Source organism: Roseburia sp. CLA-AA-H209 (genome assembly GCF_020687575.1).
GTDB classification, from domain to species: domain Bacteria; phylum Bacillota; class Clostridia; order Lachnospirales; family Lachnospiraceae; genus Roseburia_C; species Roseburia_C amylophila.
Genome location: NZ_JAJEQU010000003.1, coordinates 115344 through 173014 on the forward strand (window position 1 = coordinate 115344; position 57671 = coordinate 173014).

49 protein-coding genes (2 of these 49 cut by a window edge) are annotated in these 57671 nt (G+C 42.1%); 39 read left to right on the top strand and 10 right to left on the bottom strand.

Features of this window, described 5'->3' with window-relative positions:
• From LKD41_RS04285 to LKD41_RS04310, 6 genes are all read left to right on the top strand, one after another.
• On the top strand, positions 1-463 hold the final stretch of the coding sequence (locus tag LKD41_RS04285) for an AAA domain-containing protein (RefSeq protein WP_227700492.1). The gene continues 2549 nt to the left of window position 1, outside the view; the window shows 463 of its 3012 coding nt (coding positions 2550-3012); its start codon lies off the left edge, out of view; it ends in the stop codon at positions 461-463.
• Positions 464-549: 86 nt separating this feature from the next.
• Positions 550-1173, top strand: a complete 624-nt coding sequence (locus tag LKD41_RS04290; RefSeq protein WP_227700493.1) for a TetR/AcrR family transcriptional regulator — start codon at positions 550-552, stop codon at positions 1171-1173.
• A 280-nt stretch (positions 1174-1453) separates the two neighbouring features.
• Entirely contained in the window at positions 1454-3220 is a 1767-nt protein-coding gene (locus tag LKD41_RS04295) for an ABC transporter ATP-binding protein (protein WP_227700494.1), read from the top strand.
• Position 3221: 1 nt separating this feature from the next.
• A complete protein-coding gene (locus LKD41_RS04300) occupies positions 3222-4955 on the top strand; it encodes an ABC transporter ATP-binding protein (protein WP_227700495.1) in 1734 nt (577 codons plus the stop codon).
• A gap of 126 nt (positions 4956-5081) precedes the next feature.
• Complete coding sequence (locus tag LKD41_RS04305) at positions 5082-6413, top strand: uracil-xanthine permease family protein (RefSeq protein ID WP_431978799.1); 1332 nt, start codon at positions 5082-5084, stop codon at positions 6411-6413.
• Positions 6414-6426: 13 nt separating this feature from the next.
• Positions 6427-6963, top strand: a complete 537-nt coding sequence (locus LKD41_RS04310; protein WP_227700497.1) for a TIGR00730 family Rossman fold protein — start codon at positions 6427-6429, stop codon at positions 6961-6963.
• Between the two features lie 116 nt (positions 6964-7079).
• Here LKD41_RS04310 and LKD41_RS04315 read toward each other — a convergent pair whose 3' ends face one another.
• The gene (locus LKD41_RS04315) at positions 7080-9164 is read right to left on the bottom strand and encodes a methyl-accepting chemotaxis protein (RefSeq protein ID WP_227700498.1); all 2085 of its coding nucleotides are present in this window, start codon (positions 9162-9164) and stop codon (positions 7080-7082) included.
• Positions 9165-9484: 320 nt separating this feature from the next.
• Between LKD41_RS04315 and thiE the strand changes: the two genes are divergently transcribed.
• The 5 genes from thiE to thiM all read left to right on the top strand — a co-directional run bounded on the left by thiE (position 9485) and on the right by thiM (position 13842).
• The gene (thiE, locus tag LKD41_RS04320) at positions 9485-10132 is read left to right on the top strand and encodes a thiamine phosphate synthase (RefSeq protein ID WP_118177094.1); all 648 of its coding nucleotides are present in this window, start codon (positions 9485-9487) and stop codon (positions 10130-10132) included.
• Positions 10133-10499: 367 nt separating this feature from the next.
• A complete protein-coding gene (gene thiD / locus LKD41_RS04325) occupies positions 10500-11303 on the top strand; it encodes a bifunctional hydroxymethylpyrimidine kinase/phosphomethylpyrimidine kinase (protein WP_227700499.1) in 804 nt (267 codons plus the stop codon).
• Positions 11296-12480 (top strand): putative hydroxymethylpyrimidine transporter CytX, encoded by a 1185-nt coding sequence (gene cytX, locus LKD41_RS04330; RefSeq protein ID WP_117698459.1) that lies wholly within the window; start codon positions 11296-11298, stop codon positions 12478-12480. Before thiD ends, cytX begins: the two co-directional genes overlap by 8 nt.
• Positions 12481-12522: 42 nt before the next feature.
• A complete protein-coding gene (gene thiW, locus LKD41_RS04335) occupies positions 12523-13038 on the top strand; it encodes an energy coupling factor transporter S component ThiW (RefSeq protein ID WP_022243897.1) in 516 nt (171 codons plus the stop codon).
• A 3-nt stretch (positions 13039-13041) separates the two neighbouring features.
• On the top strand, positions 13042-13842 hold the full coding sequence (thiM, locus tag LKD41_RS04340; protein ID WP_227700500.1) for a hydroxyethylthiazole kinase: 801 nt from the start codon (positions 13042-13044) through the stop codon (positions 13840-13842).
• Positions 13843-13863: 21 nt separating this feature from the next.
• On the opposite strand, the gene LKD41_RS04345 is transcribed toward thiM, so the two are convergent.
• Both LKD41_RS04345 and LKD41_RS04350 read right to left on the bottom strand, forming a co-directional pair.
• Positions 13864-14742, bottom strand: a complete 879-nt coding sequence (locus LKD41_RS04345; protein ID WP_022243895.1) for a YitT family protein — start codon at positions 14740-14742, stop codon at positions 13864-13866.
• A gap of 18 nt (positions 14743-14760) precedes the next feature.
• A complete protein-coding gene (locus LKD41_RS04350; protein WP_227700501.1) occupies positions 14761-16713 on the bottom strand; it encodes a helicase-related protein in 1953 nt (650 codons plus the stop codon).
• A gap of 666 nt (positions 16714-17379) precedes the next feature.
• Between LKD41_RS04350 and LKD41_RS04355 the strand changes: the two genes are divergently transcribed.
• Positions 17380-18765 (top strand): MATE family efflux transporter, encoded by a 1386-nt coding sequence (locus LKD41_RS04355; RefSeq protein WP_227700502.1) that lies wholly within the window; start codon positions 17380-17382, stop codon positions 18763-18765.
• Between the two features lie 160 nt (positions 18766-18925).
• Here LKD41_RS04355 and LKD41_RS04360 read toward each other — a convergent pair whose 3' ends face one another.
• Both LKD41_RS04360 and LKD41_RS04365 read right to left on the bottom strand, forming a co-directional pair.
• Entirely contained in the window at positions 18926-19756 is an 831-nt protein-coding gene (locus LKD41_RS04360; RefSeq protein WP_227700503.1) for a TPM domain-containing protein, read from the bottom strand.
• On the bottom strand, positions 19749-21344 hold the full coding sequence (locus LKD41_RS04365; RefSeq protein WP_227700504.1) for a zinc ribbon domain-containing protein: 1596 nt from the start codon (positions 21342-21344) through the stop codon (positions 19749-19751). The genes LKD41_RS04360 and LKD41_RS04365 overlap by 8 nt, the downstream gene beginning before the upstream one ends.
• A 679-nt stretch (positions 21345-22023) precedes the next feature.
• On the opposite strand from LKD41_RS04365, the gene LKD41_RS04370 reads away from it, so the two are divergent.
• The gene (locus LKD41_RS04370) at positions 22024-22290 is read left to right on the top strand and encodes an RDAC family protein (protein ID WP_022244531.1); all 267 of its coding nucleotides are present in this window, start codon (positions 22024-22026) and stop codon (positions 22288-22290) included.
• Positions 22291-22340: 50 nt separating this feature from the next.
• Here the strand turns inward: LKD41_RS04370 and LKD41_RS04375 are convergent, their stop codons facing one another.
• A complete protein-coding gene (locus LKD41_RS04375; RefSeq protein WP_227700505.1) occupies positions 22341-23459 on the bottom strand; it encodes a DUF4422 domain-containing protein in 1119 nt (372 codons plus the stop codon).
• A 135-nt stretch (positions 23460-23594) separates the two neighbouring features.
• Here LKD41_RS04375 and LKD41_RS04380 point away from each other — a divergent pair, with 135 nt between their 5' ends.
• Positions 23595-24356: a LysM peptidoglycan-binding domain-containing protein gene (locus LKD41_RS04380; RefSeq protein WP_227700506.1), complete on the top strand. Its 762-nt coding sequence runs from the start codon at positions 23595-23597 to the stop codon at positions 24354-24356.
• A gap of 169 nt (positions 24357-24525) precedes the next feature.
• Positions 24526-24954, top strand: coding sequence for a hypothetical protein (locus LKD41_RS04385; RefSeq protein WP_227700507.1), 429 nt, complete (start codon positions 24526-24528; stop codon positions 24952-24954).
• Between the two features lie 783 nt (positions 24955-25737).
• Here the strand turns inward: LKD41_RS04385 and LKD41_RS04390 are convergent.
• Entirely contained in the window at positions 25738-26001 is a 264-nt protein-coding gene (locus LKD41_RS04390) for a TIGR03905 family TSCPD domain-containing protein (RefSeq protein WP_227700508.1), read from the bottom strand.
• A 708-nt stretch (positions 26002-26709) separates the two neighbouring features.
• On the opposite strand from LKD41_RS04390, the gene secA reads away from it, so the two are divergent.
• The 9 genes from secA (at position 26710) to recD2 (ending at position 41577) form a co-directional block, all read left to right on the top strand.
• On the top strand, positions 26710-29280 hold the full coding sequence (gene secA / locus LKD41_RS04395) for a preprotein translocase subunit SecA (RefSeq protein WP_022244526.1): 2571 nt from the start codon (positions 26710-26712) through the stop codon (positions 29278-29280).
• Between the two features lie 81 nt (positions 29281-29361).
• Positions 29362-30561 carry an FprA family A-type flavoprotein gene (locus LKD41_RS04400; RefSeq protein ID WP_227700509.1) on the top strand — a complete coding sequence of 400 codons (1200 nt, stop codon included), beginning with the start codon at positions 29362-29364 and terminating at the stop codon, positions 30559-30561.
• A 173-nt stretch (positions 30562-30734) separates the two neighbouring features.
• Positions 30735-32717, top strand: coding sequence for an excinuclease ABC subunit UvrB (uvrB, locus tag LKD41_RS04405; RefSeq protein ID WP_022244524.1), 1983 nt, complete (start codon positions 30735-30737; stop codon positions 32715-32717).
• A 21-nt stretch (positions 32718-32738) separates the two neighbouring features.
• Positions 32739-35573 (top strand): excinuclease ABC subunit UvrA, encoded by a 2835-nt coding sequence (gene uvrA / locus LKD41_RS04410; RefSeq protein ID WP_022244523.1) that lies wholly within the window; start codon positions 32739-32741, stop codon positions 35571-35573.
• 479 nt (positions 35574-36052) lie between these two features.
• The gene (locus LKD41_RS04415) at positions 36053-37048 is read left to right on the top strand and encodes a rod shape-determining protein (protein ID WP_022244522.1); all 996 of its coding nucleotides are present in this window, start codon (positions 36053-36055) and stop codon (positions 37046-37048) included.
• A gap of 19 nt (positions 37049-37067) precedes the next feature.
• Positions 37068-37868, top strand: coding sequence for a flagellar hook-basal body protein (locus LKD41_RS04420; RefSeq protein WP_117698444.1), 801 nt, complete (start codon positions 37068-37070; stop codon positions 37866-37868).
• Between the two features lie 111 nt (positions 37869-37979).
• A complete protein-coding gene (locus tag LKD41_RS04425) occupies positions 37980-38795 on the top strand; it encodes a flagellar hook-basal body protein (protein ID WP_022244520.1) in 816 nt (271 codons plus the stop codon).
• Between the two features lie 20 nt (positions 38796-38815).
• Positions 38816-39175 carry a rod-binding protein gene (locus LKD41_RS04430; RefSeq protein WP_118639069.1) on the top strand — a complete coding sequence of 120 codons (360 nt, stop codon included), beginning with the start codon at positions 38816-38818 and terminating at the stop codon, positions 39173-39175.
• Between the two features lie 197 nt (positions 39176-39372).
• Complete coding sequence (gene recD2, locus LKD41_RS04435) at positions 39373-41577, top strand: SF1B family DNA helicase RecD2 (protein WP_227700510.1); 2205 nt, start codon at positions 39373-39375, stop codon at positions 41575-41577.
• A 176-nt stretch (positions 41578-41753) separates the two neighbouring features.
• Here recD2 and LKD41_RS04440 read toward each other — a convergent pair whose 3' ends face one another.
• From LKD41_RS04440 to LKD41_RS04450, 3 genes are read right to left on the bottom strand one after another with little or no spacing between them, the layout of a single operon-like run.
• Positions 41754-42551 (bottom strand): ABC transporter ATP-binding protein, encoded by a 798-nt coding sequence (locus LKD41_RS04440; protein WP_022244517.1) that lies wholly within the window; start codon positions 42549-42551, stop codon positions 41754-41756.
• Positions 42544-43473 (bottom strand): ABC transporter permease, encoded by a 930-nt coding sequence (locus LKD41_RS04445; protein ID WP_117698468.1) that lies wholly within the window; start codon positions 43471-43473, stop codon positions 42544-42546. Before LKD41_RS04445 ends, LKD41_RS04440 begins: the two co-directional genes overlap by 8 nt.
• A gap of 50 nt (positions 43474-43523) precedes the next feature.
• Positions 43524-44558 carry an ABC transporter substrate-binding protein gene (locus LKD41_RS04450; protein WP_022244515.1) on the bottom strand — a complete coding sequence of 345 codons (1035 nt, stop codon included), beginning with the start codon at positions 44556-44558 and terminating at the stop codon, positions 43524-43526.
• A gap of 225 nt (positions 44559-44783) precedes the next feature.
• Here LKD41_RS04450 and LKD41_RS04455 point away from each other — a divergent pair, with 225 nt between their 5' ends.
• The 15 genes from LKD41_RS04455 to LKD41_RS04525 all read left to right on the top strand — a co-directional run.
• Positions 44784-45482 carry a ComF family protein gene (locus LKD41_RS04455; RefSeq protein WP_227700511.1) on the top strand — a complete coding sequence of 233 codons (699 nt, stop codon included), beginning with the start codon at positions 44784-44786 and terminating at the stop codon, positions 45480-45482.
• A gap of 11 nt (positions 45483-45493) precedes the next feature.
• Positions 45494-45895, top strand: coding sequence for a hypothetical protein (locus tag LKD41_RS04460; RefSeq protein WP_022244513.1), 402 nt, complete (start codon positions 45494-45496; stop codon positions 45893-45895).
• A 98-nt stretch (positions 45896-45993) separates the two neighbouring features.
• Complete coding sequence (locus tag LKD41_RS04465; protein ID WP_022244512.1) at positions 45994-46416, top strand: hypothetical protein; 423 nt, start codon at positions 45994-45996, stop codon at positions 46414-46416.
• Between the two features lies 1 nt (position 46417).
• The gene (locus LKD41_RS04470) at positions 46418-47419 is read left to right on the top strand and encodes a hypothetical protein (protein WP_227700512.1); all 1002 of its coding nucleotides are present in this window, start codon (positions 46418-46420) and stop codon (positions 47417-47419) included.
• 21 nt (positions 47420-47440) lie between these two features.
• Complete coding sequence (cdaA, locus tag LKD41_RS04475) at positions 47441-48352, top strand: diadenylate cyclase CdaA (RefSeq protein WP_330414758.1); 912 nt, start codon at positions 47441-47443, stop codon at positions 48350-48352.
• On the top strand, positions 48318-49700 hold the full coding sequence (locus LKD41_RS04480) for a CdaR family protein (protein WP_227700513.1): 1383 nt from the start codon (positions 48318-48320) through the stop codon (positions 49698-49700). The genes cdaA and LKD41_RS04480 overlap by 35 nt, the downstream gene beginning before the upstream one ends.
• Before the next feature lie 3 nt (positions 49701-49703).
• Positions 49704-51053 carry a phosphoglucosamine mutase gene (glmM, locus tag LKD41_RS04485; RefSeq protein ID WP_227700514.1) on the top strand — a complete coding sequence of 450 codons (1350 nt, stop codon included), beginning with the start codon at positions 49704-49706 and terminating at the stop codon, positions 51051-51053.
• Between the two features lie 17 nt (positions 51054-51070).
• Positions 51071-51334: an HPr family phosphocarrier protein gene (locus LKD41_RS04490; RefSeq protein ID WP_022244507.1), complete on the top strand. Its 264-nt coding sequence runs from the start codon at positions 51071-51073 to the stop codon at positions 51332-51334.
• Positions 51335-51337: 3 nt separating this feature from the next.
• On the top strand, positions 51338-52213 hold the full coding sequence (gene rfbD / locus LKD41_RS04495) for a dTDP-4-dehydrorhamnose reductase (protein ID WP_022244506.1): 876 nt from the start codon (positions 51338-51340) through the stop codon (positions 52211-52213).
• Positions 52214-52224: 11 nt separating this feature from the next.
• Positions 52225-53055 carry a glycosyltransferase family 2 protein gene (locus LKD41_RS04500; RefSeq protein WP_227700515.1) on the top strand — a complete coding sequence of 277 codons (831 nt, stop codon included), beginning with the start codon at positions 52225-52227 and terminating at the stop codon, positions 53053-53055.
• Between the two features lie 16 nt (positions 53056-53071).
• A complete protein-coding gene (locus LKD41_RS04505) occupies positions 53072-54013 on the top strand; it encodes a glycosyltransferase family 2 protein (RefSeq protein WP_022244504.1) in 942 nt (313 codons plus the stop codon).
• A 105-nt stretch (positions 54014-54118) separates the two neighbouring features.
• The gene (rfbB, locus tag LKD41_RS04510) at positions 54119-55204 is read left to right on the top strand and encodes a dTDP-glucose 4,6-dehydratase (RefSeq protein ID WP_022244503.1); all 1086 of its coding nucleotides are present in this window, start codon (positions 54119-54121) and stop codon (positions 55202-55204) included.
• A gap of 209 nt (positions 55205-55413) precedes the next feature.
• Positions 55414-56292 (top strand): glucose-1-phosphate thymidylyltransferase RfbA, encoded by an 879-nt coding sequence (gene rfbA / locus LKD41_RS04515; protein WP_227700516.1) that lies wholly within the window; start codon positions 55414-55416, stop codon positions 56290-56292.
• A 42-nt stretch (positions 56293-56334) separates the two neighbouring features.
• Positions 56335-56925: a dTDP-4-dehydrorhamnose 3,5-epimerase gene (rfbC, locus tag LKD41_RS04520; protein ID WP_118639078.1), complete on the top strand. Its 591-nt coding sequence runs from the start codon at positions 56335-56337 to the stop codon at positions 56923-56925.
• Between the two features lie 33 nt (positions 56926-56958).
• On the top strand, positions 56959-57671 hold the 5' portion of the coding sequence (locus LKD41_RS04525) for an ABC transporter permease (RefSeq protein WP_227700517.1). Its footprint extends 700 nt past the window's final position; 713 of the gene's 1413 nt are visible here — the first part of the coding sequence; it begins with the start codon at positions 56959-56961; the stop codon falls past the right edge of the window.

The following is a 57671-nucleotide window of genomic DNA, read 5'->3' on the forward strand; positions in this document are numbered from 1 at the left end:
TGTCCAGACCAACGGTGAGGCGCAGGTGACAGCAAGAGAGACTTCTTCCAGGGCATTGGGAATCAAGCCGTACAGCACGCAGACAGAGGCTGCATTTTTAACCACATTAAATCATGCACTAGATAATGTGCTGAATACAAATAACCGCTGCGTTGTGCAGAGAGAAGTCAGCATTGCACACGTATTTCAGGAAAATGAATCCTATGACGACCTTTTTTATACCGGAAGATTTGACTTTGTGGTATATGAAAAAGGATACCGTGGACAGGATATGCCGATACTCGCCATTGAGTTAGACGGAAAAGAACATAAAGAAAATGCCATTGTGCGGGCGAGAGACGAGAAGAAAAATGCAATTTGCCGGGCACATGGATTTGAGTTAATCCGGGTGGAAAATTCTTATGCCAGAAGGTATAATTACATTAAGAATATACTGATACAGTATTTTAAGAGTGTAAGGTGACGAAAACCCCCTTGACATCTCACCCAAAACTTATTATATTTATAACAGTGTTATATAACACTGTTATAAATGAAACGGAGGCATCAGTGACTAAACCAATCGAAGGCGTATCGGAAAGAATACTTTCCTGCGCAACGGAAGAATTTTTAGAAAAGGGTTATTCCGATGCATCGCTTCGCACCATTGCGGCGAAAGCGGGAACAACTACAGGTTCTATTTATTCCAGATTTAAAGACAAAGAAGGGCTGTTTGCAGCAATTGTAGGACCGGTGGCAGAGTATATGATGAATCTTTTTGTGAAGACGCAGGAAGAATTTCATGCAGTAGAGCCGGAGCGGCAGCCGAAAGAAATGGATGACTATGTAATATCCGGAATGGATGAAATGTTGGATTACATCTATGATAATTTTACCGCATTTCAGTTGTTATTAGAGGCGTCCTATGGAACGAAGTTCCAGAATTTTGTAGAACAGTTGGCAGAAGTAGAGGCAGAATATACCTACAAGTTCATGGAGGTTATTCATTTTCAGAATGAAGAGGAAAATGAAGTGACGGGAGAATTCATCCATATCATGACCAGAGCATTATTTGACAGCATGTTTGAAGTTGTCCGCCACAAGATGGAGAAGGAGACAGCTCGGAAATACATACATATGTTGGAAAAATTCAACTATGCAGGCTGGAATACCATTTTAAAATTCGAAGTGTAAAAGATAGTAAGACTGCTTATCTTGTAACAGCAGGAAGCAGTCTTTTCTTAAAAACACAGGTTAGTCAAAACTAATTTGCATTAGATACACTGTACGATGGAAATATCAAAAAGGTGCATTCCAGAATCCCAAAAGTCAGTTCTTCTGCCTGAATACCAACAGTGAGGTGGCACTTGGCTGTGAAAATATGTGGCAGCAGCACACCGGGAGCAGTTTTTAAAACAGTTTTCGTTTCAATAAGAAGAAAGAATCAATTATTTTTAAAGGAGGAGAAGAAAAAGTGAAAAAGGAAAGTTCCTTATCAAAGCTTTTTGCCTATGCCGGTAAATTCCGCTATCTGACCATAGCATCCTGGATTTTATCGGTAATCAGCGCATGGCTGGCTTTGGTACCATTTTATTACATCTGGAGAATTATGAAAGAAGTACTTTCTGTGGCATCGGATTTTGGCAAAGCAGCTCATTTAAAAGAATATGGCTGGGCAGCCGTTGGATTTGCCATTTTATCCATGCTGGTTTATGTGTGCGCGCTGATGTGTTCCCATCTGGCAGCATTCCGCGTCCAGGCAAATATCCGCACCAGCCTGATGCGGCATATCCTGACACTGCCAATGGGATTTTTAGATAAAGACGGAACCGGCAAAATCCGTAAAATCGTCAATGAATCCAGCGCAGCAACAGAGACCTATCTGGCGCACCAGTTACCGGATCAGGCAGGAGCCATCGCAACACCGGCAGGTCTTTTGGTATTGCTTATGGTATTTGATTTCCGGCTTGGTCTTTTGAGTCTGATTCCTGTGGTGGCAGCATTTTTGATTATGGGAACCATGACCGGACAGCGTATGAAAGATAAGATGGAAGAATATCAGAATGCATTGGACGAAATGTCCAGCGAAGCAGTGGAATATGTCCGTGGAATCCCGGTAGTAAAGACTTTCGGACAGTCGGTATTTTCATTCAAACGCTTTCAGGCCTCTATCAGGAAATATGAAAAATGGACGATTGCGTACACGAAGGAAATGCGGATACCAATGACGGTGTATACAACAGCAATCAATGCGGTATTTGCGGTGCTGATTGCAGCAACCTTTTTCTTCACACGAAATAGAGCCGATAATACCTTTTTATTAAATCTTTTATTCTATATTATCATTACGCCGATTATCACTGTGACCATGAATAAAATTATGTATTCCAGTGAAAATCAGCTGATTGTAGCAGATGCAATTTCCCGTATCGAAAGTATTTTAGAAAAGAAACCGTTACCGGAAACCGCCCATGCACAGGAGCCGGAGAACAACTCCATTACCTTTGAAAATGTATCCTTCCGTTATGAAGATGCCGGAAGAGATGCACTGCATCAGATTAATCTTGCCATCAAAGAGGGCGAGCATGTGGCATTTGTAGGACCGTCCGGCGGCGGAAAGACGACGCTGGCAAGCCTTGTGGCACGATTCTTTGATATCACGGAAGGACGCATCCTGATAGGAAATAAGGATGTGAAGGAAATTCCTTCCAAGCAGTTAATGGATATGGTATCTTTTGTATTCCAGGATAGCAAATTATTAAAAACTTCCATTTTGGAAAATGTCCGCATGGGAAAGAAAGATGCAACCAGGGAAGAAGTCATGCAGGCGTTAAAGGAAGCCCAGTGTGAAGATATCATTGCAAAACTTCCAGATGGAATTGATACAGTAATCGGAAGCAGCGGAACCTATGTATCCGGTGGAGAAGCCCAGCGGCTTTCCATTGCAAGAGCCATGTTAAAGAATGCACCGATTCTGATTCTTGATGAAGCAACTGCCTTTGCAGACCCGGATAATGAAGCAAAGGTGCAGGAAGCGTTTTCCAGACTGTCTAAGGGCAAGACCGTAATTATGATAGCCCATCGTCTGTCCTCTATTGTAGACGCAGACCGGATTTGCGTTTTAAAGGATGGCAGTATTGCAGAAGAGGGGACCCATGAGACGTTACTTCAGAAAAATGGTGTATATGCCCATATGTGGGAAGAATACAACAAATCGGTACAGTGGAAGGTAGGTGCGTAACATGAGCTGGAAAGAAAAATTACAACATAAATATGCACTATCAGAGCAGGGCACAAATGACATGATAAAGGCATTTCTGACAGCAACCGTTTCCAATATTGTGTTGATGTTTCCGGTGGGGCTGCTGTATTTTCTGGTAGAGGATTATCTGAACGATAATTTGAGCGGCAGAGGCATGTTCTATCTGATTGGAAGTATTCTCTGCCTGCTTCTGATTGCAGTGACAACATATATCCAGTATAACTGCACCTTCCTCGCCACCTATGTGGAAAGCGGTGTGCGAAGAATTACGCTGGCAGAAAAATTAAGAAAGATTCCATTATCTTTCTTTGGCAAAAAGGATTTATCCGATTTGACCAGCACCATTATGGCGGACTGTGCCACGATAGAAACGGCATCCTCCCACTATATTCCGGAGCTTTTTGGAGCCTGTGTTTCCACCGCAATTATTGCTGTCAGCTTATTCTTTTTTGACTGGCGGATGGCACTGGCTGCACTGTGGGTACTTCCGATATCATTCCTCATTGTGCTGAGTGCCGGAAAATTTTTAAGATATCTTAGCAGAAAACAGATGAAACTGAAAATGGCCTGCGCAGATGGCATTCAGGAATGCTTGGAGACGGTCCGGGATTTACGGGCAAATGATGCACAGGAAAATTATATGGCTGGACTTGAGAAGAAAATTAAAGCAGTAGAAAAACATGCAGTGGCGGCAGAACTTGGAAATGCTGTTTTTGTATCCGGTGCCCAGATGATTTTAAAGCTTGGAATTGCGACGGTAGCACTGGTTGGCGGAATTTTACTTTCGAAAGGAAGTATTGATTTACTGACTTTCTTTATGTTCTTATTACTGGTATCAAGACTTTATGACCCGATGCAGATTTCCCTGCAGAACCTTGCTGCCATAATCAGTGTGGATGTGCAGTGCGAGCGGCTGGATGAAATTTTATCCCATTCGGTACAGAGTGGAAGCACCGAGATGAAATATGATGGATATGATATTGTATTTTCACATGTGGGATTTTCCTATAACAGTAAGGAAAGTGTGCTGAAAGATGTTACTTTTACTGCAAAACAGGGCGAAGTCACAGCATTAATCGGACCATCCGGCGGTGGTAAGACCACGGTCTCAAGACTTGCCTCAAGATTCTGGGATATCAATAAGGGAACGATTACGGTAGGCGGCATGGACATTTCAAAGATTGACCCGGAAACACTGATGTCTCTTTATTCCATTGTCTTTCAGGATGTTACACTTTTTAACAATACGATTATGGAAAATATCCGTATTGGACGTTCCGATGCAACAGATGAGGAAGTCATTGCGGCAGCAAAATTGGCACACTGTGATGAATTTGCAGATAAACTGCCGGAGGGCTGGCATACCATGATTGGGGAAAACGGTTCTGAATTATCCGGTGGAGAACGTCAGAGAATTTCTATTGCAAGAGCATTTTTAAAGGATGCGCCGATTATATTCTTAGATGAAGCAACTGCATCCTTGGACGTAGATAATGAAACACTGATTCAGGAGGCACTGTCCCGGCTGATTCAGGATAAGACGGTTATGATTATTGCACATCGTATGCGTACAGTGGCAGATGCAGATAAGATTGTGGTATTAAAAGATGGAGTGGTAGCCGAAGAGGGTGCGCCGGAAGAACTTACAGCAAAGGATGGCGTTTACCGGCATATGGCAAAGACACAGCTTCAGGCAGCAGGCTGGAAATTGTAAAAAGCAGTTGACCTCCCCTCTGTTCCGTCATAAGATAAAAAAGATAGTGAGCATGCTATTGCGGAAACAGATAACGGAGGAAAAAAGAAAATGAGTTTTTCAGAAAGAAAAAACACAAAAGATGGTATGGCAGCAGGTCAGAAAGCCAGCGTAGATAATATTTATTCGCTGGATGGCAAAGTGCCGGTTTTAAATGCAATTCCATTTGGCTTGCAGCATATTTTAGCTATGTTTGTAGCCAATATTGCACCGATTCTGATTGTGGCAGGGGCCTGCGGAATGGATGCAAAGAATACGGCAATGATTATTCAGAGTGCAATGATGATTGCCGGAATCGGAACACTGATTCAGTTATTCCCAATCTGGAGAATCGGTTCGAGACTTCCGATTGTCATGGGAATTTCCTTTACCTTTGTATCCATTGCCTGTGTCATTGGCGGACAGTATGGCTATGGAGCAATCATGGGAGCGGTTCTTGTTGGAGGTATCGTAGAAGGTGTCCTTGGACTTTTATCCAAATACTGGATGAAACTGGTAACACCGATTGTAGCAGCTACCGTTGTAACAGCAATTGGATTTTCCCTGCTTGAAGTAGGCGCAGATTCCTTTGGTGGTGGCAGCAGCAGTGCAGATTTCGGATCTGCAACCAACTGGATACTTGGAACTGTGACACTGGTATGCTGTATCGTATTTAATATTGTAGCAAAATCCTATTTCAAACAGTTATCCGTACTGTTTGGACTGATTGTAGGTTATATTGTGGCATTGTGTATGGGTGTGGTAGATTTTTCAGCACTTTCCGATACAAGCCTTCTGGCACTGCCGCATCTGATGCCATTTAAAATGGAATTTCATGCAGATGCTATTATCGCATTTGTTTTGATATTCTTAGTGTCAGCAACCGAGACAATTGGAGATACCTCGGCACTGGCATCATCCGGCTTAAACCGTGATGTTACCCAGAAGGAGACGGCGGGCTCACTTGCCTGTGATGGATTTGTCAGTGCATTATCTTCGGTATTTGGCTGTATGCCGATTACATCCTTCAGCCAGAATGTAGGTCTGGTTGCCATGACCAAGGTTGTAAACCGTTTTGTCATTGCAACGGGGGCCATAATTATGATTCTGGCAGGAATTTTCCCGGTAATAGGTGCAGTACTTGCCACACTGCCAAGTGCAGTTCTGGGCGGATGTACAATTATGATGTTCGGAACTATCGTAATCAGTGGACTGCAGATGATTGGAAAATGTGGATTTTCCCAGAGAAATATTACCATATCGGCACTGTCCTTAAGTATCGGATTAGGCTTTACCCAGCTGCCGGATTTATTTGCAATCTTCCCAGGAATTATCCGTTCTATCTTTGCAGAAAACTGTGTAGCAGTTGTATTCCTTACTGCCATTATTTTGAATCTTGTATTGCCTAAAAATATGGAAGTAGAACGTCAGGAAAAGTAGCAGAGGAGAGCATATGAATATAGCAGTATATTGCGGTTCATCCGCAGGAAGTAAGGAAGCATATACCATCGGTGCAGTAGCCCTTGGCATGTGGATTGCAGAGAACGGACACACACTGGTATACGGTGGAGCCCGGGGCGGATTGATGGGAACCATAGCCAATTCCGTATTATCCAATGGTGGAAAAGTAATCGGTGTACTGCCACAGGTGGAATCCATCCAAAACCGCAGACACCAGTTTTTGACAGAGTACATAGATACGAAAGATATGGCGGAGCGGAAAGCGAAAATGATAGAGTTAGCAGATGCTTACATCGCACTGCCGGGTGGTCCGGGAACCTTAGACGAGTTATCGGATATCATATCCCTGCAGCGTCTTCACATCAATGAGAATCCATGCATTCTTTATGATATTGATGGCTTCTATCAGCCACTGAAAGCATTTTTCGAAGAAATGCAGAGCTCAGGCTTTGCAGCAAAAGAAGATTTTAACCGGGTGCTGATTTCCAAAGATTTATCGGAAATTGAAGCATTTATTCAGAGCCGTTGAAAGAAGATTCTGGAAAGTCAGGGCAGAGGTCAGCAATATAAAATACAGACAGAAAAGAAAACTTATAGAAAAAAACTCATAGTAAATTCCATGTGGAATCTGCTATGAGTTTTCTTTTATCCTAGCAACTGTTCTACATAATCTTTAATTGCCATATTGTCTTCCGGCATCTGGCAGCCGACGATATACATGCCTTCGTCGTCAGAACTTCGGATAATATGACCTTCCAAAGTAGCCTGATCCGGTAAATCAAAGGAAAGGATATTTAAGAGAATATCAGTCCCTTTGCTATCTGCAAAGAACGGTGCATCGCAAAGGAAAGCAAATCCGTTGGCACTGATATTTTCCATACGTCCCTGGAAGGTTTCTCCGGTGTTCTTAACTGTAATATTACAGAAATTGGAAAGGTCGGCACGAGGATATTTCCGTCGGTTTAAAATATTTGGACTGCCGGTGATTTCTACGACGAAATCAGAGGTTGTTTTATCTACATGGATGGAAGCATTATCCCAGCAGTATAGTACATTTCCAACAGTAATCTGGATGGAACAGGATTCGCTGTTACGAAGAGAAATCTTTTCTTCCAGAGAAAGTATAATCTGGTTGGAATACTGTTTCAGAACTTCACCATGGAAAACAAGGTCGGGGTTTTTCGTCAGGCGGATGGTTGCTTTCATACCAGGATTGATATCCTCAATACCCATGAAGCCGCCGATTCCAAGCTTGCACATCAACGCCTGGATTTCATTTTCTATGCTGTTAATATTGTTAGCACTTTCATCATATTTGCTTACCATACGCTGACTGATATCATCAGAATCATGAATGCAGAGTGTCATGGTATCGACAATTTCAGAAATATACTTCATATTTTCTACTAACTGGCGGTTTGATGTTTCCACTTCTTTGATTGCATTGTCAATGACCTGTATATGCTCACCCATCTGAGATGAGTCAGCGGTAATTTTATTTACGTTTTCACCTGTCAGTGTGACTTTCTCAAGAGTAAGCTGAATAAGTTTTAAGGTCTCTTCAATGGATTTTGTCATCTTGCCGGAGATTTCATCCAAACGCATCAGCGCATCCTGGATCTGTTTGGAAGAAGCCTTGGTTTCAGTGCTCAAGGTACGGATTTCCTCAGCAACAACAGCAAATCCTTTTCCTGCTTCTCCGGCTCTTGCAGCTTCAATGGAAGCATTTAAGGCAAGGAGATTGGTCTGACCGGAGATATTGTCGATGGTTCCGGTTTCGGATTTTACTTTTTCAAATTCAGAGGTAAATTCTGTCAGAACCTGTTCTACTTCATTGGAAAGTCTGGACATGGTTCCTGCAGTTGTAACAAGACTCTCCAAGTCAGCAGAACTGACCTGTGCATGATGAATGGATTCATTGGTAAGAGAAACCATTTCCTGAATCATGGAGCCGACATGTTCTACCTGGGAATTGATGTCAGTTGTCATATCAAGGGAAGAAGTCGTACGGTTCTGTAATTCCTGATTGTTGTTGGTCAGATTGTTCATTCCTTTTAAGACAACGTCAGAACCGTGTTTATTTTCATTAGCCAGTTCCCGGACAACGGTGATACCGTCCATAACGTTATTGCTGGCGGTTTTCACCTTTTCTACGGTATTTACCACACGATGTAAATCATCCTTGATACTGTCTGTCAGTGCACCGTCAGCCTCATTTAAATGGCGGATGGACATGATATAACAGATATAGCACAGAATCAGGCAGGATATCTGCAGCTGATAATTCTTTACGTCAGCAGCAGTGGTGCAGCTTAATACCATATAGCGGTAAATAATACTGATTACTACGCTGATAGTATTTGCAATACCGCACTGCAGCATGAATTTCCGGTCTTTAAAAATAATTAAAAGACTGGTTACCGGCAGAATGTAGGTAAATGCAATTGGGGATGCTGTGGTACATAAAAGATAAGTATAAAAGATACCGTAACCAAGTACCAGTATATAGCGATAGATGTCAGTAGTTTTGCCTTTGATTTTTAGAAATAATTCTCCAATAAAAAATGGAATCCAGCAGAGCAGAACAAAATAGAGATACTGCTTCGATGGATAGAGACCGTTGGACATATCGGCACCATAGTTAGCGGTCAGCAGCAGGGAAAATATAAGCCAGATTCTGCGGGCTTTGATATTGGCCTTGGCTTTAAAAACATTTTCATCATAATTCATAGATATTCTTAATCCTTCTCTTTCGCACAATGATATAATAAGCTGATTTAATTCTAAGCCATTTTTTTGTGGTTTTCAAGGTATTTTATGGAAAACATAGCTTGCTTTTTTGTGGGGAATGTGTATAATGAAAATCGTTGAAAAACGGGGTGCTCGCACAGGCGGGCTGAGAGTAAGCAGAAGCTTTAACCCAGAACCTGATTTGGATAATGCCAACGTAGGGAGATAACGAAACGCAGGTGCGATTACTTAGTGTGCAGGAATCTTTTTTACAGAGGTCCTGCACTTTTGTTTTTGCAGGTAGTGAGGAGAAATCACATATGAATATTACAAGAGAACAGCTTCTTCTTTATGCCGTTACCGACCGTAGCTGGCTTAAGGGAGAGACCTTATATGAGCAGGTAGAAAAAGCATTGAAGGGCGGAGTTACTTTAGTGCAGCTTCGGGAAAAAGAATTATCTGAGCCGGAATTTGAAGCAGAAGGCAGAAGCCTTTTGGAACTCTGCCACCGTTATAGGGTACCATTGATCATCAATGATAATGTGGAACTGGCAGAAAGGATAGGAGCCGATGGCGTGCATGTGGGGCAGTCCGATATGGAGCTGACCCGTGCAAGAAAAATTCTTGGAACAGATAAAATCATCGGAGTGACTGCGAAAACAATAGAACAGGCACAAGCAGCAGAAAAAGCCGGTGCAGATTACTTAGGAAGCGGAGCCGTATTTGGCAGCAGCACCAAGACTGATGCAAAGCCGATGGAACTAACCCTGCTGCAGGAAATCTGTCAGAGCGTCACCATCCCCGTGGTCGCAATTGGCGGCATCAACCATGATAACATCCTGAAATTAAAAGGATGCGAAATTGCAGGAGCAGCAGTTGTAAGTGGAATCTTCGCATGTGAGGACATCGAAGAGGGAACGAAAGAACTGTTGCAAAAAGTGAATATGGTAGTAAAAAATCATGAATAAGATAGGACATAAAAAAGTCTTACTTATATAAAGTGCAGATGATGATTTTTGTGAATAAGGGATTCGGGTTGTTCTGATAATACCATTTCTTTGGCTGTTAGAGGCTATTGGATTTCCCTTATGCAACAGGCAACGCCGGCATCATGGATGTGCCGGCGAGGCGGAATGGAGCAAGGATGCGACTTTTCGCCGTTTGCCGGAAAAAAGATATACTTCCGGGAAATCCTAGAGCCTCTTATAGTCAAAGAAGGTATTTCAGGACAAGCCGAAGCCCGTATCAGAAAATGATTCATCTGAACAATTCAGCGGCAGATTGGGGGCACCACCTTAGGTCGCTATACAAAATTAATGCAAAGGAGACAAATGTATGAACACAGCATTAACAATCGCTGGAAGTGATTCCAGTGGAGGCGCCGGCATCCAGGCAGATATTAAGACGATGACCGCCAATGGCGTATACGCCATGAGTGCGATCACGGCACTTACTGCCCAGAATACAACCGGCGTAACAGACATTATGGAGGTAACTCCAGAATTTTTGGCAGAGGAGCTGGATCGTATTTTTACGGATATATATCCGGATGCAGTGAAGACCGGAATGGTCTCTTCCAGTGCTCTGATAGAGACAATTGCGGACAAACTGACAGCGTACCACGCAAAAAATGTAGTCGTGGATCCTGTTATGGTAGCGACCAGCGGAGCAAAACTCATCAGCGATGACGCTATCGGTACATTGAAAACTAAATTATTGCCTCTGGCAACTGTTATAACCCCAAATATCCCGGAAGCGGAAGTACTTTCCGGTATGGAGATAAAGACAGAAGCAGGTATGGAAAAAGCAGCAGAAATCATTTGTAAAACCTTTGGTTGTGCCGTGCTGTTAAAAGGCGGACATCAGTTAAATGATGCCAATGATTTGCTCTGGCAGAAGGACAAAGAGCCGGTATGGTTCCATGGAAAGAGAATTGACAATCCAAACACCCACGGAACCGGTTGTACTTTATCATCTGCCATAGCATCTAATCTTGCCAAGGGACGCAGCCTGGAAACATCCGTGCAGTACGCAAAGAATTACATATCCGGCGCACTGGCAGCCATGTTGGATCTTGGAAAGGGAAGCGGCCCGATGAATCACGCATTTGCAATAGAAGGAGAATATACCAATGAATGAGAAGAAGACATCTGTATTCAGTAACGGATTAATCTGGTTTGGAGCCGGCGTATCCATTGCTGAAATTTTAACCGGAACATATTTTGCACCGCTTGGATTTGGAAAAGCCATGGCAGCTATCTTATTAGGACACTTAATTGGTGGACTGATGATGTTTGCAGCAGGGATGATTGGTGCAAGAGAACGAAGAAGTGCCATGGAAACCGTAAAAATGAGCTTTGGAGAGAAGGGAAGCCTTCTTTTTGCAGCGTTGAATGTATTGCAGCTGGTAGGATGGACAGCCATAATGATTTATGATGGCGCACTGGCAGCCAATGGTGTCATTCCGGTAGCAAACTGGTTCTGGGCAGCCATTATCGGAGTCCTCATTATCCTTTGGATTCTGATTGGACTTACCAATCTTGGAAAGCTCAATACCGTTGCAATGACCGCATTATTTATCCTGTCACTGGTATTGTTTAAAGTGATTTTTATTGGAAATGGAGCCATTCCGGCAATCGTGGATGATGGAAGCCTTACCTTTGGCGCAGCCGTAGAGCTTGCGGTAGCAATGCCACTTTCCTGGCTGCCATTAATCAGTGATTATACAAGAGAAGCAGAAAAACCATTTGCAGCAACCGCAGTCAGCGTTGTTGTATACAGTCTGGTCAGTATTTTCATGTATGTCATTGGTATGGGTGCAGCACTTATTACCGGTGAATATGATATTGCACAGATTATGTTAAAGACCGGATTTGGTATCGTAGGACTTGTGATTATCATTTTCTCAACAGTAACAACGACTTTCTTGGATGCTTATTCTGCAGGTGTTTCCAGTGTATCCATTTCTGAGAAAATCAATGAGAAATGGGCAGCAATTATTGTAACGGTAATCGGAACTGTTGCAGCAATTGTATATCCAATGGATAACATTACAAATTTCTTATATCTTATCGGTTCTGTCTTTGCTCCGATGATTGCCGTACAGATTGCAGATTACTTTATTTTAAAGAAAGCCAATGCAAAAGACATGGCATTTCAGTGGCGTAATCTTGGTGTCTGGCTTATCGGATTTGTGCTTTACCGTGTGCTGATGCACATTGATACTCCGGTTGGAAATACACTTCCGGATATGGTGGTTACCGTCATTCTCTGCGTGATTGTGGAAAAAGTTGCAGAAGCAGTAAAGAAAAACTAAGAGGTTCCCATCCTCTCGGATGGGAACAGAAGAGAGGACAAAATGAATCACAAATCAAACTTAAAGAAATTAACCGTAACCGCAATTTTTGCAGCAATCGCAGTCGTAGGAAGCCTGTTTTCATTTCCGGTATTCGGCTCAAAATGTGCCCCGGTACAGCATCTTGTAAACGTACTGTGTGCTGTTCTGGTAGGACCTTGGTGGGGACTTGCCCAGGCATTTATTGCATCCTTAATCCGTAACCTTTTAGCATTGGGAAGTCCACTGGCATTTCCGGGAAGTATGTGTGGAGCACTTCTTGGCGGACTCCTTTATAAATATGGAAAGAAACTCCCATTTGCATATATCGGTGAGGTAGTAGGAACCGGAATTATCGGTGGAATGCTTTCTTATCCGGTTGCTTATTTGGTAATGGGAAATACAGCAGCTGCATTATTTACTTTTGTAGTACCATTCTTAATCAGTACCTGTGGCGGAACCATTATTGCAATGATTATTACCATTCCTTTAAAGAAATCAGGAATGTTAGCAAAAATGAAAGACAGTCTGGAGAACTAGAATATGGAATTAGAAGCCGGAAAAATTGCAGAACTGCATCATGAGATAAAAAAGAAACGTCCGGTCATTCACTGTATAACCAATGCGGTGACCGTCAATGACTGTGCCAATATTCTGCTGGCAGCAGGCGCATCTCCGACCATGGCACATCATCCGCTGGAAGTGGAAGAGATAACAGAAGGGGCAGCAGCCTTAGTCTGCAATCTTGGAGCTATTGCGGATTTTGAAGCTATGGAAAAAGCCGGAAAGAAAGCGGATGAAATGGGACATGCCATTGTATTAGACCCGGTAGGAATTTCCGGTTCTACTTACCGGCGGATGCAATGCCAGACTTTGATAAAAGAAATTCACCCGACCTGCATTCGGGGAAATTATTCTGAGATTCGTGCACTGTTAAAGGATTGCAATACCGTAACCGGTGTGGATGCATCAGATAAGTCTATTGATGTGGAAAGCATGAAACAGTATGCGAAAGTACAGAAGACCATACTGATTGCATCCGGTGCAGTGGATGTGATTACGGATGGCGGAGAAGTCTTTGAATGCAGAAGAGGCCATGAAATGATGGCACATATTACCGGAAGCGGTTGTATGTCATCGGTTATGCTGGGTGCATTTCTTGGAACAGAAGCAACCATAGAAGCGGCAGCAGCCTGCTGCAGTTTTATTGGATTGTGCGGCGAGGCAGCCGCAGAAAAAACAAAGGAATGTCAGGGCGGTACCATGACATTCCGAAATGCTTTTATCGATGAAGTTTCGTTGATGACACCGGAGAAAATTTATGACCGGTATCAGGAAAAGTAGTTTTGTATACCGGATGATGCATTAATCATTTGGAGTATTGTGAAACCGGCCTTCCAATTCCTCCGTCTTTACAATATTGATAAAGGCGTGTGGGTCGATGGAACGTATCATAGGAATTAACTGGCGCTTAGCCTCCGTATTAATGACGGAGTAGATAAGCGTCTTTTCTTTTTCTTCATAACAGCCAATGCCCTGAAAGAGGGTGGCATCATGGTTGGTGGTTTCCCGGATCGCATGATAAATTTCATTGGATTTATCAGAAATAATAAATAGAGTCTCTTTCTTGTAACGCTTATAAAGCATCTGAATTACCTGGGTGCTGCAGAACTGGTAAATAATGGAATAAAGTGCAATAGACCAGCCAAAGAGAGCACCTGCAATGGCAAGGATAATGACATTGCCAAGGAGAATATAATTCCATGCATCAATTCCCTTCTGGGAAGAAAGATAAATACTGATAAAATCGGTTCCACCGGTAGTAGTTCCAACGTTTAAGCACAGGCAGATGGCAAATCCGTTTAAAAGACCACCGAACACACTGATTAAAAGAACATCCTGTGTAAATACATAAGCCGGCAGCAGGTCTACGAAAATACTGGATAAGAAAATCGTAAGAATCGAGTACCAGGTAAATTTTTTTCCAAGGAACCGGAAACCGATATAGATTGGGAAAATATTTAAAACCACGTTGAAAAAGGTATATGGAATATCAATATGGAAAAAGGTCAGTCCGATTTTCTGTAAGAGCAGGGACACTCCGGCAAAGCCGCCCGGAAATAATCCGGCAGTTTTCGCAAAACAACGCAGGTTCCATGCATACAGAATCGATGCAAAAAATACGATGAAAACCCGGAAGACCTGATAAAATTTTGGATGTTTGGACTCAATGGAAAGAAACATAATGATTACCTCCTGTCATCAGATTTTTTTATAGGGACTGTGTCCATAACACTTCTCACAGACCCGGAACGGATAACCTACCGGCAGCGTTACGCCGCAGTATTTACAGGTGCGGATATAATCCTTCTTATCTTTGGCAAGAAGCTTCATAATTGTATCTTCTGTCTTTTCCCGTTCCCGGTTTAATCGCTCGCTATCAGAAATTTTTCCCATTCTGGTGGAAAACTGATGGTACAAGTCCAGCATTTTATAAAAAGTTTCGTAACGCATCAGTCCCTTGTCATTACACATAATCAGTGATGGAAAATGAAGGGAGACATCAGCAGTATAGGTTTTACAGTAATAGAGCCACAAATCAACGATATCCCGGTTTTTGATATCAATGGAGCAGGTCAGCATCCGGTAGAGGGTATGTTTATCCTCAAACCCATCGATTTCTTTACGGGCTTTATATGCCTTATCATATAGAAAGAGAATTTCGTCAATGCTGATTTTCTCAAAAGGAGCAGAGGGCTCTACGGATTTCCATATTTTTAAAATGGCATTTAATGGCTCGTCCATATCTAAAAGGACATGTGGGAAACCAAGGCTTACCTTCTTAATAACCGGTTCCGGCTGGTCAAAACGTTTGGCAATATAATTTCTGGCATCCTCGCCCATGGCATTGACATAACCGGTGTCATACATGCCAAACCGTCCGGCACGTCCGGCAATCTGCCGTATCTCCGGAATATTAAGGGGGCGGGTGGAAATGCCGTCATACTTTTCTGTCTGGATAAAAACAATTCTTCGTACCGGAAGATTCAGTCCCATACCGATGGCATCGGTGGAAACCACTACTTTGGTTTCGTGGCTTAAGAAAAGACGAATCTGTCTTCTGCGGATTTCCGGTGGAAGACTGCCGTAGATGACACTGGCACGAATTCCCTCACGTTCTAATCGTCCGGCAATGTCTAAGACAGCACGCTTGGTAAAAGTGATTAGTGCATCACCTTCTGTGACATCATCCGGGAAAACAAATGCCTCTTGTTCACAGACCAGTGCAGTTTTCCGTTCATAGTGGCGAACCTCAAAGGTATCATCGCAAAGGGCTATGAGGTGGGTAACAACTTCCTCGGCAGCAGGACTCATGCAGATATGGATTTCATCTGCTTTTACCCCCAGAATAGCGCGGGTCCAGGAGTGCCCACGGTCACGGTCTGCAATCATCTGTGCTTCATCAATAACGGCAATATCATAGTGCTGTTCCATGTCTAACATTTCAATGGTAGAAGAAGTAATCCGGCTGTTTTCCTCCGGAATGCATTCTTCTCCGGTAAGCATCGTACAGGCAATGCCGGCATCTTTCATTTTCTCATAGATTTCCAGCGCCAGAAGACGCAAAGGACCAAGATAGACTCCGCACGAAGCCTCTTTTAAACGCTCTAATGCGTGATAAGTTTTGCCACAGTTGGTAGGACCAACATGCAGGATAAAATGCCGCTGCATGCCTCTGGTCTGTGGAAATTCTGTTTCCGGTTTCAACGGAACCATCCCGACAATCTGATGACGCATTCCAAATTGTCCATACTGATGGCACAAATCCTTTAAGGTGCGCCGGCAGATTGCAAGGGGCATTTCCTGATATAAAAAGTTTAAGAAACGCTCTGTAATTAATTCCGGTTCCTCGTCCCGCAGGGAACTGATATCAAGACGAACCAGCTCAGCAATAAGATAAGTCTCAAACTGCATAATATAAATGGGATTGGCATCCCGATAAACAAAATAGGCAAGATTACGGAGCTGACGGTGATAATTCTCCAGCTGCGGCTGTTTTATCTTCGGAGAATGGATAGCCAGCAGTTCCTTGGAAAGCCGCTGCATCCGCTTCGGATAAGGACCTGTTTCCGGTATCGTTTTTTTATGCTTCTTTTTTGCAAAGGTTTTATACTGGGCACAATAGAATTGTACCAATTTATCTGTCTGTATCATACGACCTCCATATCTATGCTAAGTATACCATTCTTTGGGTATGGTTGTAAAAGACATATTTTTCATGTGAAATCTCTTCCGCTGCTGGTTTGACTTCGGAGAAAATGGGTGTTACAATCGTTCGGTATGAAATGCTTTATGCAGGCGATGGGGAAAGCTTATAAGATACAATAAATATCATTGGTATTTAGAGATTGACTGGCTTTGACCTAAAATGCCTACAGTTCTTACACATATGTTTTTCTTGATTGTAAACTGTCTTTTGCCTGCTTTGACTGGAATACTGTACTGTCCGCTGGATACGGATGCCACATAAGTCCTGCAAGGGGCACTAGGAATTTCGATTTACAGCCTGCTTTGTCTGGCAACCGGCACAAATTCACATCCATGTTCATCTGTGCCTCGCTGGTACATCCCTGTACCAGCGTTGCCTGTTGCCAGACGAAATTCCAAGTGCCCCTAACAGTCCTTGAAATGCATCCGCATTTCAGCGAACGGTGCAGTATTACTGTCAAACATGAAAAAGACGGTTTTCATAGCAGAAAGAAAAACATATGTAATAGAACTGTGGTATTTTATGGTCAGGTCAGACAAGCTGTGAATACCAAGGATATTTCTTTTAACTTATTGCCTTTCCCCCTCGCCGGAGAAAGAAAGGAGACCGTGATGGAACACACAGTAGAAACTACGAAGAATCCGCTGGCGGAAGAAAAAATCGGGAAACTGATTGCCCGCTTTGCAATACCGGCAATCATCAGCATGCTGGTAAGTTCCCTTTATAATATAGTAGATCAGATATTTATCGGACAGGGCGTTGGCATGCTTGGAAATGCCGCAACAAATATTGCATTTCCGGTATCCATTATCTGCACGGCAACGGCATTGTTACTTGGAATCGGAAGTGCATCCAATTATAATCTGGAGACCGGAAAAGGAAATGTAGAAGAAGCAAATAAGATTGCAGGAACAGGACTGGGTCTTCTGTTTATCTGTGGAGTGATAATTGCAGCAATCGTATTGCTTTTTTTAAATCCGCTGCTGTATTTATTTGGTGTAACACCGGATGTGCTGCCATATGCACAGGATTATACATTTATTACAGCTTTTGGAATCCCGTTTCTGGTATCTACAACCGGTGGAACGCATCTGATTCGTGCGGACAGAAGCCCGACCTATTCCATGACCTGCATGCTTGTGGGCGCAATTATCAACACGATTTTAGATCCGTTATTTATTTTTACATTTAACTGGGGAATCAAAGGAGCCGCATGGGCGACTGTAATCGGACAGTTTGTATCAGGTCTGCTTGTTATTATATATTTTGTAAAATTCCGAAAAATGGAACTTTGGTTTTCCATGCTTCGTCCAAGGGTGAAATATATGAAAGCGATTGCAGCATTGGGAATGGCTTCCTGCATCAACCAGATAGCCATGGCAATCGTGCAGATTACCATGAATAATACGTTGCGTCATTACGGAGAAATGTCTGTATATGGAACAGATATCCCCCTTGCCTGCGTTGGAATTATCTCAAAAGTAAATATGGTATTTATGGCAATCTGTATTGGAATTTCCCAGGGCTGCCAGCCAATCTGGGGCTTTAATTATGGAGCGGGAAGTTTTGGGAGAGTAAGAAAAACATTTTGGCGTGCCTTTGAGATATCCGTGCTGGTGGGTGTTGTATTTTTCATTGTGTTTCAGATATTTCCACATCAGCTGGTGGCGGTATTTGGTGATGGAAGTACAGAATATTTCCAGTTCGCAGAGCGGTATTTCAGAATTTTTATGTTTATGACATTTATCAATGGAATCCAGCCAATGTCTTCTGGTTTCTTTACATCCATTGGAAAAGCCAGACTTGGTATTGTTGTATCACTGACCAGGCAGGTGCTGTTTTTACTGCCGCTGATTCTTATTTTCCCTTTGTTTATGGGAATCGACGGAGTAATGTATGCAGGACCAATCGCAGATGCAGCTGCAGCTGTCGTTGCCATTTTCTATGCACTGCGTGAATTAAATATCATGAAAAATTTAGAAAAGAAAGCAGTATAAAAAATATCAATATAAAAAACGTCAAAAAGAATCCCATGGAAAACAGAAATATTCTCCATGGGATTTTTGCTATTTCCGGACATATGCAGGAATTTGCCGGTGGCAGGTCCTACAGGTTATGAAATAGCGGTATAAAACGGCAAAAGGCAGGTCTTTGGGATTAGAAGCTGTGACCGCCGCCACCGCCTCCACCGCCGCCGCCACTGCTGCTGCCACCGCCGCCACCGCCACCGCTGCCGCTGCTGCCACCGCTGCCGCTGCTGGAAGGCGGACTGTAGACACGGGATTGCCGGATAAAGCGGACATTTGGATTGACAATATTGCACTGTGTAAATACCTTTCCTAAAAGATCTGTTTTCGATGGTCTCTTCGCACGGGAGAAGGAACGTACCAGAAAATAGTTTAACAACAAAGCAATGATAACTGCTAAAAAGGCATTACTGATATATTTCATCGGCTGCGCAATTTTTCGCCCTTCGAGCAATGTATTAATCTGACCAAAAGCGGTAAATGCACAGGTGTAATAATCACCATCAGAGGCATATTTGTATACATTATCGGTGATAGTGTTGGCATAACTTTTCGTAATGGTTTCATAAATGGTTCCGTTGCTGTGAATCCAGATGTTCCGATTGTCCATATCAATGAGAAATACGGTTGCACTGGTGGAACCGAAGGTGTCGCGGTAATAGCTTCGGGTATAATCCTCAGTAGAATAGTAAGGATTGTAATCGATGGATTTAAAAGCAACACTTCCGTAAGTGGTAATCGGAGCCATCTCTTTTCCAAGGGTGGTTTCTTCCTCGTCTGTTAAAAGGTTGGCATCGTCCTCAACGATAACCTGATAACCGGTGCTTTTGTTGGTATAGGTCTTGGTTTCGGCTTTGCAGGTAATACTTCCGTTAAGTAAGAGGAAGAAACATGCAAGCAGGCAGCCAAGAATTATTTTTGCAGAAAAAGAGCTGTATTTCTTCTTATATATATCAGGCACGGTCATCACCTCCCTGTCGGTTAAACTGCGGCAGTTTCCGCATGGTAAGCATATTGTATTCCTTTAAAATGCTAAGAAGCGTAAAAATAATACCGGCAAAAGATACAATTGCACCACCATAGTAATAAAGGTCGGAAACCGGATGCAGGAAAGTAATCATTCCAGCAGTAACAATGGAAATTAAAGCTCCTAGGAATCCCGGAATTTTTCCACGGGTGGTTGTTTCGCTGAACTGGGAAAATCCAAACAGCGAAGTCAGAACCCCACCGCCGATAACAATAAGCATGACAATTTTAGAAAATGAAAAACCGCCGGAACTAAAGATTCCCATTAGAACCTGAATTGCAAATACACCTAAAAACAGATAAGGAATTATGTTTTCGAATTTAGATTTCATGCTTTTATGGGGCTTTAAGTTTACTTTTACTTTGGCTTCTTTCTTGAGATTTCCCTGTTTGGACTGATATCCCCTGTCATTCTCATAGGTTTCCTGACTATGGATTTCGCTCAGCTCCACAAAATAAATAATGGAGGCAAAAAGTGCCAGTGCCGCAGAAAGTATCAGGGTTGAAGCAGGCCGTATGGTAAAGAAAAGATTTAAAAGCAGAAAAACCGGGATAGCCAGTAGAAAGGAACCGAGTAAAAATTTACGGCTATCTACCGGGATATCAGCAGCAACCTTTCCGGTCTGTCCATTGACCGTAGCGTAGGCAACGCGGTCTTTGTTACGGTAGGATAAGAACCATACCGGAAGCATGGCGCTGGCAGCTTCCTTGCATTCCGTATTTAATGCATAACTCATATAATGCTCTGTTTCCGGATAAATAAAATTAAATTCCTGGAAGGCAGGTATTTTTTTGACTTTGGAATAAGTCTGTTCATTGGCAATGGCTTTTGCGTCCTTCAGATAAATATCGCTGTCCACATCGGCAGTATCAGCATAGAAACCACACAGAATGGACGGAGTAAAACTTTTCATGCCGCGCACATCAAAGGGAGCAATATTCTCGCTGATAACATCCGAAAAAGAAGAAGACGCATCATAAGAGAGCCCTTTATAATAGGCATCCGTCTGGCAGAGCAGATTATAGTGGTCGGTTACAATATAGTTGCCTTCCCGGTGGCTTTTTTCAGCCGGCAGCTGTACCGTACCTTCGTGGGTAATGTTATATACCCAGTAAGGCATATAAATCCCACGGAAATTGTCTACATTGCGAGGGTCTTTCAGTTCCTTAGGGGCAAAAATGGCATGGCGCATCATTTTGCCATAAGCCTTCTTGCAGTCCTCCTTGGTAATCTGGAAAGGAACAATGTAGTCCGGACGTTTTTCCCTGGCAATCCGGCTGTCAAGAATCGTAGAAGCACCACAGAAACTGCAGAATCCGGTTGCAGCATTCTCAGTACTTAAGATTTCACCGCCGCATTGCGGACAGGTGAAAATGTTGACATCATAAGTAGATGTCTCCACAGCATCGTGATCCTTCTGATAGCTGTAAGGATTCAGCTGTGTGTGACAGTAGTCACAGAAAAGTGATTGTGTTGGAATATCAAACCTCAGATTTCCTCCACAATTGGGACATTCATACATATCATTCTCCTCTTTTGATTTAATATACTCAGGTATTGACCGCACAAGGATACGTTGTCCCCGGAAAACTTCTGGTATCGAAGACCTTTGTTTTAGATATAAAATACCGAATTTCTAATGTGTGTGTTTCACTTTTGGTTATAAAAACTATCTTTCCAATGTTTGACAAAATCGCTGTACGGTTCGTCGAAATGCAGATGCCTTATAACGACTGCTAGGGGCACTTGGAATTTCGCCTGAAAACCGGCAACACTGGCACAGGGATGTGCCAGAGAGGTGCATATGAGCACGGATGTGAATTTGCACCGGTTGCCGGATAAAGTGATATATTGTCCGAAATTTCCGGTGCCCCTTGCAGCCGTTAGGTGGCATCTACAATCGACGGACAGTGCAGCGATTCCGTCAAAGCAACGGAAAGACAGTTTACCATCAAGCGAAACACACACATAAGAAATGCAGGTATTTCATATTATAAAAACAAAAGGTTCTTCGATACCAAAGTTTTCCAGTATCAACTTATCTCGTTGACAATGACCTAATGTAATATACTAATATGGTAATGGAAATATAACAGAAAGTAAATACATTTTACTTCCTATTTTCAGAAAATTGAGTTATAATATATATAACTAGAAGTAATACGAGAGAGTTGTCATACGACCGTAGAGGAGGGGTGCTCATGAGACAGGAATTTACTTATAACCAGATTGCACACCTGAATGCAGCGTTACATGAACAACGCCTGCCATACCGTATTAGCTTTCATGATGCGGAGACAGCCGTTGTAGAACCGTTAGGATTTTGTGCATGTGATGGTAAAGAGGGTATGCTCAAAGCGGCAATTGAAGCATTTTTTGAAAAAGAGGGAATGACCGTAACATTCTCTGACCATTGCGAAATTATTTCACCGGGATGCCGGACCGTTTCTATGGCAGCCTGCCAGTAGAAACAGGTGAGACCGGAAAGGTGAGCAGATTAGAAGGAAGAAGCCGGAATTCAAAAATCTTTGAGATGGGAACAGATTTTTGAAAATGCTTTCTCTTTTAAGTCCTCATCAGAACAGAACATTTGAATCGCTATATCCACTGCTTTCGGAGAGAGAGTAGTGGATTTTTTGAGCCATGAAATATCAGCGGCAGACTCTGTCCCTGTAAGAAAATGATTTACAATTTCATTTAACCGGTGGAAGAATTCCATCAGGGAATGATAATCATGAATCATATCTAAAAGGTTGTGCCCATAAAGTTCCTGTTCAAAGGAACAGGTAGAAATTACCTGCATGCAAAGGTGCAGTTCACCGGTAATATCAGAAGCTTCCATCAGAATGTCCGGGCGTTTCGCATAGCTTTCCATGAAAATGGACTGGGCTTTCTGGTAGTCGCCATTCGCAAAACATTTTGCCAGAGATTCCCGGAGCATTCTTGTTTCATGCTTTTCACCGGACATCCCCACCATACATTCATAGGTGGAGAGATTCTGCTTCGCAATGTAGACGGTCAGCAGAAACTCCGACAGGAATCCAAACAACCGCTTACAGTAATTATCATAGCTGCTGATATCGACCCGGCACTCCACTTCAAAGAGAATGTCAAACAGCCATTCACAGTAGGCATCAAATCGTTCTTTTGAAGTAATGAAAATATTTCCAAAATAAGTATGTACATCATGAACCATATGGTGAAAAACAGGCACATAGTCCGGGTATTTTTCAGAAATGACCTGCTCAGTAATCAGCAGATCCTTCTGGTGATGGTTCTGGCTGAAACCATTAAAATACGAAGTATTTAAAGTCAGAAGCTTTGGTGTGATCATGTCATGATTCTGAAGCAGCCGCATCAGCTCTTTTTCCGTGAAAATAAGCCCCTGTCTATTTATGAGATAGCGGCGGTAATGACAGATGCCGATATAATCGCAGGCATGGTAATTTTTCCAGAGCCAGTAAATGCCGGTCAGCTCGCAGAAACTTTTGTTTTTCCGGGAAATATTATCTCCGGTATCATCTGCAAGATAGCCCAATTCCGGAGAAATTGCATGTCCGACCTGCAGAGGAACATACAAGGAATCGGTGGGAGCTTCAAATTGTTTGTGGGTCATAACGAATATTTTAATGGACATAATACACCTCGCAAAAACATGCTTTTCCCTTACTGTATACGCAATCGCATTCCTTGACAAGAGCAAATCAGGGAACCAATCAACATTTTTGACATAAACTAATACGAAAGTAAGAAAGAATGGGAAGAGGTCAGCGTGAACTGCAGCAATTCAATCGAACATACCGTGGAAGCGGGGGATACATTATACAAACTTTCCCGGCAGTATAAGACGACGGTATCCTCTATTATTTTAAGCAATCCAAGGATAAATCCTTACAATTTACAGATTGGAATGAAGATAGAAATATGCCCGGGCAGAGAATACACAAGACCGGAAATGCCGGGAAATACAGGAGATTCCGGGATTCCCAATAACAATGGAAAAGGAAATTTAAAAGAACTGATGAGGATGGCATGGCTGAATCATACCTACCTGCTCCGGATGCTTTTGGTCAGCATGGCAGCGGATTTGCCGGATCAGCAGGAACTGGTTACTGCATTAATTGACAATGCAGAGGAAATAGCAGACCTTTTCGGCAGATATTATCCGGAAAATACGGTGAACAGCCTCAGAGATTTACTGGTGCGCCAGGTAGAGCTTACCGGTGGACTGATCACCCAGAAAAAAGAAGGAAGAGCGAAGGATACGGAGGAGCAGGTACGACGGTTAAACGAAAATGCAGACCGCATCGCAGAGCTTTTGGCATCTGCAACACCGGAATATGAAGAAAGTGTATTAAAAGAAATGTTCCGTATGCACGTAGACCTGACCGGACAGGAAATCAATGAGCGGCTTGCCGGCAATTATGAAAAAGATTTACAGACATTCTGGAATATCCAGCGGCAGATTATTGCCATGGCGGATTATTTTGCCAACGGACTGGAAACAGAGGCAAAGGAATCCGGGCTTCGTTAAAGAAAAGGCATTAAAAAGTATTGTTTCTTATGGTTTCACAGCAGAAGCGGCTGTGTTATAATAGAAAAAAAGGACAAAAATAACCGAGGCTGTCCGAATGCAACTGCGGACAGCCACAACATAAAAGTACAGAACAAAAACAATAGTAAATAGAAGGAGACAGCAAAAAATGACACCAGAATTTTTAAACAGCACATTAGAGCATTTATATGAGAGAACCAAAGAAGGAAAGCAGCACTGGAATGTTGAGATGAAGACTAGCGAATATAAAGAGGAATCCGAAAAGCCGGTTGTAGAAGCCGACGGAAAGCAGTGGGTAGTAGATGAGTGTTATACAGCCTATTCCTGCGAAGAGCATGGAAATGAATTTGTAATGATTACTTATGAAAATATTGAGACTTGTGGAGAAGAAGTGCGGAGCACCAACATGGTATTCCTGCCGGATCCGAATGTCCGCTATTTTGATTTGGACCGGCTGGCCCAGTATGCAATTCTTCCAAGCCAGAAATTGATGGAGACCATTCATCAGTTATTTACTCTTCTGCTTTCTCTTCAGAAGAAAGAAAGTGCCCAGGTAGAGTGGAAAATCAGCGAATAGGAAATGGCATCGCAGACAGATTGTAATTACATATGTTTCTTGTAGTTGTTTTAACAATTTAAATAAAACTGAAAATTCAGATAATTTACACAATATATGTAATATAATAAAGCAAATACGAAAAATAATTAAGAAAATTCTAAAAATAGTGTTGACAAATGAACTATAGTTAGATATAATCAAATCATCAAAAGAAACAAATGAACGGAAACAAAGTAAGGAGGAGATTCCACCAGAAAGAGAAGGAACAAACTCATAATAATGTAAGAGGAGGTCGATACCACCAGGATATTAAATCAGAATCGGACAAGCGTTTAGATGAAGAGAAACGCAATAGTAAGAAAGGAAGGTACGGTCCAATGCAGAGCTGACAGATATTATGAAACCTAACATAATAAATAATAAAATCAGATTCAGTTCATGGATTCAGAATCGGAAGGAAAACCTGAGGTAAATACAAAAGAAAAGTGGATGGAGAATCAGAATGGCAACGTAAAGATATGGTTCCAGTCCAACAGGACTCAGAAGCGAACGGATTCAGGAGGAAGGGTTCAGGGATTGAAGACGAAATATACGAAATGAGGTAAAAGTCCAATGGACGAAATAGTATGAAAGGGCATCATCTTAAGAGAATTTAGATGATGCCCTTTTTCACTTTACAGGGAATTGCTTTCCTGTAAAGTGAAAAACGCTCCACGAGGATGCGCACTGCAGCGTACAAGGTAGATGTCGCAAGCGACCGCCGCAGGCGCGGGAATGTGCCAAGGCACATTCTTTGTTCTGTTATGATTCTTTTTTCTGCACTTCAAGGGCTGCTAAGCATGCCTGGGCAAGCTGGTCACCACAGGAAGTGGATTTGAATCCACAGGTGATGCCCTTTAATTTTTCTTCTACTTCTTCTACCGTTAATCCTTCTACCAAAGAAGAGATAGCCTTTAAGTTGCCGTTACATCCGTTGGTAAAGGTAACATGTTTTAAAACATTTCCCTCTAAATCCAAATCAATCTGGGTGGAACAGGTTCCTTTGGTTTTGTATGTGTAATGCATAAGAAACTCCTTTCTATACCTGGACTTGTTGCCAGGCGATTGCAAAATGAAAAATAGTGTATGACATATTTTTTATGAGGTGAAAGGCTCCTCTTCTTTTCAGATATGAAATATTGTAACTCTAAGCACTTTATTTTTCTTTCTGTTATATCGACTGCCTTTCCAATGTTTGACAATGATTCCAGAATTGTCCGCCGGAGTGCGGATACCTTGGCAAAGCTGCTAGGGGCACTTGGAATTTCACTGGCAACCGGCAACACTGGCACAGGGATGTGCCAGTGAGGTGTATCTGAACATGGATGTGAATATACACCGGTTGCCGGACGTAATCATGAGTTTATCGAAATTCCTAGTGCCCCTTGCGGTTTTGACGTCGCATCCGCAACCGGCGGACAGTTCTGGAATCCTATGTCAAAGCAACCGGAAAGACAGTCTGCAATCAAGAAAAATAAAGTGCTAAGAGTTACGAGATATTTCATATCCATTAAAAAGAAGTGAAGTCTTTCACCTATAAAAATATCTTATTCTGTTTTTTCATTTTGCAATCGCCTGTTCAATCTTTGCCTATTATAGCATCTGTTTGTAAAAAGTCCACTGATTTAACAAAAAGTTTATAAAACGTTCATTGGATTAGATATTGTGAAGAAAGGCAGATAGTGGTACAATATTTCATAGTTGCGTAAGCAAAATTATGGATAGGAGCATTATATGAAAGCAATAGAAAAAATCTTTGGAACACATAGCGAAAGAGAATTAAAAAGAATTTATCCGCTTATAGATAAGATAGAGTCTTATCGGCCTGCCATGCAGGAACTGACTGATGAGCAGTTAAAGGATAAGACAAAAGAGTTCAAAAAGAGACTTGCTGATGGTGAGACACTGGACGATCTGCTTCCAGAAGCATATGCAACCGTTCGTGAGGCGGCAAAGAGAGTGCTTGGAATGGAACATTACCGTGTTCAGCTGATTGGTGGTATTATCCTGCATCAGGGACGTATCGCTGAGATGAAGACCGGTGAAGGAAAAACATTGGTATCTACCCTGCCGGCATACTTAAATGCATTGGAAGGAAAGGGCGTACATGTTGTAACTGTCAACGAATATCTGGCAAAACGTGATGCTGAGTGGATGGGACAGGTTCATGAATTCTTAGGACTGACTGTTGGCGTTGTGTTTAACGGCATGGACACTAAGGAACGTCAGGATGCATATAACTGTGACATTACTTATATTACCAATAATGAATTGGGATTCGATTACCTGCGCGATAACATGGTGATTTACAAGGAACAGTTAGTACAGCGTGGGCTTCATTTTGCAATTATCGATGAGGTCGATTCTGTGTTGATTGACGAGGCAAGAACACCACTTATTATTTCAGGACAGAGTGGCAAATCCACCAGCATTTATGAGGCATGCGATATTCTGGCAAGACAGATGAAACGTGGTGAAGATCAGAAGGAATACACCAAGATGGATGCTATCATGGGAGTGGAAATCGAAGAAGATGGAGACTTCGTGGTAAATGAGAAGGATAAAGTAGTCAATCTGACATTAGAAGGTGTAAAGAAGGTAGAACAGTTTTTCCACATTGATAACCTTGCAGATCCGGATAATCTTGAGATTCAGCATAATATCATTTTAGCACTGCGTGCACACAATCTGATGTTCCGTGATCAGGATTATGTGGTAAAAGATGATCAGGTACTAATCGTAGATGAATTTACCGGACGTATTATGCCGGGCCGGCGTTATTCTGATGGATTACATCAGGCAATTGAAGCAAAAGAGCATGTAAAAGTAAAACGTGAGAGCAAGACCCTTGCCAATATTACATTCCAGAACTTCTTCAATAAGTATGATAAGAAAGCAGGTATGACCGGTACCGCTTTGACAGAGGAAAAAGAGTTCCGTGACATCTATGGAATGGACGTTATCGAGATTCCTACCAACAGACCGGTTATCCGTGTGGATAAAGAGGATGCTGTTTATAAGACCAAGAAAGAAAAATTTCATGCTGTTGTGGATGAAGTAGAAGAAGCATACAAGAAGGGACAGCCGGTTCTGGTTGGTACCATCAATATCGATACTTCTGAGTTGGTAAGCTCCATGTTGAATAAGCGTGGTATACCACACAAAGTCTTGAATGCAAAATTCCATGAGTTAGAGGCTGAAATTGTAGCACAGGCCGGTGTACATGGTGCGGTTACTATCGCAACCAACATGGCTGGTCGTGGTACTGATATTAAGCTGGATGATGAAGCAAAGGAAGCCGGCGGTCTGAAAATCATCGGTACTGAGCGTCATGAATCCAGACGTATTGATAACCAGCTGCGAGGACGTTCCGGTCGTCAGGGAGACCCGGGAGAATCCCAGTTCTTCATTTCACTGGAAGATGATTTGATGCGTCTGTTTGGTTCTGAGAAGTTGCTTGGCATGTTTAATGCTTTGGGTGTGCCGGAAGGTGAGCAGATTCAGCATAAGATGCTGACCAGTGCAATTGAAAAGGCACAGAAGAAGATTGAGGGAAATAACTTTGGAATTCGTAAGAATCTGTTGGAGTATGATCAGGTTATGAATGACCAGAGAGAGATTATATATGCAGAGCGTCTCCGTGTATTGAATGGCGAGAGTATGCGTGATGTTATCTATAAGATGATTACCGACAGAGTGGAAAATACAGTAGATACCTGTATTTCACCGGATTTACCAGCGGAAGAATGGGATATTAATGAACTGAACCAGTTGCTGATTCCAATTATTCCACTTCAGCAGGTGACACCGGAACAGGCAAAAGAATATAAGGATCAGAAGAAATTAAAACATGCTTTAAAAGAACAGGCTGTAAAACTCTACGAGGAGAAGGAAGCAGAGTTCCCAGAGCCGGAGGCTGTCCGTGAATTAGAGCGCGTTATCTTACTGAAAGTCATTGACCGTAAGTGGATGGATCATATTGATGATATGGATCAGTTACGTCAGGGTATCGGTTTACAGGCTTATGGCCAGAGAGACCCGCTGGTAGAGTATAAGATGAGCGGTTATGACATGTTCGAAGAGATGATTAACAGTATTCAGGAAGATACCGTACGTCTGTTATTCCATGTCAGAGTAGAGCAGAAGGTAGAAAGAGAGCAGGTTGCAAAAGTAACCGGAACCAATAAGGATGAAACAGCACAGGGCGTGCCGAAGAAACGTGCGGCAGCAAAGGTTTACCCGAATGATCCGTGCCCATGCGGAAGTGGTAAGAAATACAAACAGTGCTGCGGAAGAAAAGCTTAAGAATAAAAATACAAAAGTTAAATCTACTTATAATAATTAAATTACATTATAACAGCAAATATGGCAAAAGGAGGAAAATAGATGCATTGCACAAGAAAAGTAACAGAAGATATCATCTGGATTGGTGGAAGTGACAGAAGACTTGCTTTATTTGAAAACATATTCCCAATTCCAAGAGGGGTATCCTATAATTCCTATCTTTTAAAGGATGAAAAAACAGTATTGTTAGATACCGTAGACCGTTCCATTGCAGGACAGTTTTTAGAAAATCTGGCATTTGCACTGGATGGAAGAAATCTGGATTACATGATTGTAAACCATATGGAACCGGATCACTGTGCTTTAATCGAAGAAATCGTAAGACAATATCCGGAAGTAAAGGTTGTGGGAAATGCCAAGACCTTTGGCATGATACAGCAGTTCTATACCTTTGATATTGCAGAACGTTCCGTTACTGTGAAAGAAGGCGAGACATTAAATACCGGAAAACATACCCTTCACTTTGTGATGGCACCGATGGTACACTGGCCGGAAGTAATGGTAACATATGATGAAACGGACAAAGTATTATTTTCAGCAGATGCATTCGGAACCTTCGGAGCATTGAACGGAAATATTTTTAATGATGAAATTGATTTCGACCGCGACTGGCTGGATGACGCAAGACGTTATTATACCAATATTGTTGGAAAATACGGTGGACCGGTTCAGACAACCTTGAAGAAGGCAGCAGGACTTGATATTTCCATTATCTGTCCACTGCATGGCCCAATCTGGCGCTCCAATCTTGGTTACATTCTGGATAAATACAATACATGGAGCAGCTATGAGCCGGAAGAGAAGGCAGTTATGATTGCTTATGCGTCCATGTATGGAAATACAGAAAATCTTGCAAATATACTCGCAGCAAAACTGGCAGAAGCAGGCATTCACAATATTGCAGTATATGATGTATCCAATACACATGTTTCCACTTTGATTTCAGAAGCATTCCGCTGCAGTCATATTGTACTGGCAGCACCAACCTATAATGGAAATGTATATCCGGTTATGGAGAATTTCTTAAATGACATGAAAGCACTTGCAGTTCAGAAGCGTACCGTTGCGATTCTGGATAATGGTACCTGGGCAGCAACAGCTGGAAAACAGATGGCAGATAAGATCACAGAAATGAAAGATATGAAGATTATTGAACCAAAGGTAAGTATTAAATCTTCATTAAAGAACGAACAGCTGGAACAGCTGGATGAGCTGGTGGCAGAGATTAAGAAAGATTTCTAAAGCACTGGCAGTTATCAGAAGAGAAAATGAAATAAAATAAAAACGAACAGAGTAAAAATGAGTACAGAACAAACATTCGATTTTGTTCTGTACTTTTTTGCTATGGGGTGCTATAATGAGCGGAGAAACGTGGTAATACTAAAGGAAGAGTAAATGAACAGAGGAGAAATTGAGTGGATCATTTTAAATTAGTTTCCAAATATCAACCCACCGGTGACCAGCCGCAGGCAATTGAGAAGCTGGTGAAGGGATTTAAAGAGGGCAATCAGTTTGAAACACTACTGGGTGTAACCGGTTCCGGTAAGACATTTACCATGGCAAATGTCATTGCCCAGATGAATAAACCGACATTGATTATTTCACATAATAAGACACTGGCGGCGCAGCTCTATGGAGAATTCAAGGAATTTTTCCCCGAAAATGCAGTAGAGTACTTTGTATCCTATTACGATTACTACCAGCCGGAGGCATATGTGCCATCCACGGATACTTATATCGCAAAGGATTCTTCTGTGAATGATGAGATTGATAAACTGCGTCTGTCTGCTACAGCAGCATTGACGGAACGGCGGGATGTTATTGTCGTTTCCAGTGTATCCTGTATCTATGGACTGGGTGAACCAGAGAACTTCCAGAAGATGATGGTATCTCTGCGGCCGGGCATGGAACGGGATCGTGATGATGTTATCCGGCAGTTGATTGATATACAATATACAAGAAATGATATGGATTTCCAGCGAGGCACCTTCCGGGTAAGGGGAGACGTTTTGGAAATCTTTCCGGCAGACCGTGGAGAGACTGCTATCCGGGTAGAATTCTTTGGCGATGAAATAGACCGGATTACAGAAATCGATGTATTGACCGGCGAGATTAAGAATAGTCTTAATCATATCAGTATTTTTCCGGCATCACATTATGTAGTGCCAAGAGAGAAAATCCTGCGTGCATGCGATACCATTGAAGCAGAGCTGGAAGAGCGTGTGAAATACTTTAAGGGGGAAGATAAGCTCTTAGAGGCACAGCGGATTGCCGAGCGGACGAATTTTGATATTGAAATGTTAAAAGAGACAGGCTTCTGTAGTGGAATTGAAAACTATTCCAGACACTTATCCGGACAGCCGGCAGGTTCGAGACCGTTAACACTGATTGATTATTTCCCGGATGACTTCCTGATTATGGTAGATGAGTCCCATATTACGATTCCGCAGATTCGTGGAATGTATGCGGGAGACCAGTCCAGAAAGACAACACTTGTGGATTATGGCTTCCGTCTGCCTTCGGCAAAAGACAACCGGCCAATGAATTTCGAAGAGTTTGAAAGCCAGATAGACCAGATGCTGTTTGTATCTGCAACGCCAAATGATTATGAAGAAGAACATGAACTTTTGCGGGTAGAGCAGATTATCAGACCGACAGGACTTTTAGACCCTGATGTGGAAGTGCGTCCGGTAGAAGGCCAGATTGACGATTTGATTGGAGAGGTCAATAAAGAGACTGCGGCAGGACATAAGGTGCTGGTAACGACACTGACCAAGAAAATGGCAGAGGATTTGACAGAATATATGCGTGAAGTGGGTATTCGTGTGAAATACCTGCATTCGGATATTGATACTTTGGAAAGGGCAGAGATTATCCGGGATTTGCGGCTGGATGTATTTGATGTGCTGGTGGGAATTAACCTTTTGCGGGAAGGACTTGATATACCGGAAATTACATTAGTGGCAATTATTGATGCGGACAAGGAAGGTTTCTTGCGTTCCGAGACTTCGCTGATTCAGACTATCGGACGAGCGGCAAGAAACAGTGAAGGTCATGTTATCATGTATGCAGATAAGATTACAGACTCCATGCGGGTTGCGATTGATGAGACAAAGCGCCGCCGTGAGATTCAGCAGAAATACAATGAAGAGCATGGCATTACGCCGACTACCATTCAGAAATCTGTCCGTGAGTTAATCAGTATTTCCAAGAAGGTAGCCAAGAATGAAATGGAATTCAAGAAAGATCCGGAATCCATGGATAAGAAGGAATTGGAGAAGCTGATTGCAGATATTCAGAAGAAGATGAACCATGCTGCTGCAGAGTTGAACTTTGAGGCTGCGGCAGAATATCGTGATAAGTTAATTGAGTTAAAGAAGATGCTTCGCGATTTGTAAGTAGAGAAAGAGGAAGAAAAAGTGGCAAAGAAAGAGAGAAAATATATCAGGATTCGTGGTGCAAGCGAACATAATTTGAAGCATATTGATGTGGATATACCAAGAGATGAATTTGTGGTACTGACAGGACTCAGCGGCTCCGGTAAATCCTCGCTGGCATTTGATACGATTTATGCAGAGGGACAGCGGCGTTATATGGAGAGTCTGTCATCTTATGCAAGGCAGTTCTTAGGACAGATGGAGAAACCGAATGTAGAGAAAATAGAAGGTTTGTCTCCGGCAATTTCCATTGACCAGAAATCCACAAACCGTAACCCGAGATCTACTGTAGGAACGGTAACGGAGATTTATGATTATTTCCGTCTGCTCTATGCGCGGATTGGAATTCCGCACTGTCCGAACTGCGGCAAGGAGATTAAGAAACAGACCGTAGACCAGATGGTAGACCAGATTATGAAGCTGCCGGAGCGTACCAGGATACAGCTTTTAGCACCGGTAGTCCGTGGAAGAAAGGGTGAACACCAGAAGCTCTTTGAACAGGCAAAGCGAAGCGGCTATGTGAGAGTACAGGTGGACGGAAATACCTATGAACTGACGGAAGAGATAAAGCTGGATAAGAACAAGAAACATAATATCGAAATCGTAGTGGATCGTCTGGTGGTAAAGGAAGGGATTGAAAAGCGTCTGACGGATTCTATTGAAAATGTGTTAGAACTTTCAAACGGACTTCTGATGGTGGATATCATTGATGGAGAGACCATGCAGTTTTCCCAGAGCTTTTCCTGTCCGGATTGTGGAATCAGTATTGATGAAATCGAACCGAGAAGCTTTTCCTTTAACAATCCGTTTGGAGCCTGCCCGGAATGTTTTGGACTGGGTTACAAGATGGAATTTGATGAAGAACTGATGATACCGGATAAGAGATTGAGCCTTGCAGAGGGCGCAATTCAGGTGATGGGCTGGCAGTCCTCTACCGATAAGAAGAGCTTTACTTATGCAATCCTTAAGGCACTTTCTGAGGAATATGGCTTCAGTCTTGATACACCATATAAGGAATTGCCGGCAGAAGTCCGGAATATGCTGATTCATGGAACCAATGGAAGGCCTGTAAAGGTATATTATAAAGGTCAGCGTGGAGAAGGTGTATATGACATTGCCTTTGAAGGACTGATTAAAAATGTGGAACGCCGCTATCGTGAGACCGGCTCTGATACCATGAAACAGCAGTATGAGGAGTTTATGCGGATTACACCGTGTAAATGCTGTGGCGGACAGAGGTTGAAGAAGGAGTCACTGGCAGTAACGGTTTCCGGTAAAAATATATATGAGATAACAGCAATGTCCATCCGTAATCTGGATGCCTATTTAAAAGAAATGGAACTGACGGAACAACAGCATCTGATTGGTGACCAGGTCTTAAAGGAAATCCGGGCGCGTGTAGGCTTTTTGATGGATGTGGGACTGGATTATCTGTCACTGTCCCGCGCAACCGGAAGCTTATCCGGTGGAGAAGCACAGCGAATCAGACTTGCAACCCAGATTGGTTCCGGACTTGTAGGCGTGGCTTATATTCTGGACGAGCCTAGTATCGGTCTGCATCAGCGGGATAATGATAAACTTTTGAATTCTTTAAAGGGGTTAAAAGACCTTGGAAATACACTGATTGTAGTAGAACATGATGAAGATACTATGCGTGCAGCGGATTATATTGTGGATATCGGACCGGGAGCCGGTGAACATGGCGGAGAAGTCATTGCTACCGGAACAGCAGAAGAGATTATGAAAAATAAGAACTCTATCACCGGTGCTTATTTAAGCGGAAGAATCAAGATTCCGGTACCGAAAGAAAGACGGAAACCAACCGGATTCATTACTGTAAAGGGTGCAAGAGAGAATAACCTGAAGAATATTGATGTGAAGATTCCACTGGGTATTATGACCTGCATTACCGGAGTGTCCGGCTCCGGAAAGAGTTCACTGACTAATGAAATCCTCTATAAACGTCTGGCAAGGGATTTAAACCGGGCAAGGTGTATTCCGGGTGCCCATGATGATATTGAAGGTCTGGAACAGTTAGATAAGGTAATTGATATTGACCAGTCTCCAATCGGAAGAACACCCCGTTCCAATCCGGCTACTTATACCGGTGTATTTGATATGATAAGAGATTTGTTTGCATCCACTCCGGATGCCAAGGCAAGAGGATACCAGAAGGGAAGATTCAGCTTTAATGTGAAGGGTGGCCGGTGTGAAGCCTGCTCCGGCGATGGTATTCTTAAGATAGAAATGCATTTCCTGCCAGATGTATATGTTCCGTGTGAAGTGTGTCAGGGCAAACGATATAACCGTGAAACACTGGAAGTAAAATATAAGGGCAAGAGTATCTATGATGTGCTGAATATGACAGTGGAAGAGGCACTGGAATTCTTTCAGAATGTGCCTTCTATTGCAAGAAAGATACAGACCCTTTATGATGTGGGCTTATCTTATATCCGTCTGGGCCAGCCATCTACTGAACTGTCTGGTGGAGAAGCACAGAGAATTAAGCTTGCAACAGAATTGAGCAAACGCAGTACAGGAAAGACTATTTATATTCTGGATGAGCCGACAACAGGACTTCATTTTGCAGATGTCCATAAATTAATTGAAATTCTGAGGAGATTGTCTGATGGTGGCAATACAGTAGTTGTAATTGAACATAATCTGGATGTAATCAAGACGGCAGATTATATTATTGATATGGGGCCGGAAGGCGGAGACGGTGGCGGAACTGTGGTTGCCCAGGGAACGCCGGAAGAGATTGCCAAAGTACCGGAATCCTATACCGGACAATATGTAAAGAAATATCTGGAATAGTAATACCGGATAAGCATAAGACAATGAAAAATGGCATCTGCAAGAAACTGTCAGTGGCGGGTTCGGCAGGTGCTATTTTCTATAGGCACATTCTTTGTTCCTGTTATGTGCACAAAAAAACTGCTGAAACATTCAGCAGTTACTATCTTGGGGAGTACCCTCCGGACATCCCGAGGGACATCCGAAGGGCTGAGTTATGAAAAATTATATTAGCTTAATAGCTAGTACATAAATGATACTATAGAAGACCTGTGACTATTATGTGAACAAAAAGTTAAGACAATTAGAAAGCAAAAGAAAGTTAAGAAGATGTTGCAATTTCATTAAAAATAAGTAAAAACAGAAAAAAAACCTTTGAAAAATGCCATTTATTGTATATAATGTGATTATATATGTAAGAATATGATTGAATGCGTAGTCTGCCTTTTTTTGTAGATTACTCCACATATAATGAAACAGATGAAAGGGGAAACATTGACATGGTTTCAACAGATATTGGAATTGATTTAGGAACAGCCAGCATATTGGTTTATATTAAAGGAAAAGGCGTAGTTTTAAAAGAGCCGTCCGTAGTAGCGTTTGACAGAGATACAAACAAGATTAAAGCGATTGGTGAAGAAGCAAGGCTGATGCTTGGTAGAACACCGGGCAACATTGTAGCAGTAAGACCACTCCGCCAGGGTGTTATTTCTGATTATACCGTAACAGAGAAGATGATTAAGTACTTTATTCAGAAGGCACTGGGAAAGAAAACATTCCGTAAGCCAAGAATCAGTGTCTGTGTACCAAGTGGTGTAACAGAGGTTGAGAAGAAGGCGGTAGAGGATGCAACTTATCAGGCAGGAGCAAGAGAAGTTGCAATTATTGAAGAACCAATTGCAGCAGCAATTGGAGCAGGTATCGATATTGCAAGACCTTGTGGAAATATGATTGTAGATATCGGAGGAGGAACCGCAGATATTGCAGTAATTTCACTGGGCGGTTCGGTAGTAAGTACATCAATTAAAATTGCCGGAGATGATTTTGATGAGGCAATTGTCCGTTATATGAGAAAGAAACATAATCTTCTGATCGGAGAAAGAACTGCAGAAGATATTAAGATTAAGATTGGAACCTGTTTCCCACTGGCACAGCCGGAAACGATGGATGTCCGTGGACGTAATCTGGTAACAGGACTTCCTAAGACAGTAACTGTTTCTTCTGAAGAGACGGAGGAAGCATTAAGAGAACCAACTTTACAGATTGTAGAAGCGGTACACAGTGTTCTGGAAAAAACACCACCAGAGCTGGCAGCAGATGTTGCAGACAGAGGAATTGTGCTGACAGGTGGCGGTTCATTACTTAGAGGACTGGAAGAGCTGATTGAAGATAAGACAGGAATTAATACAATGACAGCAGAAGAACCAATGACCTGTGTAGCAATTGGTACAGGTAAATTCGTAGAATTCTTAGCTGGTAAGAGAGACGACGATTAAGATTTCGGGAGGACTGTAGATGGTAAAAGGATTATATACCGCATGGACCGGAATGTTAGACGAACAGAACCGTCTGGATATTCTGACAAATAATCTGGCAAATGCCGACACAACCGGATATAAGAAGGAAGGTACCACAAATCATACATTTGCTGATACACTGGCAATTAAGATTAAGGATACTTCTGATTATGGGCAGCCGCGGGTACTGGGAAATATCAGTATGGGGGTGCATATTGGCGAAGTATATACCGATTTCAGCCAGGGCAGCTTTAAAGTGACAGACAGAAGTACCGATATGGCATTGGATGGAAATGGTTTTTTTACGGTATCATTTACCAATAAGAATGGTGAAACATCTATGAAGCTTACCCGGGATGGAGCATTTACACTGACCAGAGAAGGCTATCTGGTGACCAAAGACGGTGATTATGTGCTGAACCAGAATGGAGCTTCCACTGGCAATCCTGGTGCAGAGAATTATATCCGGATTAATCCGAATCTGGATTTTGAAGTGCTTTCCGATGGAAGTATTATGCAGAATAATCAGGTGGTTGCAAGACTTGGTGTAGTAGATGTAGATAATTATGACTATATCAGCAAGTATGGTGAGAATCTCTATGATGTAGTAAATGGCGGACAGCTTGTGGCATCGAATGCGAGAGTAGAGCAGGGTGCATTGGAAGCTTCCAACATTAATGTAGTATCCGAAATGGTAGATATGATTACAATCACCAGAGCTTACGAGGCTGGACAGAAGATTATCCAGACGATGGATTCAACACTGGACAAAGCCGTAAATAATGTAGGTAAAGTATAAAAAGAACTAAAGAAAAGAGAAAAAGAAGCCGATATAAATAAGTAGGAAACAGGTACGTTTCATAAAAGACTGGCCACGGATGGTGCAAGAGAGATAAGGAGCGCAGGGCTTATGATGAGAGCATTGTGGACTGCTGCATCAGGAATGATTGCACAGCAGACAAATATTGATTCGATTTCTAATAACTTATCGAATGTAAATACAACAGGTTACAAATCCGAACAGGCAGAATTTAAATCGCTGCTGTATCAGACACTGCAGTCTAAGACAACTTCTGCAAATGGTGATGAAAAGCCGGTTCCGGTTCAGGTAGGACTGGGAACCAGAGTAGCCTCTATTACATCTGATTTTACCAATGGAGCATTAATTGCCAATTCCAGCAATACGGCATTTGCGTTGGAAGGAAAAGGATTTTTCACAGTGCGTGGAGAAGATGGACAGACATACTATACCAGAAATGGTAAATTTGGCTGGGCAATCGGAACTAATGGAACGACACTTTGCAATGAAGCCGGCCTTCCGGTATTAGATAGTAATGGAAATGAAATTGTTCTGCCGGATGGTGTGACGGCATCATCTATCGAAGTATCAAATGATGGAAAGTTCTATTATAAAGATGCGGCAGGCAATACCATAGATATGAACAGACAGATTGGCGTATATCAGTTTACCAATCCGGCTGGACTGGAAAAGGATTCCGGAAGTCTTTTGGTTGCAACAGCAGCATCCGGTAATCCGATGAATGAGCTGACTACTCCGGGACTGACCAGAAGCAAGGTATGCCAGAATTATCTGGAAGCATCCAATGTCCAGGTAGCAGACGAGATGGTTAATATGATTATTGCACAGCGTGCATATGAATTAAACTCTAAGGCGATTCAGGCAGCAGATGAGATGCTTGGACAGGCAAATTCATTAAGAAGATAGTTCTAAAGGCAGGGTAAAATATGAGTATATCGATGGATAATATTTCGACATTACTGAATACAACTGCATCACAGGCAAGTAACAGTTCCAATGGACTGGAGAAGACATTGAATTCAGATTTATCAGGTGCAACGGATGATGAACTGATGGATGTCTGCAAGGAATTTGAAGCTTATTTTTTGGAACAGGTTTATAAGGAAATGAAGAAAACCATTCCGGAGAACGAAGACCAGGATGCCAGTATGAGCCAGATGACGGATTATTTTGAAGACGAGATGATTCAGAAGCTGGCAAGCCAGTCAGTAGAACAGAGTGGCGGAAGTAACAGTCTGGCGCAGCAGCTGTATGAGCAGATGAAGCGTAATTATAATATGGAATAGAATTTAGAAAAGACGATAAAAGGGGCTGTCATTATATGACAGCCTTCTCTTACTTTACAGGAAATTGCTTTCCTGTAAAGTAAAAAACGCTCCGCGAGGATGCACACTGCGGCGTATAAGGCAGATGTCGCAAGCGACCGCCGCAGGCGCAAGAATGTGCCAAGGCACATTCTGTGTTCGATTGGAAAGGAAAGACGATGGAGACGATAACCGGTTATGTAGATCATATCATATATCGAAATGCTGACAATGGCTATACGGTACTGGTGCTGGTTTGCGAAGAAGAAGAGATTACCTGCGTGGGAATCTTTTCGGGAATCAGTGAGGGAGAGAATATCGAAGTGACCGGTGAATATACGGCACATCCGACCTATGGAAAGCAGTTTAAAGCTGAAAGCTATGTGGAGAAAGAACCAACCGATGAACTGTCCATTGAGCGTTATCTTGGCTCCGGAGCAATTAAAGGGATTGGTGCGGCACTTGCAGCAAGAATTGTAAGAAGATTTAAAGGCGATACCTTCCGGATTATCGAAGAAGAACCGGAGCGGTTAGCGGAAGTGAAAGGAATCAGTGAACGGAAAGCAATGGAAATATCAGACCAGGTCTCTGAAAAACGAGATCTGCGTCAGGCAATGGTATTTTTGCAGCAGTATGGCATTACACTGAATCTTGCGGTGAAAATCTATAAAGAATACGGACAGGAAGTATACGGCATCATTCAGGAGAATCCATATCGTCTGGCGGATGATATCAGTGGTGTGGGATTTCGGATTGCAGATGAAATTGCTAAGAAAGTCGGTATTCATACAGATTCTGATTTTCGAATCCGAAGCGGTATATTGTATACACTTTTGCAGGCATCCGGAGAGGGACATACCTTTCTGCCGGAGGAAGAACTGACAAAGCGTGCAGGAGAGCTTCTGGGTGTAACAGAAGAAGCAATCGAAAAGCAGTATATGGATTTGTCAATAGAGCGGAAAATCATTATGAAACAGGAGTGCGAACAGGTTCAGATTTATGGTGCACCACTCTATTATACGGAAGTAAATACAGCCATGATGCTTAAGAATCTGGATATTGCCTATGATGTGTCAGATGCAGAGATTATCCAGCGAATCCATAAGATTGAGAAGCAGACCGGCATGGAACTGGATGAACACCAGAAAGAGGCTGTTTCGGAGGCAGTAAGAAACGGACTTTTGGTAATCACCGGTGGACCCGGAACTGGTAAGACGACGACAATTAACAGTATTATCAAATATTTTGAACTGGAAGGCCTGGACATTTTCCTGGCAGCACCTACCGGAAGAGCTGCAAAGCGAATGAGCGAAATGACCGGATATGAAGCTAAAACCATACACCGGATGCTGGAATTAAACGGTGGAATGGAAGGAGCGGTAGGATTCGAACGAAATGAAAGTAATCCACTGGAAACGGATGTTGTAATTATCGATGAGATGTCTATGGTGGATATCAGCCTGATGCAGTCCCTTCTGAAGGCAATGGTAGCCGGAACAAGACTGATTCTGGTAGGAGACGTAAACCAGCTTCCGAGCGTAGGACCGGGAAGCGTATTAAAGGATATTATCGACAGCGGACAGTTCCATGTGGTACAGCTTACCAAGATTTTCCGACAGGCATCCCAGAGTGATATCATTGTCAATGCCCATAAAATCAACCGGGGAGAAGAAGTAGTGTTAGATAACAAGAGCATGGATTTCTTTTTCCTGAAACGATATGATGCAGATGTGATTATCAATGTGGTACTGCAGCTGATTATGCAGAAACTGCCTAAATTTGTAAATGCACAGCCTTATGATATACAGGTGCTGACTCCGATGAAAAAAGGAAATCTGGGCGTAGAACGATTGAATGCCATCCTGCAGCGATACTTAAATCCTCCCGCTCCGGATAAGAAAGAAAAAGAGTATGGCGATAAAGTGTTCCGCGAAGGGGACAAGGTCATGCAGATAAAAAATAATTATCAGCTGGAGTGGGAGGTCTTGAGTAAATATGGATTTGCCATTGACCGTGGAACCGGTGTGTTTAATGGGGATACGGGAATTATCCGTGAAATCAATGATTATAAAGAGACAATGACCGTGGTCTATGATGAAGACAAGGTGGTAGAGTACTCCTTTAAAATATTAGAGGAACTGGAACTGGCATATGCCATTACAATACATAAATCCCAGGGTAGTGAATATCCGGCAGTTGTAATTCCGCTTCTTGGGGGACCGAGAATGCTAATGAACAGGAACCTTTTGTATACAGCGGTAACCCGTGCAAGAAAGTGTGTAACACTTGTGGGAAATGAAATGTGCTTCTATGAGATGGAACAGAATATTACAGAACAGACCAGATACAGCGGTCTGCGGGCAAGACTGGAAGAAAATGTGTAGAGGTGGTTGACTGTACAGACATGTAGAACCTTCCTCCGACCGCTTCTTACGGGTGCCTGGAAAGAAAAACCAGCCGAAATGCTGTATTTTGCAGAATTCCGGCTGGTTTTTGCGTGTCTGACAACTTGCAAAGCAAATCATTTGTCAATTTTCGTTTAAAAACCGGCAGATACCAATTACTTGGATAATAAAGCTTTGTCATTGGCAAATTCTTCGCCACTGATTTCTTCAAATTTCTCTAATAAATCTTCTACGGTAAGATTCTTTTTCTCTTCTCCGGAAATATCTAAGATAACCTGACCTTCATTCATCATAATCAGACGGTTGCCATGAACAATTGCATCACGCATGTTGTGTGTTACCATCAGAGTGGTAAGGTTCTGCTCTGCAACTATTTTATCCGAAAGAGTAAGAACCTTTGCAGCAGTCTTTGGATCCAAAGCAGCGGTGTGCTCATCTAAGAGAAGCAGTTTTGGACGGTTTAAAGTAGCCATAAGAAGAGTCAGTGCCTGACGCTGACCACCGGAAAGCAGTCCGACTTTAGAGGTAAGACGGTTCTCAAGTCCTAAATCCAGCTCTTTTAACAATTCTTTGTAATGTGCTCTTTCTGCCTTGGTAATACCGCTTCCAAGACCTCTGCTTTTGCCACGACGGGCAGCGAGGGCAAGATTCTCATCGATTCCCATGGTAGCAGCAGTTCCCATCATAGGATCCTGGAATACGCGTCCTAAGAAACTGGCACGTCTGTGCTCGGACATTCTTGTAACATCTACGTCATCAATAGAAATGGAACCTTCATCTACAAGAAAGACTCCTGCAATGGCATTTAATAAAGTGGATTTTCCGGCACCATTTCCACCGATGACAGTAACGAAATCACCTTCGTTTAAAGTAAGGGTAGTGCCGTTAAGAGCGGTTTTTTCGTTAATGGTTCCCGGATTAAATGTTTTGTAAATATGATCAACTTTAAGCATTGGTTTTGGCTCCTTTCTTTACTGGTTTTGTAAAATATTTCTTCTTCCAGTAAGGAACTGCAAGGAAGAAAGCAACCACAAGCGCAGATAACAGCTTTAAGTAGTTAGTATCAAGACCAAGCCAGATAACAATCTGAAGTACAGCGTAGTAAATAACAGCACCGATAGCGACAGATAAAAGCTTCAACGCAAAGTTGTGGAAAATCTTTTCGAACAATACAGTACCGATAATAACGGCAGCAAGACCGATTACGATAGCACCACGTCCTGCATTGACATCAGCAAATCCCTGATACTGTGAGTAAAGAGCACTGGCAAGACCAACAAGACCGTTGGAAATCATTAAACCGATTACGGTATTGAAATTTGTGTTGATACCCTGGGCACGGCTCATATTCGGGTTGCATCCGGTAGCACGGATAGAACAGCCTCTTGCAGTTCCGAAGAACCAGTACAGGATAGCTATAATGGCGATGACAAAGATAGCAACGATAAATATGGTGTTTTTATAAAAAGCCACATTTTTTACATATCGTAAAGATACAATTAAATCGTATTTGTCAGCGCTGATTGCCTGGTTGGATTTGCCGCCAAGAATCTTTAAGTTAATGGAGTATAATCCAAGCTGGGTTAAAATACCTGCAAGGATTACCGGGATTCCCATTTTTGTATGGAAGATTCCGGTAATTAATCCTGCCAGCATACCGGATATGGTAGCGGCAAGGATTGCTACCCAGATATTCTGTCCAGAAGCAATCAGAGTAACACAGACAGCACCGCCAAGACTCATGGTTCCATCCACGGTTAAGTCTGCCACATCCTGTATTTTAAAAGTGATGTATACACCGATTGCCATAATACCCCAGATTAATCCCTGGGCTACAGCACCGGGCATAGCGTTTAATAAATCAGCAATTTGCAATTCCACAATAAGTTCCTCCGGTTTCTAAATAAATAATTCAAAAGTAAAAATTACTCAGACATGTCTAAAGCTTTGTAATCGTCTGGGACAGTGATGCCAAGCTTCTCACAGATGTCAGGGTTGTACTGTTTGGTAACTGCTGGAGCAAATTCAACTTCCATAGTGGATGGGTCTGCACCATTTACTAAGATTTCGTATGCCATTTTACCTGTCTGATATCCAAGGTCATAGTAGCTGATGGATAAGGTAGCAACACCACATCCTTTGCAGATACCGGCTTCACCTGCAATAATTGGAACACCGGCTTCCCCTGCAATGTTATTGATAACTTCTGTATTGGAAGCTGCAGTGTTGTCGGTAGGAACGTAAAGAACATCGTTATCATTTACAGCACTCTGGACAACACTTGCAATATCGTTGGAATCAACGAAAGAATATGCAGTACAGGTGTAATTTAATTTTTCTAATTCTTCTTTGATAACATCAATCTGATACTGTGAGTTTGCTTCTGCGGAGCAGTAAAGCAGTCCGACATTTTTAGCATCCGGGAATAATTCATTTAACATAGCTGCCTGCTCGGACAGAGGAGCTAAGTCAGAAGTTCCAGAAATGTTACGTCCTGTTGTGCCTGACCAGTCAGAAATGTCAAGAGCGGTTGCGTAATCTGTTACGGAAGTTCCAAGAATAGGAATATCTGTAGTTGCAGCAGCTGCAGACTGAAGAGGAGCAGTTGCATTTGCAAGAATCAGGTCTTCGTTTTTGGAAACGAAGGAGTTGACGATAGTTGCACATGTGGCAGAATCACCCTGGGCGTTCTGCTCGTCAAAAACAACGTCATCACCTAATTTCTCGGTAAGATAGTCTTTGAATCCTTTTGTTGCAGCATCTAATGCCTCATGCTGTACGAGCTGACAGATGCCAACGGTGTACTTTGCGTTGGATGAACTTTTCTCTGTAGCGTTGGATGAACTTTTCTCTGTAGCGTCAGCGTTTTGGGTATCTCCTGCTTTAGAGCCACAGGCGGTCATGCTGAGTGCAAGAACTGCTGCAACTGAAAGAGAGAGAAATTTCTTCATTTTTTTCATAATAATTTCCTCCTGAAATATGTAATATTTTTTTGATTTAACGCGTTCGTGCGTCTGTGCGTTTATGCATTAAAGCGTTAATTCGAATAGACTAATTATAATAAGTAGAGAAAAATAAGTCAATAAATTAAATCCTATTTTTATCAGGAAAAATTAAGAGAATGTTAATGTTTTTGCAAAAGGGACTGTGCTAATATGTGCAAAGAGAGTTTTGGAAAGGAAATAATGAATATACTTGATATTATATTCCCAAGAAGATGCCCACTGTGTGATGAGGTGATACCGCCGGATGGAAAAATCTGCCCGGAGTGCATCGGAAAGGCAGAACTGGTGCAGGAACCGGTCTGTAAACGGTGCGGAAAACCCATTGGGAATGCCAGGAAGGAATATTGTGGTGACTGTGACCGGAAAAAACATTTTTTTGATTCGGGAAAGGCAGTATTTGTCTATCAGGGGGCAGTGCAACACTCGCTGTATCGTTTTAAATATGCCAATCGGCGTGAATATGCAGCTTTTTATGGAAAAATGGCATGTATACAGTATGCCCGGTGGATTTCAAGACTGGGGATAGATGCAATCATACCGGTTCCGCTGCATCGGAAACGCAGGAGGGAGAGAGGGTATAATCAGGCAGAACTCTTTGCAAAGGAAATAGGAAAACGTACCGGAATTCCGGTAGAAACGAAATTGCTATATCGGTGTATAAATACCAGACCCCAGAAGGAACTTAATGACCAGGAGCGCAAGAAAAATCTGAAAAAGGCTTTTACAATCGCACAAAATATAGTACAATTAAGAAAAGTTCTGCTTGTAGATGACATTTACACAACTGGAAGTACCGTGGATGCAGCAGCAGAATGTTTGAAGGTATCAGGAATACAAGAGGTTTATGTACTTTGCATTAGCATTGGCAGGGGGCATTAGGAGGAGAAAGAATGGACGTAAGAAACTGCAAAGGATGCGGAAGATTATTTAATTATTATGGGGGCGTACCGTTATGTAAAGCCTGCAAAGATAAACTGGAAGAGAAGTTCCAGGAGGTAAAAGAATATTTGCGGCAGAACCCGAATACTCCGATACAGGTTGTATCGGAAGATAATAATGTTTCTGTAAAACAGATTAAACAGTGGGTGCGTGAAGAAAGACTTGTCTTTTCAGAAGATTCACCACTTGGTCTGGAATGTGAAGGCTGTGGAACAATTATCAAAACAGGGCGTTTCTGTGAGAAATGCAAACGTAAAATGGAAACGGACTTCCAGAGTGTAATAAAGAAAAAACCGGTGGAGCCTCAGTTGGATAAGAGACCGAAGGAAAGAGATAAGATGAGATATCTGTAACTGTAGATTAAGAACTGCCGCAGTGACTGGTGGCAGTTTTTTCTTTTCAGAAGATAATATCTATGTTATACTAAAGAGAGTTTGTTTAGGAGCAGAGTATGATTAGTAAAGAACGCGTCAGACATATGACAAAGCTGTCAGAATTCGAAAATGAAGAAAGTAAAGCCTGCCAGAAAGCAACACAGTATTTTAGAAGAGATTATGTTGCCATGGAGTTGATAAAAAGCTTTTTTGCCGGAACCATTGCGTTCGGACTTCTTTTTGTGCTGTGGCTTTTTTACGACATGGAGAATCTGGTAAAGAAAATTAATGATATGAATATGATTGGATTTGGCATCCGGATTGTAATGGTGTATCTGGTATTTCTGGCTGCTTATCTTATGATTACTTATATTATTTATAATCGTAGATATACAAAGGGGAGAAAACAGGTAAAGGAGTATTATAACAGACTGAAGAGAGTGAGCAGTCTGTATCGTGAGGAAGAAAATATATCTAATACGGATGACTGGGAGGTTTAGGATGACGGGTTTACTCGAACTGAAGGAGCGGTTAATCCGCTTTTTTGGAAAAAATGAAATATATGTGGTGCCGGTACTTAAGTTTATTCTGGCAACAGTGGTATTTCTGCTGATCAATCAAAATATTGGCTATATGACCAGACTGGCCGGACTTCCGGTAACACTGGTACTGGCACTGTTATGTGCGGTTCTTCCGGTCAATGCTATCCTGTTGTTTGCGTTCATTCTGATTGCTGCACATTTATTTGCACTGTCTATGGATGTATGCGTGGTAGGACTGATTCTTATGCTGGTTATCGCACTGCTGTATTTACGGTTTTCACCAAAAGATGGTTATTATGCAGTGCTGACACCGATAACATTTGCATTACATACCCCATATATCATGCCGATTTCGGCAGGACTGTTACGTACACCGGCATCTGCTGCATCTATTGTGAGCGGAACTGTGATGTTTTATTTCCTGAAGGGAATAAAGGAAAATGAGGCAGTATTAAGTGCAGTGGAAGAGGACAGCAATGCGGCTTCTAAGATGGTGGTAGCAATCAACCAGCTGCTGGGAAATAAGGAAATGTATCTGGTGCTGGCAACTTTTATTGTGATTTTACTGGTGGTTTATGTAGTGCGCCGCCTGTCTATAGATCATGCATGGACAGTGGCATCACTGGCGGGTATTCTGATTGGACTTACTGTGCTGACCAGCGGTTTTGTAATGCTGGGCATCAAGGGACGAATCGTCTGGATTATTGTAGGAGGCGTAATTTCTACGGTGATTGCATTGATACAGCAGTTCCTGTTCTTTAACCTGGATTATAGCAGGACAGAACGGGTACAGTTTGAGGATGATGAATATTACTATTATGTAAAAGCGGTACCGAAGATTTATGTTACAACCAAGGAGAAAAAGGTAAAACGTATCGCAGCCAAGGATGAGGAAAAAGAACGTATTTCCCGCAAAGCATTGGCAGAGGAAATGGATATAGACGAAGATTTGCTGAAATAAGACAGAGAGGAAGTGGAACAGGTGCAGTCATTTTTGACAGTGTTGGAAAATTTTAAAGAAAATTATCTGGCGTGGGTAAGCGTTTTGAACATTACGGTATCAAAGACTGATATTGTAGAAATGCTTATTATTGCATTCCTGTTTTATCACGTCCTGAAATGGATTAAGGATACACGGGCATGGATGCTGTTAAAAGGAATTCTTGTGATTTTAGCGTTTGTACTTGTGGCAGCAATCTTCCAGATGAATACAATTCTCTGGATAGCAGAGAAGACGATTAATGTAGCAATTATTGCAATCGTTGTTATCTTCCAGCCGGAGCTCCGGAAAGCACTGGAAGAATTGGGACGAAAAAAATTTATTTCATCCCTCTTTTCTTTTGATTTTGGAAAAAACGGAGTGGAACGTTTCAATGACCATACGATTGGAGAACTGGTAAAGGCAAGCTATGAGATGGGTAAGGTGAAGACCGGAGCCCTGATTGTAGTGGAAAATGAAATTATGCTGACAGAATACGAAAGAACTGGTATTGCGCTGGATTCCCTGGTATCAAGCCAGCTTCTGATTAATATATTTGAAAAGAACACTCCGTTACATGACGGAGCTATTATTGTACGTGGGGACAGGGTTGTCTCTGCAACCTGTTATCTGCCACTGTCTGACAGCCTGGAACTGAGCAAGGATCTGGGAACCAGACATCGTGCAGCAGTTGGAATTAGTGAAGTGAGTGATTCTCTTACAATTGTGGTATCAGAGGAAACCGGAAAGGTTTCTATTGCGATGGGTGGACAGCTGTACCGTAATGTGGATGCGGAGTTTCTGCGCAGCAAACTGAAATTTCTCCAGAGCAGCAATATCGAACCAAAGCGCTTCCAATTACTGAAGAGGAGGTTACGCAATGTTAAAAAAGCTGACAAAACTGGTGACGAATAATTTTGGACTGAAGGTTGCAACATTATTCTTCTCTGTTGTGCTGTGGCTTGTTGTTGTCAACATTGATGATCCGACACAGGCGAAGAACTTTACCGCGTCTATTACGATAACCAATTCGGATTATATGACACAGCAGGGCAAATACTTTGAAGCAAAGGACAGTAATCTGCAGGTAACCTTTAAGGTTTCTACTGTGCGTTCTGTTATGAAGAACTTGAGCAATACTGACTTCCGGGCAGTAGCAGATATGGAAAATGTTGAGCAGGTAGACGGTGTATACCGGGTACCGATTGAGATAACTGCAACACGATATGCGTCTGCGGTGAACTTCCAGGGCAAAACACAGTATATGGAAGTAAATGTAGAAGATCTGATGCTGTCACAGTTTTCTATTAAGGCAAAAACGGTAGGAGATGCAGCTGAGAATTATGCGGTGGGAGATGTGCGGGTATCTCCGAACATCTTAAAAGTAACCGGACCGGAATCGGTGGTGAATCAGATTGATCATGTAGAAGCAACCATTGATGTAACAGGTGCATCCGCAGACTTGACGGATAGTGTAGTCCCGGTTGTATATAATGCAAACGGTGAGGCGGTAGACACCTCAAAGCTGAATTTTAATATTGATAAAGTGACAATTTCGGCTACGATACTTAATATCCGTAACCTTTCAGTAGAAATTGAACCGAGTGGAACGGTTGCAGATGGATTTGTATGCACCGGAGTGACGATTAATCCGAATAAGATAGCGATAAAGGGAACACCGGAAGCACTGAACGCAGCCGGAAGTATTGTGATTCCGTCAGACCTGCTGGATATCAGCGATGCAACTGGCAATGTAGTGAAGACAATTAACATTTCTTCTTATCTGCCGGATGATGTAGAGGTGGTCGATGCTGACAATCTGAATGTTGAAGTAACCGCAGTGGTGGAGCAGATTGTATCAGAATCTTATAGCATACCGGTTGAAAACATTGCAATTCAGAATCTGAAAGAGGGTTATGAAGCAGTCTTCGCAGAGAGTACAGTTACAATAACCTTAAAGGGACTGCGGAATGATCTGGATAAACTTATGGCAGACAGCATTAAGGGAAATGTAAATGCAGCAGGACTGGCAGAAGGTAATCATACCGTAACAGTTACCCTGGAGCTGGATGACAGCTTATATTCCGTAAATGGAACACAGTCTGCAGTGATAACCATAACAAAGAAATCAGAAGATACATCAGATACCACGAATACCGGAAATGACAATGGAACCCATACGGGTTCGAATGGTGGTACAGAAACGGGAACGGGCAGTACCAATGGAAATAATACGAATAATGGAAATTCGGAGGAAGATTAGAAAATGAGCAGAATGTTTGGAACAGATGGTGTAAGAGGTGTTGCAGGAGCGGAGCTGACCATTGAACTGGCAACAAAGCTTGGGCAGGCAGGTGCCTATGTGCTGACGAAAGAGCAGGAACATCAGCCGACATTAATTGTAGGATGTGATACAAGAATTTCAGGTGGAATGCTTGCCAATGCACTGATGGCAGGAATCTGTTCTGTAGGAGCCAATGCAATCTATGTAGGGGTAATGCCGACACCGGCGATTGCCTATCTGACCAGAAAACATAAAGTAGATGCAGGCGTTGTGATTTCCGCATCCCATAATCCGATGGAGTTTAACGGAATCAAATTCTTTAATGGAGACGGATATAAGCTTTCTGATGCGTTGGAGGATGAAATCGAAGAGCTGATCCACAATAATATGAAAGATGTTGTACTGCCGATTGGATCCGGTGTGGGAAGAATTGACTATCGTTTTGATTTGCGTGATGAATATGTGAAATTTATGAAGAAATGTGTGCCGGTTGATTTGACCGGTATGAAGATTGTGATAGACTGTGCAGAGGGTGCATCCTACTATACATCGGTTAAGACATTAAAAGACCTGGGTGCAAATCTGGTTGCTATCCATACGAAGCCCGATGGAACCAATATCAATGCCAACTGCGGTTCCACCCATATGGAAGAACTTCAGGCAAGGGTTGTTTATGAAAAAGCAGACGTTGGCCTTGCATTTGATGGCGATGCTGACCGTATGCTTGCGGTAGATGAAAAAGGTAACCTGGTGGATGGCGACCAGCTTATGGCAATCTGTGGATGCCATATGAAGAAAAAAGGAACTTTAAAGAAAAATACCATTGTAGTAACCGTTATGACCAATCTTGGCTTCAGTCTGATGGGAGAGCGGGAAGGCATCCATGTAGAGAAAACCAAGGTCGGAGACAGATATGTCCTTGAAAATATGCTGGAGAATGGCTATAATATCGGGGGTGAGCAGTCCGGACATATTATATTTTTAGATGATAATACAACCGGTGACGGACTTCTTTCCGGACTTCATTTATTACAGGTAATGAAGGAAACCGGCAGGAAATTGTCTGAGCTGACAGAGGTGATGGAAGTATTGCCGCAGGCACTTGTGAATGCCAAAGTGCCGAATCACAAGAAAGAAAAATTCATGGAATATACTGAGATTGCAGAGGCAATCAAGGCATTGGAAGAAAAATTCAATGGGGAAGGAAGGGTGCTGATTCGTCCATCCGGAACCGAGCCGCTGGTAAGAGTTATGATTGAGGGAAAGAACCAGAGCGAGATTGAAGAAGAAGCACAGAAGCTGGCTGAATTAATTACCAACACAATGCTGTGATCAGGAGGGGAATAGAAATGGTAAGTCAGAAAGTTAAAATAAAGAATCCAACAGGATTACATTTGCGTCCGGCAGGAATACTCTGCAAGGAAGCAATGCAGTATAAATCGTTAGTAACATTTCATTATCGCGGAAATACCGCTAATGCCAAAAGTGTTTTAAGCGTACTGGGTGCGTGCATCAAATTTGGAGATGAAATCGAATTTGTCTGCGAAGGTGATGATGAGGACGAAGCATTAAAGGCAATGGTAGAAGCCGTAGAAAGTGGATTAGGAGAATAAAAGATGAAAAAAATACTGGTAACTGGATGTAATGGACAGTTAGGAAGAGCAATTCGCAAGGAATATGCAGCAAGTGATGTGGAATTTATCAATACAGATGTAGTAGAGGGAGAAGGTGTTGTATCTCTTGATATTACTGATGTAGATGCAGTACTGAAGCTGGTACGTGCAGAGAAACCGGATGTTATCATCAACTGCGCCGCACATACCAATGTAGACAAGTGTGAGGAACAGTGGGATCTTGCATATAAGATTAATGCAATCGGACCAAGAAACTTAAGTATTGCAGCAACCGAAGCAGATGCAAAAATGATTCATGTATCTACGGATTATGTTTTTGAAGGAAATGGGACAAGACCATACACAGAGTTTGATGCACCAAATCCGGTAAGTGCTTATGGAAAGACCAAGTTAGAGGGTGAAAACTTTGTAAAGGAATTTGCAAAGAAACATTTTATCTTAAGAACAGCATGGCTTTATGGGGATGGAAAGAACTTTGTCAAGACAATGCTGGCATTGGCAGAGAACCATGATGAATTAAATGTAGTCTGTGACCAGGTGGGAACACCTACCAGCGCAGTGGAATTAGCAAAAATGATTCATTATCTGGAAGGCACAGAGAATTATGGAACCTTCCATGCAACCTGTGAAGGAGATACCAACTGGGCAGATTTCGCAGAGGCAATCTTCAAAAGAGCAGGAAAGAATGTAAAAGTAAATCATGTAACCAGTAAGCAGTACAAAGAGATGAATCCGGCATCCGCTAACAGACCGGCATACTCTATCTTGGAGGATTATATGATTAAGCTTACCAGTGACTTTGTAATGGCAGACTGGCAGGATGCACTGGATGTCTATATGAAAGAACTGTTGGGATAATAGGTGAAAAAATGGAACCATTAGTAAGCGTATGTATTCCGGCATATAATAATGCGGAATACATTAAAGATACGATTGATTCAATTCTAAATCAGACATATCAGAATATAGAGCTTGTAATTGTGGATGATAATTCAAAAGATAATACTTATGAACTGATTCAGAAAATCGGGGATGAGAGGATTAAGCTTTATCATAATGATAAGAATCTTGGAATGTCAGGAAACTGGAACCGCTGTCTTTCCTTATGCACCGGTAAATATGCAAAGCTTGTCTGTGCAGATGATATTTTATCACCGGATGCATTGAAGCGGGAAGTAGATGCTTTAGAGGCAAATCCTACAGCAGTGATTGCAGAAAGTGATACCAAGCTGATTGATTTAAATGGAAAAGGAAAAGGCTTTTATAAACGCTATAAGAAGAGCGGACTGGTAGATGGAAAAGAAATCTGCCGGAAGGGCTTCTTTTCACAGGATTATTTCGGAGCACCACAGGCAAATACTTTCCGGAGAGATGTGGCAGAGAAAATCGGAGGATTTGATACAGATTATACCTATATCTTAGACTATGATTTCTTTGTTTCCCTGGCATGTGAAGGCGATGTTTATATCATACACGAACCACTGAATTTCTTCCGTGTGCGAAAAGGTTCAAATACTGGAGAAGTTATGGGGGGCAACAAGGAAAAAACAAAAGTATATGTAGAGGAACATCTGCATTTACTGGAGAAAAACAAAGAACGCTTGAAACTGACACCGAAAGATATCAGACGCAGTGTTATGATTCGCAAGTTCCGCTGTTTTGCGGCATCTGTATATCTGAAACTGTTTGTGCATAAATAAGCGAAAGGGGACTAAAATGGATAAAATTGCAGTATTGATTCCCTGCTATAACGAGAGTAAAACAATCGTAAAGGTAGTAGAGGATTTTAAACGGGTAATTCCGGAAGCTGTTATTTATGTATATGATAATAATTCCAATGATGGAACGGACGAGCTCGCAAGAAGTGCCGGTGCGGTCGTACGTTATGAATATCAGCAGGGAAAAGGAAATGTTATTCGAAGAATGTTCCGTGAAATTGATGCGGAATGTTATATCATGACAGATGGAGATGATACCTATCCGGCAGAATCAGCACCGGAGATGATAAAACAGGTGCTAGAGCATGGAGCAGACATGGTAGTAGGAGACAGACTTTCTTCTACTTATTTCCAGGAAAATACCAGACCATTCCACAATTTTGGTAATTCCCTGGTGCGTAAATCTATCAATCTTTTCTTCCACACGGATATTAAAGATATTATGACAGGTTATCGTGCGTTCAGTTATCAGTTTGTAAAATCATTCCCGGTATTATCCAAGGGATTTGAAATTGAAACAGAAATGAGCATTCATGCAGCAGATAAGAATATGCAGGTAGACAATGTGATTATTGAGTACCGTGACAGACCGGAGGGAAGTGTATCTAAGCTGAATACCTATTCAGATGGATTTAAGGTACTGCGTACCATTGCAAGACTGTACCGGACCTATAAGCCAATGTCATTCTTTGGCATTATTGCATTTATACTGGCTGCTCTTGGAGTTGGTTTCCTGATACCGGTATTGGTAGTATATGCAAAGACCGGAATGGTGCCGAACTTCCCGACTTTATTTGCTTGTTGTTTTACGATATTGGCAGCAACCCAGGCATTCTTCTCGGGACTTATCCTGCAGACCATTGGACAGAAGAATCGGCAGGATTTTGAAATGGAACTGCAGGCAATCGAAGAGAGAAAGAAAAAACTGGATAAAGAATAGAACTGTTAAATTATGTACAAAAATGTGCACAAACTTCTAAAAAGTTGACAAACAAATGAGGACTGTGCCATAATAAAACGATTTTTAAATCAGGAGGAGAATAAGATGAGAACTTATTTAGTAACTGGAGGAGCCGGATTTATTGGTTCAAACTACATTCACTACATGTTTCGTAAATACGACAATGAGATTCGTATTATCAATGTAGACGCATTAACTTATGCAGGAAACTTGGAAAATTTAAAAGACATCGAGAACAGAGACAACTATACATTTGTAAAAGCAGATATTACAGACAAAGAAGCAATCCGCAAAGTGTTTGCAGAAAATGACATTGACCGCGTGGTACATTTCGCGGCAGAGAGTCATGTTGACCGTAGTATCAAAAACCCTGAAGTATTCGTTCATACCAATGTAATGGGTACTGCAGTTATGTTAAACTGTGCAAAAGAAGCATGGGAACTTCCGGATGGAAGCTTCAAGGAAGGTAAGAAATTCCTTCACGTATCCACGGACGAAGTATATGGTTCCCTTCCGGATGATGGGAAGAGCTTCTTCTATGAGACAACACCATATCAGCCACACAGCCCATACTCTGCAAGTAAGGCATCTTCTGATATGTTAGTAAAATCTTATATTGATACTTATCATTTCCCGGCAAATATTACCAATACATCCAATAACTACGGACCTTACCAGTTCCCGGAGAAACTGATTCCGTTAATCATCAACAATGCTTTACACGGAAAGAAACTTCCGGTATATGGTGATGGAATGAACATCCGTGACTGGTTATATGTAGATGACCATGCAAAGGGAATCGATATGGTTCAGGAGCAGGGACGTCTTGGACAGACTTATAACATCGGTGGACACAATGAGAAGCGTAATATCGAAATCATCAACATCATTATTGAAACTTTACAGGAGATTCTTCCGGATGATGATCCAAGAAAAGCAAATGTAAGCAAAGATTTAATCACTTACGTAGAAGACCGTAAAGGACATGACAGACGTTATGCAATCGCTCCGGACAAAATCAAAGCTGAGATTGGCTGGGAGCCGGAGACCATGTTCAAAGATGGTATCAAGAAGACAATTGCATGGTATCTTGAGCATGAAGACTGGATGAACAATGTAACCAGTGGTGACTACCAGAAATATTATGCAGATATGTATAAAGATAAATAAATAGAAGTATAGAAAGAGAAGCGGATAGGAAAATACAAGACCTGTCCGCTTTTTTTTGTGCGTTTTCGCCAGTATTTCCACGGGTACTACAGAAATTATTAAGGAAAATATAGATGAAAAATACGATGTAATATGTTATAATTAAATGATTTATTAGGTGAAAGAATGCGTTGGAGAACGTAAACAATATGATTAAGGAGGATTTTTCCATGAAAGGTATTATTTTAGCCGGAGGATCCGGAACAAGACTTTATCCATTGACAAAGGCAGTATCGAAACAGATTATGCCGGTATATGACAAACCAATGATTTATTATCCATTATCTACACTGATGTTAGCAGGAATCCGTGAGGTGCTGGTTATCTCTACACCAAGAGATCTTCCGGTATTTGAGGAGTTATTAGGGGATGGAAGCCAGCTTGGAATGTCTTTCTCTTATGCAGTACAGGAACAGCCGAGAGGACTTGCAGATGCATTTATCATCGGTGAGAAATTCATTGGAAATGATGCAGTAGCATTGGTATTAGGCGATAATATTTTCTATGGACAGAGCTTCTCTAAAGTGCTTCGCAGTGCAGCAGAGCGTACAGAGAGCCAGCCAGGAGCAACCATTTTCGGATATTATGTAAAAGATCCAAGAGAATACGGTGTAGTAGAATTTGATGAGAATGGTAAAGCATTGTCAATTGAAGAAAAACCGGCTCAGCCAAAATCCAATTATGCAGTTCCGGGACTCTATTTCTATGACAATGATGTAGTAGAGATTGCCAAGAATGTAAAACCATCTGCAAGAGGAGAAATTGAAATTACAAGTGTTAATAATGAATATCTGAACCGTGGAACCCTTCAGGTTGAGACCTTAGGAAGAGGATTTGCATGGTTAGATACCGGAAACCATGACATGCTTCTTGATGCAGCAGACTTCGTAGCAGCATTCCAGAAACGTCAGGGATTATATATTTCCTGTATCGAAGAGATTGCATACAAGAGAGGATTCATCGATAAAGCACAGTTAGAGAAGCTGGCGCAGCCATTACTTAAGACTGCATATGGTCAGTATCTGATAGACGTTGCTAACGGATTATAAAATAGAGTTGGGTATTATTGTAGAAAAGCGAGGAAGAGAAAAATGGGAAAAATCAAAGTAACAAACGACTGTAATGGAATCAAAGGATTAAAAGTAATTGAACCTGCAGTATTCGGAGATGCAAGAGGATATTTCATGGAGACCTATAACTATAATGATTTCAAGGAAGCAGGAATTGACTGTGAATTCGTACAGGACAACCAGTCTGCATCCAAGAAAGGTGTGCTCCGTGGACTTCATTTCCAGTTAAACTATCCACAGGACAAGCTGGTGCGTGTAGTAAACGGTGAAGTATTTGACGTCGCAGTTGACTTAAGAGAAGGTTCTGAAACCTTTGGAAAATGGTTTGGAGTTACTTTGTCTGCTGAGAATAAGAAACAGTTCTTCATTCCAAAGGATTTTGCACACGGATTTATCGTATTAAGTGATTATGCAGAATTCTGCTATAAAGTTACTGATTTCTATCATCCAAACGATGAGGGCGGACTTCTGTGGAATGACCCGGATATCGGAGTAGAATGGCCGATGCCGGAAGGAATGACAGAGGCAGACTTGATTTTATCCGACAAAGATAAAGTATGGCATGGCATCAAGGCATATGCAGAGAATAAGAATAACTGCAGGAAAGACTGATAGGCAGTTGAAGTAACATAAGGAGTAAATGATATGTCTAAGAAGAGACTCGCAGCCAGCCTGCTGGTGGTACTGTTTGGTATATTGGCGAACATCCTGGTTTTCAGATATGAACCGGCTTTAAGTGAGAAGAAGGTTACGGTAAAGGTAACACTTACATCCGATGAAGAAAATTATATGGAGATGTTCTATCTGACAGACGGACAGAAAATGCCGGATGATTTCAAGGCAGAACAAAGCAGCGGAGTGAATTATAAAAAAGCTGGAACAGAGAAAACGTTAGAATATACCGTGCCGGCAGATGCTTCATATCTTCGCTTTGATTTGGGAAGCGGAGCATCCGAGACAACTATTTCCGGCATAACCGTTGAAAGTAATGGAAAAACTGCGGTAATAGATCAGAATGTTTTTTCAGAAACAGTGCGTCTGCAGGAAGTAAAACAGAATAATGTTTCAGACGGTATTAACCTGACAGCAGAAAAAGAGGATCCTTACCTGGTATGGAATACAGAGAACTGGGGAATTGCGAAGCTGGTAAAGGACAGCCTGTGGCTTCGGTATCTTCTGGTTAAAATCCTTGCGTGTGTTGTATTAGATATCATTCTTATTGTTACATTAAAAGCAGGTAAAAAGCTGATTGTTCTTCCGAAAGAAGTGTATCAGAACAGAAAGCTGCTCTGGAATTTGTCAAAGAATGATTTTAAAACTAAATTTGCAGGTTCCTACCTTGGTATTATCTGGGCATT

Bases quoted from the DNA above. Each gene is read 5' to 3' on its own strand.
- LKD41_RS04300 (WP_227700495.1), top strand. From the start codon at position 3,222: ATGAGCTGGAAAGAAAAATTACAACATAAATATGCACTATCAGAGCAG.
- LKD41_RS04305 (WP_431978799.1), top strand. From the start codon at position 5,082: ATGGCAGCAGGTCAGAAAGCCAGCGTAGATAATATTTATTCGCTGGAT.
- LKD41_RS04310 (WP_227700497.1), top strand. From the start codon at position 6,427: ATGAATATAGCAGTATATTGCGGTTCATCCGCAGGAAGTAAGGAAGCA.
- LKD41_RS04315 (WP_227700498.1), bottom strand. From the start codon at position 9,164: ATGAATTATGATGAAAATGTTTTTAAAGCCAAGGCCAATATCAAAGCC.
- thiE (WP_118177094.1), top strand. From the start codon at position 9,485: ATGAATATTACAAGAGAACAGCTTCTTCTTTATGCCGTTACCGACCGT.
- thiD (WP_227700499.1), top strand. From the start codon at position 10,500: ATGAACACAGCATTAACAATCGCTGGAAGTGATTCCAGTGGAGGCGCC.
- cytX (WP_117698459.1), top strand. From the start codon at position 11,296: ATGAATGAGAAGAAGACATCTGTATTCAGTAACGGATTAATCTGGTTT.
- thiW (WP_022243897.1), top strand. From the start codon at position 12,523: ATGAATCACAAATCAAACTTAAAGAAATTAACCGTAACCGCAATTTTT.
- thiM (WP_227700500.1), top strand. From the start codon at position 13,042: ATGGAATTAGAAGCCGGAAAAATTGCAGAACTGCATCATGAGATAAAA.
- LKD41_RS04345 (WP_022243895.1), bottom strand. From the start codon at position 14,742: ATGTTTCTTTCCATTGAGTCCAAACATCCAAAATTTTATCAGGTCTTC.
- LKD41_RS04350 (WP_227700501.1), bottom strand. From the start codon at position 16,713: ATGATACAGACAGATAAATTGGTACAATTCTATTGTGCCCAGTATAAA.
- LKD41_RS04355 (WP_227700502.1), top strand. From the start codon at position 17,380: ATGGAACACACAGTAGAAACTACGAAGAATCCGCTGGCGGAAGAAAAA.
- LKD41_RS04365 (WP_227700504.1), bottom strand. From the start codon at position 21,344: ATGTATGAATGTCCCAATTGTGGAGGAAATCTGAGGTTTGATATTCCA.
- LKD41_RS04370 (WP_022244531.1), top strand. From the start codon at position 22,024: ATGAGACAGGAATTTACTTATAACCAGATTGCACACCTGAATGCAGCG.
- LKD41_RS04375 (WP_227700505.1), bottom strand. From the start codon at position 23,459: ATGTCCATTAAAATATTCGTTATGACCCACAAACAATTTGAAGCTCCC.
- LKD41_RS04385 (WP_227700507.1), top strand. From the start codon at position 24,526: ATGACACCAGAATTTTTAAACAGCACATTAGAGCATTTATATGAGAGA.
- LKD41_RS04390 (WP_227700508.1), bottom strand. From the start codon at position 26,001: ATGCATTACACATACAAAACCAAAGGAACCTGTTCCACCCAGATTGAT.
- secA (WP_022244526.1), top strand. From the start codon at position 26,710: ATGAAAGCAATAGAAAAAATCTTTGGAACACATAGCGAAAGAGAATTA.
- LKD41_RS04400 (WP_227700509.1), top strand. From the start codon at position 29,362: ATGCATTGCACAAGAAAAGTAACAGAAGATATCATCTGGATTGGTGGA.
- LKD41_RS04415 (WP_022244522.1), top strand. From the start codon at position 36,053: ATGGTTTCAACAGATATTGGAATTGATTTAGGAACAGCCAGCATATTG.
- LKD41_RS04420 (WP_117698444.1), top strand. From the start codon at position 37,068: ATGGTAAAAGGATTATATACCGCATGGACCGGAATGTTAGACGAACAG.
- LKD41_RS04425 (WP_022244520.1), top strand. From the start codon at position 37,980: ATGATGAGAGCATTGTGGACTGCTGCATCAGGAATGATTGCACAGCAG.
- LKD41_RS04430 (WP_118639069.1), top strand. From the start codon at position 38,816: ATGAGTATATCGATGGATAATATTTCGACATTACTGAATACAACTGCA.
- recD2 (WP_227700510.1), top strand. From the start codon at position 39,373: ATGGAGACGATAACCGGTTATGTAGATCATATCATATATCGAAATGCT.
- LKD41_RS04440 (WP_022244517.1), bottom strand. From the start codon at position 42,551: ATGCTTAAAGTTGATCATATTTACAAAACATTTAATCCGGGAACCATT.
- LKD41_RS04450 (WP_022244515.1), bottom strand. From the start codon at position 44,558: ATGAAAAAAATGAAGAAATTTCTCTCTCTTTCAGTTGCAGCAGTTCTT.
- LKD41_RS04455 (WP_227700511.1), top strand. From the start codon at position 44,784: ATGAATATACTTGATATTATATTCCCAAGAAGATGCCCACTGTGTGAT.
- LKD41_RS04460 (WP_022244513.1), top strand. From the start codon at position 45,494: ATGGACGTAAGAAACTGCAAAGGATGCGGAAGATTATTTAATTATTAT.
- LKD41_RS04465 (WP_022244512.1), top strand. From the start codon at position 45,994: ATGATTAGTAAAGAACGCGTCAGACATATGACAAAGCTGTCAGAATTC.
- LKD41_RS04470 (WP_227700512.1), top strand. From the start codon at position 46,418: ATGACGGGTTTACTCGAACTGAAGGAGCGGTTAATCCGCTTTTTTGGA.
- LKD41_RS04480 (WP_227700513.1), top strand. From the start codon at position 48,318: ATGTTAAAAAAGCTGACAAAACTGGTGACGAATAATTTTGGACTGAAG.
- glmM (WP_227700514.1), top strand. From the start codon at position 49,704: ATGAGCAGAATGTTTGGAACAGATGGTGTAAGAGGTGTTGCAGGAGCG.
- LKD41_RS04490 (WP_022244507.1), top strand. From the start codon at position 51,071: ATGGTAAGTCAGAAAGTTAAAATAAAGAATCCAACAGGATTACATTTG.
- rfbD (WP_022244506.1), top strand. From the start codon at position 51,338: ATGAAAAAAATACTGGTAACTGGATGTAATGGACAGTTAGGAAGAGCA.
- LKD41_RS04500 (WP_227700515.1), top strand. From the start codon at position 52,225: ATGGAACCATTAGTAAGCGTATGTATTCCGGCATATAATAATGCGGAA.
- LKD41_RS04505 (WP_022244504.1), top strand. From the start codon at position 53,072: ATGGATAAAATTGCAGTATTGATTCCCTGCTATAACGAGAGTAAAACA.
- rfbB (WP_022244503.1), top strand. From the start codon at position 54,119: ATGAGAACTTATTTAGTAACTGGAGGAGCCGGATTTATTGGTTCAAAC.
- rfbA (WP_227700516.1), top strand. From the start codon at position 55,414: ATGAAAGGTATTATTTTAGCCGGAGGATCCGGAACAAGACTTTATCCA.
- rfbC (WP_118639078.1), top strand. From the start codon at position 56,335: ATGGGAAAAATCAAAGTAACAAACGACTGTAATGGAATCAAAGGATTA.